We start from the raw sequence: 57,110 nt of genomic DNA, 5'->3' as shown, positions 1-57,110 counted from the left end.
GCCCGAGACGGCCTCTGGTACTTTCCTTTCTCCGTGGTGACGAACAGCAAGGCGACCTGAGCACCTTCGAGCGGTTGTCCGTCAAGCGTCACTTTACCCTGGACTTTCACCAGGCGCGGGCGTCCGGAGCCACCGCAGCCGATGGCCATCAACGCCAAGCCCATGACGACGGCAATTGCCATCCATCGCTGCATCACCATCGCCTCGTCTCGGTGTCGGTCTACGGAAAAAATGGAACAGGAGCCGGTCTGTTTAGAAATCGCCGATCGAATTTCTGTCGTTAATATTGAACAGGTTCTGGTAAATGTAATTCCCGCCGGCTCCTGTCGACCCCGTGACCGGATTCGCCTGGACGTTCTCGCTGATGAATTTCACCGAGCCGTCGCAGAACAGGAAATGAGCCCCGCCGACGTGCGGACTTGCTACCGAAGCACGGCTGACGAGCGTGGATGGTGAATTCTCGTTGTAGCACAAATTGGCGCTGTCCGGAGACCCGTCGAACGGAGTATTCATCGGGCACTGAGCGGCGACAATATCCAGACGGTTCGAGGAAGATAACGTGACGCAGGACCGGCCCATGATCCACTGGGCTCCAACGGCGACGAATGGAGAATCCATCAAAGACTTCTCCGCCATCAGCATCGTGTTCGACGTCCCGTCGAGAATGTCACCCAGCGGCAATGCCGGGGCTCCGGGCGCGCTCGAACTCGGTTGCTGGGCAATCTGATTGTTCATGGCGAACATCATCGTGCCGAGATTGTTCTGGTACTTGTTGACATCGGCGCCGCTCGAGGACGGACAGAAGAAGACCGAAATCTTGGTTGTGAACAATTTCTCCTTCGAACCGGCAGCGGCGGTCGTGTAGTCATGCGGGGTCGAGTTTGCAGCGAACGGGACAAGATTGGTCTGCCCGACGCCAAGCTGATTGTAGAGCGGAGCCTGATCCAGCATCGGTAGTAGCATCGACGGGTAAGCCCAGTTGCGGGTCACCTCTTGCGAGCCAGTTCCCAACCCACCGGCCACGCAATACGGCGGGAACCGCTTGTGGACGTCGATGTAGTTGTGGAAGGCCAGGCCGAGCTGCTTCAGATGGTTTTTGCACTGAGTCCGGCGGGCGGCCTCGCGGGCCTGCTGCACGGCCGGCAGCAGCAGGGCGATCAGGATTGCGATGATCGCAATCACCACCAGCAGCTCTATGAGCGTAAAGCCGGACGAAGCCCGGCGATCGGGGCGTACAATCGGGTTCATGGGGTCAATCCAGCGGGTGAAACTCGATGAAGCAATGACGACAATGACGACAATGACGACGACGATGGCGAAATCAAAAACGTTCCAGCCGCAGACTGCCGCCGAACGTATTACAAACCCCGCATCTCGGACCGCGTTTCGGAACGAATCCGGAGATTCCGGAAAATCCGCGGCGCCGAGCCAGTTCGATTTCAATGAACAATTGGTGAAGAGGTTCAGTCTAGACGTCGCTTCTGCCGGTTGCAATCGAGCTTGCAAATCCGAGACATGGTCTGTCACACCCGCAACGACTTCTGTCTTGATCGTCCGATGTGGCGATTGGTCTGGGATCCGGAAAAATCCGGTGAGGGAGCGTTGCTGGTCTTGCCGCCGCCGAAAACCGGGCCGAGCTCAGCGCGAACGTGGATTGATCGAACGCCGCGACCGGAAGTCCCAGAGTGCCTGTAACCCTTTCCCGCCAACCGTCACAGAGCGGACCCTCCGGGCGAAATCTCGGCGTCGGGACGCCGCCGCCGTCGCGGAGGTCTGTGGCCTCTGAGGCCGCGGACTCCGTCAGCCCCGCCGCTGCCATCCCGACGCCCTCCGCAGGGAGCAAGACGACAAACTCCATCGGCCTGTACAGAAAACGCGCCGAACGAGATTGGGCGGGAGCCTGCCGAAACGGACGTGGAAACCGCAAACCGGCACGCAGGAGCGTGCCCTGCGACAGACAACAGACGACTGACATCGGACCAAACTATGAATTCCACGCAACCAATCCCTGGAGGGTGAACGGCCAACAGTCCTCAGCCTTTCTCGGCCGCGCCGCCCCGGTCGCCCGCAGACGGTCCATCGGGGCCGCTCAGGGACTCCCGCGTCCCTCATTCCTCGCTCACCACTCACCAGGCTCTTTTTCCCATCCTTCGCTTTTCATTTTGCACTGCCCTCCCGCCCTCTTCTCCGGCGACTCGTTTCTCGCTATTCCCTGCTCGATAACTCGCTATCCGACGTCGTGAAGCCGGACTGCGGCAATGCTTGAACGATGGAACCATGTCGGCACGAGACTCGCGTGTTGCAGGTTGCCGGATGCTGCCAGATTCGTCCGGCGTGCGGCTTCGGCTTTTGTGCGACACGGTGATGCGACCACTGCCGGCCCTCAACTCAGAAGTCGCGACGGCCTGGGAGAGTGCAGGCTTTCGTGCTGATGGCTATCGTCTGGGCACATACTGCATTGCCACCGCGCCGCAGCCGAATTCCCGCCGGCCCACGAGCCTCAAGTCGACATACTTGGACAGCCCCGCGAACAACGTCGGCCCGTGGCCCGCCAGCCTGGGATGCACCACGAACTCGTACTCATCGATCAATCCCAGTTCCGCCAATGCCAGCGGGAGCTTGACGCCTCCCACGAACAGTCCCTTCCCCGGCTCCCGCTTGAGCTGCTGAACGGCCTCCCCCAGATCTCCGCGCACGAGCTCCGCGTTCCAGTCGACCCGGTCCAGCGTGCTCGAAACGACGTACTTCTTTGCGGCGTCGATCGTCCGGGCGAAGGGTTCCATCCAGTCGGCCATCCAATCGGGCCTCACGCCCGTCGCCGGCGGCCGCCAGGCCGCCTCCATCATTTCGTAGGTGACTCTGCCGAAGAGCAGGGCATCGGCCTGCGCGAGCTTCTCGGCCCAGTCACGATGCAACTCTTCGTCCGTCGAGCCTGCCCGATGATCGCAGCACCCGTCCAAGGTGATGTTGATGGAATAGCGAAGAGATCGCATGAAGTGCTCCTGCAATGGGCTTGCGGCAATATGCAGCGACCCCGAACGACGCCTCAACCTCCGATCTTTCGAATCTCTCAGAGAGCTGGGGCATATTCGAGCGCGAACAGACGAAGCCGTTTTTCCGAGGCCGTAACGATAGTCGTCGCAGATCGAGCGTACCACTTCGGCGCAATGGGAATGCGATGCCACTGCAGCACAGCCGGTGCGACTGGACGCCGTCTGAGTTTTCTCTGACCGGGGGCCGCGGCTGGAAAGCCTGCCTGCCGCAATTGAACGGCAGGTTGGCGGAAGGGAAAAGACCGAACGACCAATGCTCGGCGACCCGGCCCGCGCAATGCTCGGATTGCAACAGTGGCGCAATGGCCGGTTTTACTGCAGTGCACGGCGATTCGCCGGGCACGCCTCAGCCGAACTGCTCGGCAAGCGCGACAATGATGCCCTCCGGCCCGCGGATGTAGGCCAGTCGGTACATGTCCTCGTACTGCATTTCGCCAATGAGCTCGGCTCCGTGGGCGCGCATGTGCGCGACGACGGCGCCGATGTCATCGACAGCGAACATGACGCGCCGGATGCCCAGCGCGTTCACCGGCGCATTCACGGGTCCGAACCTGATCGCATCGGGCGTGTGGAACTTATCCAGCTCAATGCCCTGCCCATCGGGAGTCCGCAACATCGCCAGGGTGGCCCGGACATCGTTGAGCCCGATCAGTTTCCCGACCAAAGGCCCTTCGACGGTCGTCTCCCCCTCAAGCCTGAGGCCCAGTTCGATGAAGAACGCCTTGGCGGCTTCGAGATCGTCGACAACGATGAGGACGTTGTCCATCCGTTTGACCGTCATCGCGTTCCCTTCTTCCTTGACTGCTGAAGCCCGTGCTTGCCGCACATGGCGTATCACTGGTGATTCTCCCACCCGATTGTGCTGACAATAGGCGGCTGGCCAGAGGCTCGTCAATCACCGTTTGAACCGCCTGTCGCCCGACTGCGGCAAGCCGTTGCAGCGTCGACCGAGGAAGACCCTGGCCAAGGCGGCAAGTTTTTGAACTGGGCGCGATGCCGGGAGGAGATGCCGGAATTGAGGGTTTGACGCAGAAGTGCCCTGCAGCATGGTGGAAGGCCTCCTGCCGGCCATCAAGTCGAGATGGCGGGACGCCGTTAGAGCTTTTTGGGCCGGGCTGCGAACCTGGGGCGCTGAACTTCGGTGTCGCATGAAGGCCGGAAAGCAATTCCGAAGCTGCAATTCCGTCCCGGAATCGTGAGTGCTCTGGTGACTGGCGATGTATGCCGTCGTCCCGAGTTGCGGGTTGAACGCATCGGCCGAAGCGCCCGAAACGCCGCGCGTCAGCGGCAGAGATCCCATCCTGCGTCGCGCGCCGGTCGCGAGCAGTCGCTGACAGGGGTTCGCCGGCAGGCTGTGCCACAGAGGAAAACCAGGATCGCCTTTTCGATCGCTGAGTGCGGAATAATAATGAAGCGATAGACCCGTGCGGAAAAGACGGCATCGCCGGGGCATCGTGCGATGGCAAATCCAGAGCATGTTGGGCTACAAGCTCTCTGCGTTCAGCTCATGGAGCTGTCGAAGTGAGACAACGGAACTCAGCCGGGCGCTCAATGTGCAGATACTGTCGAATTCGGCGACGCACAGAGCGTTCGCAATCTCCTCTGGAGCTGTGAGCGGTTCGTGTCGAGGCGGGGGCAGCGGGTTTCAGTGTGAGAAGGTCGGCAGATGGAAGTGACGGACTATGCCTTTTTTCCGACGCGGGTGGCGACCATCCAATTCCCGGACACCGGCCCGCTGAATGCGGAGCTCTGCGATCTGTTTGAGCGCCGGCCGGAGCTCGACGACAGGTTCAACACGCACCCCGACGCGCTGAATCTGCTGCGTCTGGCGGACCGCGTCCCGGCGATCGAACAGCTCCGGTCGATGTTCCTCACAGGGGTGAAGCACTGGCTGGAGGCCGAGGGGATCGCGGGACCGGAGGGGCTCGATCTGCTGCTGTTCAGCAATCGCGTGGGCCGCGGGGAGGGCACGATTGTGCACAATCACCCCGCTGATCTGATCGGGATTTATTATGCCCGCACGGCGGATTCCGATCGACCGCCGATCCAGCCGGCCGACGGCGAAGACTACTTCGAGCCCGGCGACGGAGTGCTGGTGCTCCACGATCCGCGCTTCAATGCCAACCTGACCGCCGTTTGTCATCGCGATCACGTCAAGGTCATTCCGCGGCCGGGCCTGATGCTGATCTTCCCCGCCTACGTCTGGCATTCCGTAACGCCGCACCGCGGCGAGTTTCACCGGCTTGCGTTTTCGATGAACTTCACGCTGCGGTGGCCGGCCGGCCCGGCGGAGTACCACTCGTTGAAGCAATGAGCCGGACGAGACGCTTTGCATCATCACTGACGCAGCAGATTGGCATGCGCATCCGGCCGACGGGCCGCTTCCGCGACCGACAGCCGCTGCTGCTTCACCAGTTCCACGGCTTCCCGTTTGAACTCTGCCGTATCCGTGCGACGCTTCGCGGACAGTCAATGCTCTCGTCACGGTTCAGGATGCGATCTATTTCGAGCGCCCACAAAACGTGGGGAAGTCCAGAGGCAGCGTCTTGGGACTGGCGGTTCATTGCGGGCCGATTTTTCAGGACGCAGGGAGTCTCTTGACTCTGAACACACGCTCCGGCGACGATGCTTCCGAGCGCCGCGCGTCTTCAGTCTGGCAGAGAGATCGATTCCGCAAGGGCGGCCTCCTGCCGCCGCGGGGAAACCCCGCGGCTCGTTCGTCACCTGACCGTTTCCGGGCCTGAGCCCCACACCGCGACTGCGGTGAACTGCTCAGGCGGCACAAGACCTGGTGGAGACGCGCGGTCGCTCGCTGCTTCTTGGCTTCCAGAATCTCCGCTGAAAAGCGCCCTACATGGCCGCACGGACCCGCCAGGACTTCTTCCGTCAGATGGCCCTGGCCCTGCTTGCCGGCGACTGGACCGCAGAGGCCCTGCTGGATCGAACCCGGAGGGCTCTGGGACGGCGGCTGCGGCTGCACTGGGCGCCGCCGCTTTGTCGAACTCTGACTCGACGCTTCTCCGCTCCGCCCGGCGTCCTGGAACTGCAGCGCATGCTTCGGCAGGATTTGACGCTGATCGAGTGGCTCAGGCGTCGTCGGCAACCGGTGACGGTCGACCTTCCGGCCTGCGGACCGGCGGTGATGACGCCCGGTCTGGCCCGGTTTCGCGAATGGTCGGTCCCCGCGCTCACCACGACCGGCCAGGTAGCCGATTGGCTCGGGCTGACGGTCAGCGAGTGCGACTGGCTGGCGGATCCGAACTCGTGGGAACTGCGACGACAGACGGAGTCTGCTCGCAACTACCGCTATGTGTGGCTGACTCGACCGGGCCGGCGCGCCCGGCTGATCGAATCCCCCAAGCCCCGTCTCAAGGCGCTGCAGCGGCAGATTCTGCACGAGATCCTCGATCGCGTCCCGGTCCATCCGGCGGCGCATGCCTTCCGTCGCGGTCGGTCCGTGGCGACGTGTCTTGCGCCTCACGTCGGTCAGGCCGTGGTGTGGCGGGCCGACCTGCAGCATTTCTTTCCGAGCCTCCGTCGACCACGGGTCGCGGCCGTCTTTCGTACGCTCGGTTATCCGGATCACATCGCATTGTTGCTGTCCGCACTCTGCACAAATGCGGCGCCGCGGGGTGTGATCGACTCTGCTCGCGATTTTCTGGGGGAAGCGACCTATGAGGAGCTCCGGCTCGTCGCCGGGACGCCCCATCTGCCGCAGGGAGCGCCGACGTCGCCTGCCCTGGCCAATCTGATCGCCTTTCGTCTCGACTGCCGGCTCACGGGGCTGGCGCGGGAGGCCGGTGCACGCTACACGCGGTATGCGGACGATCTGGTGTTTTCGGGAGGCCGGGACTTCGCGCGAAGTCTGCCCCGGTTTCGAGTGCTGGCGCTGGCGATCGTCCTGGACGAAGGTTTTCAGATCCGCGCCCGAAAAGTCCGAACGATGCCCGCCGGTCAGCGGCAGCAGGCGGCGGGGCTGATCCTCAACGAGCGCCTGAACGTGCCGCGCGAGGACTACGACGCACTGCGGGCCACGCTGCACAACTGCATGCGTTTCGGTCCAGCCAGCCAGAACCGCGCCGGCCACGCCGAATTCTGCAGCCATCTGCTGGGGAAGATCAGCCACGTGGCAAGTACGAATCCGGCGCGCGGCGAGAAGCTGCGACGGCTGTTCGAGCGGATCGAATGGGATGGGGCATCGGACGCCGGGTCGCCTCGCTGATGTGAAGCACTGCTGACCCGCGGAGGGTTCAGCAGTGGCAGACGAAAACAACCCGAGCGCGGCTCGCCGCCGCGTTTACGAAAACAGCTTCACCAGCGGCTTTCCGTCGTGGGCGACCTTAAACGGTCGGCCTGATTTGGAGAAGACCTCCAGGTTCAACGGCAGGCCCATGGACCAGGCGATGGTGGCGTTGAAGTCGCCGACGGTGACGCCGTCGTCTGCGGGGCGGAAGCCGTCTTCATCCGAAGTTCCCCAGTGACGGCCGCCCTTGATGCCGCCGCCGGCGAGCAGTCCGCTGAAGACGCCCGGGTGGTGGTCGCGCCCGCCGTTCGGATTGATTTTGGGGGTCCGGCCGAACTCGGTCCCCAGCACGACCAGCGTCGTTTTGAGCAGGCCGCGGGCTTCGAGATCCGTCAGCAGGGCCGACAGGGCGCGGTCGAGATTGGCGGCCTTCTCCGGCAGCTTGCCGGCCTCGTAAATGTCGGTGTGCATATCCCAGCCGTCGAGCGAGACTTCGACGAATCGGACGTCGTGCTCGACCAGCCGGCGGGCCAGCATGCAACCCTGGCCGAAGCGGTCCCGCCCATAGGCGTCGCGCTCCTTGTCCTTCTCCTGGTTGAGGTCGAACGCCTTCAGGTCCGAGCTCGACATCAGCTCGGTCGCCTGGCGGTAGAACTCGGAGTAGGCCTCGACCTGTTTCTGCGGATACTTCTTGCGGAAGCCGCTGTCGAACTTGTCAATCAGTTCCAGACGCTTGCCGAACGACGCCTCAGTCAGGTACTCGGGCTGCTTGGTGTTCTGCAGGCCGGCGATGGGATCGCCGATCGGCACCGGCGTCATGCTCGGTTCCAGAAACCCCGCGCCCGGATGGCGTCCTTCGGGCCCGATCAGTACGTTGTCCGGCAGCGATTTGTCGCGGGCCCCTTTGAGCTTGATCGCCCAGGCGCCCATTCCCGGATGCCGGATCGTGGCGATTTCCTTGTAGCTCGTCCGCAGCAGATACCGCCCCTGCTCGTGGTCCGCCGTCTCCGTGTGCAGCGAGCGGACGACCGCCAGCTTGTCAGCCAGCTTCGCCAGCTCGGGCAGACGCTCCCCGAACTGCATCCCCGCGACCTTCGTGGCGATCCCCTTCGTCTCCCCCTGCACATCACGGCCGGGCTTGAGGTCGAACGTGTCCAGATGCGTCATCGCCCCTCCCATATAGAGGTAGATGACGTTCTTCGCCGTGTTGCCGCCGGGCGGGTTCGGCTTGACCGCCTTCTCCTCGGCCGCGCGGGCGAACGCCGGAAGCACGCTGACGCCGAGCATGGCCCGGGCGGTGTGTTCGAGGAACCGGCGGCGATTGAGTGAATCGAGCTGACGCAGGCCGCGAAGCATTATGAAGTCCTGACGGAGTCGGCTGAATGCGCAGGGAATGTGTGGTGAGCGGCTACTGGATGAACAGGAACTCGCGGGTATTGACCAGAGCCCAGATCACGTTGCCGTAGCCGGCGGGGCCGTGCTCGCGGATCTCGGCGAGGGCAATCTGTTTTTCGTCCGGCGTCGGCCGACGGCTGAGAATGCTGAGGAAGATCACGTTCACGCGCTCGTCGGGCTTCTCTTCGGAAACGACGTTCTTGAACAGCAGCGACTTGGGATCGAGCAGCATGTGGGTGATCGGGCCGTTGAACATCTGCAGCACCTGCGGCACTGCTCCGTCGGTGGTGTTTCCCTCGATCGTTTCGCGATCCGACTGGCCGAACTGCCGCAGGAAGTGTCCGGGAGGCATCGGGGCCGGCAGATCGGCGGCGCGGACCAGCAGGGTCCCTTTGTAGGTATAGGACTTGGTGCGGGCGTTCCGGATCTTGGCGCTGGTTGCGTCGCGCAATTCCTCGTCCCGCTTCATGATCTGCTCCGCCGTGGCGGTTTTCAAATCGAGGTCGACGAGCTTCGTGAGGACCTTGGCGGGTTCGGGCTGATAGTCCTTCAAGTCAAACACGGCGAGCGTGACGAACGAGTCCCAGACTTCCTCGGGAGACATCCGGCGGAGTACCGGACCGGGGAAGTGGTACTCTTCGCCAGGAGTGACCTGCTCGCTGGTCGCCTCGCGCTGATACGCCTTCGTATTCAGCAGGATGCGGAGGTATTCCTTGGTGTCGAAATCGAGGCGGATCATCTCGGCGGTCAGGAACTGGAGAAGCTCTGGATTCTCGGCGACCGATTCGTCCTTGATGTCGTCGACCGGTTCGATCTGACCGATGCCAAACAGCTCGCGCCAGAGCCGGTTGGCGATCGTCTTTGCGAACCGCGGATTCTCCTTCGAGGTCAGCCAGCGGGCAAAGGCGACACGGGGCGTCTCCCCTTTATTGATCACCGCCGGGGGATCGAAGATCGTCTTCGGGGCGACGACCGCTTTGGGTTTGCCGTCGTCGTACTGATAGTCGTGTGGCAGCCGGACGCTGGCGCCGTTGTCGTAGACTTCGACGAGATTCCCCTGCAGGAAGCGGTTGTACTTGCCGCCGCCGTCGAATTTGTCGTCGATTTTCTTGAGGTCGTCCCGCAGCCGGGCGACGACGTTGCCGCCGCCGAACATCTTGTCGCCTGCCCCGCGGCGCGTCTGCGTGCCGAAGGTGAAGGCGGCCATTTCGTAGAACTCTTTCTGAGTCCAGCGGTCGAACGGATGATTGTGGCACTGGGCGCAGCCGATCTGCGTCCCGAGGAAAATCCGCACCGTGTTGTTCATCGCATCGAGGGGCATGCCCGAGTCGCGGATGATGTACCCGGCCGCGGGATTCTCCCACACCTTCCCCTCCGCCGTGAGCATCTCCGAAACGAACTTGTCGTAAGGCTTGTTCGTCTCCAGCGACTCGCGGACCCATTCGCAGTACGGCCGGCCGGGAGCGTTGTTCGTCAGACGCTCATTCAGGCGGAGGATGTCGGCCCAGAAGTTGTAGTAGTGGCTCGCGTAGCCGTCGGTATTGAGCAGGTTGTCGATCAGACGGGCTCGCTTGTCCGCGTCCTTGGCGACGAGAAATCGCTGCACTTCCTGATAGGTCGGAATCGCTCCGGTGATGTCCAGGTAGGCCCGGCGGGCGAAGGCTTCGTCGCTGCAGAGCGGATTCGGCTCGACTTTGTGCTTCCGCAGACTCTGGTCGACGAGCTGGTCGATCTTTGCGGCCGAGGCCTGGGCCGCTTTGCGCGTCGCCGGGTCGACCTTGGCGATCACCACTTTGCGGACGGGAATGGCTGGCGCCGGCTCGGGGGGCTTCTTCTTGCCGCGGGCGACCGGACCACGGGACTGGGCCTCGACGGCGGCTGGAACGGCAACGACGGACGCGATCAGCCAGACCGCCAGAAGAGAGCGGCTGAGCGGAAATCCGCCGACCGCAAACGTCGAAAACTGGACTGCCATACGCGGGGAACCCCGATCAGGGCTGATGGTAATACGAACGCTGCAACGCCGTCGGCGCGCGTCTGACCCAAGTGACGAACGCCACCGGCAATCAGAAATTGTACGACACGTTCCCTCGGGTCGAACAGCAACATCTTGATGGATTCCCGGAAATCTCATGCTGGAGACAGGCTCCCGGACACACTCACGCGTTGTCTTTCGGCAACGCCACTGTGCTGCAATGCAGAGATGCACCACCCGCGTACACGAATGGCGTCGCCGACGGCTGCGACATCACAAGCCGCCGGGACATGCGGCGGTGATTTCTGGCGGGCCGCGTTCAGGCTGCGTAGACTGCGGCGGCGTTCAGACGAGAGCTGCTCGTCCCCGACGACTCCAGGCTGACGGAACTCCGTGATGGACGATCTGACCGAAGACCTTGTTGCCAGCGGCGATGATCCGATCTGGAGGCAGATTCAATCCGAAGCCCGGGAGGAGGCCGAACGGGAGCCCTTACTGGTGAGCTTCCTGTACGCCGCTGTGCTGAGACACGCGACCCTGGAGGAGGGGCTCAGCGTGATTCTGGCGAACAAGCTGCAGTCTGCCGAACTGCCGGCAATCCTGCTGCGCGATCTGATTTACGACGCGCTGGCCGACGATGGCTCCATTCGCAATTCGATCCGCGCCGATCTCCTCGCGGCGCGGACGCGCGACCCCGCGGCGCGTGGCTATGCGCAGCCGTTCTTGTACTACAAAGGCTTTCACTCGCTGCAGACGCACCGGGTCGCTCACGCCCTCTGGAGCCGCGAACGGCACGCCCTGGCGGCGCATCTGCAGAATCGGGTTTCGGAAGTGTTCGGCGTCGACATCCACCCGGCGGCCCGGATCGGCCAGGGGGTGATCATCGACCATGCGACGGGCGTTGTGATCGGCGAGACCGCGGTTGTCGAAGACCACGTCTCGCTGCTGCACGAAGTCACGCTCGGGGGCACGGGCAAAGAGCGGGGCGACCGGCACCCGAAGGTCCGCCGCGGCGTCCTCATCGGCGCGGGCGCCAAGATTCTGGGGAACATCGAGGTCGGGATGGGAGCCAAGGTCGCCGCCGGCAGCGTGGTGCTCAGAGATGTCCCGCCCCACACGACGGTGGCGGGCGTCCCGGCGCGCGTCGTCGGGCAATGCACGGTGGCGGAGCCGGCGCTCGATATGGACGCGACGTTTCCGTTTTCCGTCGATGCCGGGGCGGGGATTTGAGCTGGGAAGTGGCGTCTTCGTCTGGTCCGGCGTGCGCGTCGCGGTCGAGACTTTCAGTGACCGCCGCAGAATCTTCCGGATCACCAATTGTCTTTAATGACAGCACACTATATTATTTGACAATCTCCGGCAGAGGGACTGCGATGACGTGGTTCGACGTGTTCTGGGTTTTTCCGGACGATGCCGACAGCGAAGATCAGAGCAATGTTGATCACATCGCTCGGCACGATCTGACACCCGAAGACGTCGAGCATGCCCTCGAAAACCCGCTCGGCCCGGAGCGTCGGAGCCGAACATCGAGCCGGAGAGTTCAGACGGGCTTCGCAATTGACGGATCGATTATCGACGTCGTCTATGAATGGCTGGACGACGGCGTGACGCTCTACCCGATCACCGCCTTCAGGATCGACAAATGATGGCGAAACGCCTGGGAAAGCGAGTCATCGGAAAGCTGCCGGCCGATCGGGCCGTCCGTCTGCAGCAGTCTTGGAAAGAGGCGGAAGCGGAACGGGACGCGACCGCCGCCGAGAGTCGACAGATGCTGCGGGAACTGGTGCAGCTACCCGTGAAGCTGGGAGACGTCCTGAAGCTGTTGCGGGAACTGCGCGTCTCTTCCGGAAAGTCGGCGAAAGAAGTCGCCGACGCCATGCACATGAACAGCGGCAACTACTCCCGGCTGGAGCGCGGCCAGGGGAACCCCACCGTCGAAACGCTGGAACGTCTGGCGAATGCGATCAACGCCGAACTGATTGTCTCCGTTCGGCCGCGAGCGACGTCAGACACAAAGTAGTCTCGTCGTCGGGAACGGTGATCGACGGCCACCGCCAGAAAACTGCTGTTTCCCCGGATTCATGCCCGATTTGTCGGCGTGTATCTTCAAATGCAAGCGGGATTCGAAGAGCCTCGTTGAAACTCAGATCTGGCCGGCGTCCGCAGTTCAGAGGGATGGAGGATGGATTCGGCCGGACAATTTCTTGAGCCGTGGCATGCGGAATCGGCTCCGGAGTTTGCGGCCGAGCTGCAGCGGGAACTGGTTCCCGGCCACGTTCTGTTCGGCGCGCCCGTCATGGCTGTCGCTCGTCGACAGGACTGCGACGATGCCCTGTTTGCGATCCGGGGGGGAACCGAACGAATGGCCGAGGTCCATCTCACCTGGCATCGGGAAACAGATCCCCGCTGGCCGCGTACCGTGCTGTTTCCGAACATGGAGGCCTGGATGGAATCGATGCGGTCCGACCACGATGAATTCAAGAGGGCATAGCGGACTCAGAAATGCTTGGACTTGAGCGCCAGATGATGGCCCGCTATCGAGCCTGATCTGTAGAATGGTCCTGTCCCGGATCCGGGGGCCGGCAATCCGTTGGAACTGCCGGGCGATCCGTTTTGCGGGACGGACGGCTGATGAGATTCGTCGCGGACGGTTCGAAGTACGCCATCGTTTCCTGGCTGCGATATTGCCCGCATTGCCGCCGATGTTTCGCTCTTGCGTTTCAGGGAAAGAAGCCGCTGACTGGCGATGCAAAGGTCCAGACGCTGCGCGTGTTCGAGTGCCGCTTCTGCCGCGGGGTCGTCGAGTCGCCGCGATCGTATCTGGACGTGCTTCGGCGATCCTATTGAAGGTTCGCAGACGTTGCAGCGATCAGCCACTGCCGTCACTCCGACATGACTCGCGATCTTCGATCAGGGAAGCTCGAATTCGGGTCTGTTCGTAAGAACCATTCGGATATCGTCCGCGGCTCCAATTTCGCGAATTCTCCGGTCCGTCGGAAAAAAGCCGGAACTCAAGCGGCCGGCAGGTCATCCCCATGCGCAGGTCTGCCCACGCCAACGCCCGGCGAAACTCGCAAGGTCCCCTCGGCCCCGTTCCTCGCGGCAATCGCCAGGGAGGCTGTGTGGGGATATCACTTGCCGGCCGAATTCCGTTGCGGATCAAGGACTTTAATTCCAAAGCCGGCCCCGGGGCGGGGGGAGCTCGCGCTCTGAATCACTTCAACGTCAGGAGTCGGAACCATGCGACGCATCCTCTTGATCGCCCTGGCCGTCCTCCCGGGCGTCGCCGCACAAGTCGCGGCCCAGGACAAACCCAGGGCCTACCCGATGACGCTCGACGCCAAAGACGTTCACGAGCTCGCCGATCTGGCGATCAAGTTGAATGGGAATAGCCCGCATGATTCATCAATCAGCTCGTCGTTCCGACGTCGGCTCGGCCTGAGAGTAAGCGGCGGTCGAACGGCGATCTGCGCCGGGCGGCGCGCAGAACGCCCCCCTTCCCCGGAAGCGTCGAATAGCGATGTCGGGTCTGTGGCAGCACGACGGGAGAAGGCGTCAGGAGCTGCGCGGCCAGGCCAGCACCGCCTGCGAAATTCGGCGGTACGCGTCCGCAGACGGCCAGCTCGCGCTCAACCGGACTGCCACCCGGCGGGTGCTGACCATGATCTCCGCCGCCTTGATCAGTCGCTGACGCCACGTCGTGGCGAACCGCTCGCCCAGCGGATCCTCGCGACGACGATTGAACCAGCCTCACCGGTGAGCTGCGCCCGGGAGCCCTCGATTTCGATCGGTTTTCGGGGGAGGAAATCGAGGGCAAACGGCAGCAAACCCTGTCAACTCACCCCCGGTCTCCTTGTGGCGTTGAAGTGCTGATCTGACAACACCTTCTACGCCGCGTGAGGCCTTTGCATTGGAGCAGGGTGAATCATTCGGGTTGGCGCCCCCGAATCCCGACAAGAAACCCCTCGGCGATCCCGAACTCCGGACCATGACCGCTCAGGAGCGACAGAAACTCGAAAACATCGCCGCCTGAAATCGTTCACGACGTTGCCGGGGGTTGCCAGTCAGTTGCTGACGGCTCGGTCATCCTGGGCTGACGCCGTGGGGCGATGACTCTGGCCGCCCCAGGCAGGACTTTGGGGCATGTCCTCGCCTCGCTTTGGACAGTCATCTTCGCGTCCTCATTGCCAGAGAAGCGATTGACTGACGAAACCGAGTTCGTGTCGATCGACAGAGAAGAAATGCGGTTCCGGCTTCGTCTCTGGCTCTCGACTCCGGACTCTCGTCCCTCGACTATTCCGGCAGCGGTTTGCCGCGCGTTTCCGGGGCGAACCAGATGGCGACCATGCCGACCACGTAGATCATGCTCATCATCATGCCGGCTTTGGGAAGACTGCCGCCGAAGGCGTCCATCAGGACACCGGTCTGCAGCGCGCCGACGGCCGCCAGAATTCGACCGAAGTTGAAGGCGAACCCCTGTCCCGTCGCGCGCACGCGGGTGCTGAACAGCTCCGGCAGATAAAGCGGCAGCCAGCCATAAAACGATGCCGTGCATGCGCCCGCCATGAATGACGACACCAGAAAGAGCGTGTCGTACTGACTGTTGAAGTAGTACAGGAACTCGGCCGAGGCCAGCGCCAGTACGCAGAGCATGAAGTAGGCGGCCCGGCGGCCGAACCAGTCTCCCATCAGCGCCGCGACGATCGTTCCCAGGCAGGCCCCGGCCGCCAGCGCGATCTGCGTCCACTCGCGGGACTGGAACTCGTTGTTCGTGATCTCGCCGGCCCACTTGGGAGCCCACTGCGTCGATCCCCAGGTGCCCAGCAGCGCGACGCCGCTCAGGAGTGCTCCGAGGACCATCAGCCGCAGCGTTTTCTTGGTTTCGGCGGCGCCGCCTCCGCTGACGCGGAAGGCGCGGCTCAGATACTGTTTGACCGGGAACGTGTAGCCGAAGTACGCCACGGTCACGCCCAGGACGGTGGCCAGCAGTTTCAGCGGCAGCGGCAGCACAAAGGCCCCCACTCCGGGCAAGGAAAACGACGGCGCCCAGGCGACGATCAGCGTAGCAGCTCCGATACCCCCGATCAGCACTCCGAGCAGGTCGCTGGTCGCCCAGTGGGACGTGCTGCCGGTCGCATTCTCATCTTCCCACTTCTGCGACTCCGGCACGAACAGCCGGATCAGAAACGTCAGCAGGGCCGGGGTGGTTCCCATCATCATCATCAGCCGCCAGCCCTTATAAGCCGTCAGAGTTGCGATGGTCTCCGTCGAGAGGCCAATCCCTCCCAGCCAGCCGGGGATCTGATCTTTCAACAGAGCATCGAGTCCCAGGCCGACCACGCCGACCACCAGGTAGCCGACGTTGGCTGCGGCGCCGATCAGGCCGGCCATGAAGGCCCGCGACTTGTTCGGCCAGACTTCCATGACGAGTGCGACGCCGAGCGCCCACTCGCCACCCATTCCGAGCGAAGCGATGAAACGCAAGACGGCCAGCTCTTCGACGGTCCGCGACAGGCCGCAGACGCCCGTGAACAGCGCGTAGACCAGGACGCTCAGGCTCATCGCCCGGACGCGACCGATCCGGTCGCCCAGCCACCCGAACACCACCCCTCCCGTCGCGGCTCCGACCAGGAAGGTGGCGATGATGATGCCGAACCAGCGCCCTGCGACCTTCTTGACCTCGGTCTTCTGCGCGAGCAGTTCGTCGGTTTCGACGGCGGCGGGGTCGATGTCTGCGGCGTTCAGCAGCAGGTTTTCGACGGCGGCGTTGCCGACCATGGAGAACAGGCCCATCTCGGCGCCGTCAAACATCCAGCCCAGCAGAGCGGCGGTCAGCGCCATCCAGAGGCCGAAGGTCGAAGGCTGGCGCGCGAGTTTCGGGGCAGGCTCGGTCATCGGGAAGGGATCCGCTAGGAGGGAGATCGGCGGGGAGTTCACAGTGTCCGGGCTCGATTGTGCGGAGGGATGCCGCTGGACGCAATCGCCATATCCCGTTGTTTCGGGGGTTGGGCCAAATTCGCCGCGCGGGCATTTCACCCGCTCGCGGGGCTTGCGACCGGCCCCGGATTCGGGTGTATTGGTGCCCAACCTGCACCATCGTCAGTTTTCCGGGGGCCTTCGGCATGCACGGTCTGGAAGAGTTTTCGTCAGACAAGTCCTCCGACTCCAGCACCGGCCCCTGGTGGCGGCTGATGACCCGCTACCACTGGTTCGTGCTGCTGGTCGCCGCACTGGGCTGGCTGTTCGACTGCCTGGACCAGCAGTTGTTTATCCTCGCCCGCCCTGCCGCCATGCGGGAACTGATTCCCGAAACAACCGAACTCACCGGACCCAAACTCGATATCGCCCGCAGTTCCGCCGGGGATATCGCCACGTCGATCTTCATTGCCGGCTGGGCCTTCGGCGGATTGATCTTCGGCATGCTGGGCGACCGCATCGGCCGCGCCAAGACGATGATGATCACGATTCTGCTGTACTCGCTCTTCACCGGACTCAGCTCGTTTTCCACCGGCCCCTGGGACTTTGCCTTCTACCGGTTCCTGACCGGGTTGGGAGTCGGGGGCGAATTTGCCGTCGGGGTTTCGCTCGTCGCCGAGGTGATGCCCAGCCACGCGCGACCCTATACCCTCGGATTGCTGCAGGCGCTGTCGGCGATCGGCAATCTCAGCGCCGCCTTCATCAACCTGGGGCTGGGCCTCGCCGAAGAACAGGGAATGACCACCAGCCCCTGGCGGATCATGTTCCTGATCGGCGCCCTGCCGGCCCTGCTGGCCCTGGTGGTTCGCCGGAATCTGAAGGAACCGGAACAGTGGCAGAAGGCCAAGCACGACGACGCCGTGAAGAAGCAGATGGGGTCCTACGCGGAACTCTTCCGCGATCCGCTGCTGCGGAAACACGCGCTGCTCGGACTGCTCCTCGGCTGTTCCGGGATCATCGGCCTCTGGTCGGTCGGCTTCTTCACGATGGACCTGATCGGTTACGTCCAGCGGAAGCCGGTGACGGCGCAGGTCTACGCGGAGAGAATTGCCGAAGCCCAAAAGAGCGGCGACGACGCGGCGGTCGCGATGATCACCGAGTTGCGCGACTCCCTGGGAGATCCGAAGAAGCTCGAAGCTCTGAGCAAGGAGTCGAAGGAGGTCAAGGCCTCCATCGACGGCAAGATCAACGGGCAAGTCTCTGCCTGGCGCAGTTATGCGTCGATGGCGATCAACGTCGGGGCCTTCTTCGGCATGTTCGGCTTCGGGGCTCTGTCGCAGCGGATCGGCCGCAAGCCGACGTTCGTCCTCGCGCTGATCTCCGCCTACGTCACGACGGTCTGCGTCTTCTGGTTCCTTGAGGACTTCTGGCAGGTCTGGGTGATGGTCCCGCTGATGGGCTTCTGCCAGCTCTCGCTGTTCGCCGGCTATGCGATTTACTTCCCGGAGCTGTTCCCGACGCGGCTGCGCTCGACCGGGACCAGCTTCTGCTACAACGTCGGGCGGTTCGTCGCCGCCCTCGGGCCGCTCGTCAAGACTTATCTGGAATCGGGTTTCCGCTCGATGACCGATTCCCCGGATCAGGCATTGCGCTACGCCGGGGTGACGATGTCGACTATCTTCCTGCTCGGCCTGTTCGTGCTCCCGTTCCTGCCCGAGACAAAGGGCAAGGCGTTGCCGGAGTAATCGGCCCATCGGCAAAGAGAAGATTTCGCGCAACGATGCAGCGGCAAGAAACGTCGAATGACGAAGGCGGAATATCGAAAGCCAGCGGTCAGTCAGTGAAGACGACCTCGTGTGCCGCGTTTCACCACTGACCACTGACGACGGACCACTGACGACTCGCTAAACTTCCGCCACCAGACGGGCCAGTTCGGCGTAGTCGGCCTTCAGCGACTTGTACAGCCGGCCGTAGAGCGGGTAGGACTTCGTATAGACCCGCTTGGCCTCCGCCTGAGGGTCGGTGCTGCTGACCACCTTGATCGCCGCGGTGCAGGCCTCGACCACGCTCTTGTAATGGCCGGTTCCCGCCGCGGCCAGGAGCGCCACGCCGTAGGCGGGACCCTCCTCGGCGTTGATCGTCACCACTCGCCGGCCGTAGACGTCCGCCTGCATCTGCCGCCAGAAGTCGCTCCGGGCGCCGCCGCCCGACAGGCGGATTTCGCGGATGGGGATTTTGAGTTCGTTGATGATTTCGAGGCTGTCGCGCATCGCGTAGGTAGCCCCTTCCATTACCGAGCGGATCAGGTGCGCCCGGCCGTGGCGCAGACTCAACCCGATCCATGCCCCGCGGGCGTTGGGGTCGGCGTGCGGCGTCCGCTCCCCGGTCAGATACGGCAGGAAGAACAGTCCTTCGCAGCCCGCAGGGGCCTCGGCGGCTTCTTCGGTCATCAGGTTGTACGGATCGGTTTTCAACCGCTTGGCGGCGGCGATTTCCGCCTGGGCCAACTGATTGCGGAGCCACTGCAGGCTGCCCCCTGCGGAGAGGACGACCCCCATCACATGCCATTTGTCGCGGACCGCGTGGCAGAACGTGTGGACCCGCCCCTGGGGATCGATCTGCACTTCGTCGCTGTGGGCGAACACGACGCCGCTGGTTCCCATCGTCGCCGAGATCACGCCCCGCTTGACGATGCCGTTGCCGATCGCCCCGGCTGCCTGGTCCCCGCCGCCGCCGACGACCGGAACGCCCTTTTTCAGGCCGAGCAGTTTGGCCGCGGCTTCCGAGAGCTGGCCGCTGACTTCTTCGGATTCATAGACTTTGGGGAGGAGGCTGCCGCTGATATCGAGCTTCTCCAGCAGCGGCTTCGACCAGACCCGGTTGCGGACGTCCAGCAGCAGCGTCCCGGAGGCGTCGCTGACCTCGGTCGCAAACTCGCCCGTCAGGCAGAACCGGACGTAGTCTTTGGGAAGCAGAATCTGCGTCGTTTTGTCGTAGTGCTTCGGCTCGTGCTTGCGCAGCCAGAGGATTTTGGGGGCGGTAAAGCCGGTCAGCGCGGGGTTGGCGACGAGCTGGATCAGCTTTTCGCGTCCGCCGGCCTTCTTTTCGATGTCGGCGCACTCGGCGGCAGTCCGCTGGTCGTTCCAGAGAATCGCCGGGCGGATGACGTGCTTCTGCTTGTCGAGGAAGACGCTGCCGTGCATCTGGCCGCTGAGGCCGATCCCCGCCACCTCCTCGGGCTTGATCTTGCCGGCTTTGAGAACCTTCTTGACGCTGGTGATGGTGGCGTCCCACCAGTCGGCGGGATCCTGCTCGGACCAGCCCGGCTGCGGGCTCGACAGACCGTACGTCGACGTGGCCGACGCCAGGATAGTACCGTCCTCACGCATGGCCAGCGTCTTGGTGCCGCTGGTGCCGACGTCGATCCCCAGAAATACTGCCATAGACGGATTGTCCTTCGACCGGATGCCGAGACTTGAGCAGAGGATTCAGCGAGACAGGACCGGCGCCGCGCAACGACCGCCGAAACAGCAGTATACCCGCGGAAAACACGCGAAGCGAGTGAGTGGAACCGTCTTCGATTGCGCGCCTCGCGTCGGTCCGGCAGTTGCTCCGGCCTCCGATTGGGCTACACTGCAGCGTGGGTGTCGGGGGGCCGGTCCGGCCGACGCCCGATTGTGGTTCGTGCGGAGTTGTCATGGGTACGTATGCGTGGCTGGCGATCGCGCTGCTGATCGTCGGATTGCTGCTGCTCCTGGCGGAGGTTTTCATTCCCTCCGGCGGCATCCTCGGAACGATCACAGTGGCACTGCTGATTGGCGCGATCATCTACGCCTGGAGCGCCTGGGGCCGCAGCCAGCCCCGCGTCTTCTGGCTGTTTGCGGCGACGCTGATGGTCCTGGTTCCGTCAACCCTGATCGGCGCCTTCCGAGTGCTGCCGCAGACGCGGTTCGGAAAGCGGGTGCTGCTCGAAGCTCCTGCACCGGAGCGACTAGAACCGTTCGCCGACGAAACCGCCCGGCTGGAGCGGTTTGTCGGCCGGATCGGCAACGCGTTGTCGGCCCTGAATCCCGGGGGGATGGTGACCATCGATGGAAATCGACTGCATGCATTCACGGAAGGACTCGTCGTCGAGCAGCACGAGCCGGTCCGGATTGTGGCGGTTCGCGGGACGCGGGTCCTGGTGCGAAGCATCAGTCCTGAAGAACTGGCCGCGATGTCCCGGCCGTCCGAAGAGGCGGGACGTGAAGCTCCGAGCATGGACTTCGATTTCCCGGACGAACCCGTCTGAACACCCCATTCGGTTGAATGCGGACCGCACGCCGGGTTAGCCTCGGTTGGAGTTCCTGCCTTCCCGCCGGGCCGGTTGCACCGGCCCGGCGACCTCCCCACGGATATGACATCGATATGGCCATCGCCGCCGGCTGTTCCGCGCAGCCCGATTTCTCGCAGGCGCTTGCCGAAGCCTGTCAGCCGATTCGCGCAGCGTTCGCGGCCGCGCCGCCCGATCTGACGTTTGTCTTCATTTCGCACCATCACGCCGCCCGCTTTGGAGAGATCGGCCCGGCGATTCGCGAGCTGACCGGGACGCGCCTGCTGCTGGGCTGCACCGGCGAGGCGATCATCGGCGGCGATCGGGAACTGGAGAACCAGCCGGCCCTGTCTGTCTGGAGCGCCGCGCTCCCCGGGTCCGTGCTGACCACGTTCGCCGTCGAGTTTGAAGAAACGCCGGACGGCATGGTCTGCTCGGGCGTGCCGGAAGGGCTGGCCGAGCACCACGACGAAACCCGCGCGATCCTGATGGTCGCCGAACCCTACTCGTCGATCCCCACCTCGCTGCTCGACGTGTTCGGCGACGAGCTGCCCGGCGTGCCGGTGATTGGGGGCATGGCCAGCGGCGGCGGGCCGGGCGCCAATCGCCTGTTCCTCAATGAGCAGACTGTGGAAACCGGGGCGATCGGCGTCGTTCTGCGCGGCGGACCCCAGGTGCAGACGATCGTCTCGCAGGGCTGTCGACCGATCGGTCAGCCCTACGTCGTGACTCGCGCTGATCGGAACATTATCTTCGAGCTGGGAGGCAAAACCGCCCTCGAACGATTGCAGGAGATGTTTCCCGGCCTCAGCGCCCGCGACCAGCAGCTCTTCGAGCAGGGCGTTTTTCTCGGCGTCGCCATGAGCGAGTACCGCGACACGTTCCAGCGCGGCGATTTTCTGATTTCGAACGTCCTGGGAGCCGATCGCGACACCGGAGCGGTCGCGGTCAGTAACCTGGTCCGACTGGGCCAGACCGTGCAGTTTCATCTGCGCGACGCCGCGACCGCCGATGAAGACCTGACGCAGTTGCTCGAGCAGTTTCAGCAGCGCGCCCCCGCCCGCGCCGAAGGCGGATTGCTGTTCACCTGCAACGGCCGCGGGACCCGGATGTTCCCGGAGCCCAACCACGACGCCGGCGCCGTGCAGGACCGGCTCGGCCCGCTCCCGCTGGCAGGAATGTTCGCCCAGGGGGAACTGGGACCGGTGAGCGGGAAGAACTACATCCACGGCTTCACCGCCAGCCTGGCGCTGTTCATGGTCGAAGAACCGGTATGAGCGGACGGGGCGGTGAGCCATGCAATTGATTCGCTCCCTCGACGACGCCGGTCCGTGGCGCGGCGGTTTCGTCTCGATCGGGAACTTCGACGGCGTCCATCGGGGCCATCAGGAAATGGCCCGCACGCTGGTGGCGCGGGCGGCCGCCAGCGGTTCTGCCACCCTCGTCGTGACGTTCGATCCCCATCCGGTGCAGTTGCTCCGGCCGGAACTCGCGCCCCCTCCGTTGACCACGCTGCCGCATCGGGCCGAGCTGCTCAGTCGCCACGGCGTGACGGGACTGCTCGCGCTGCCGACCGATCGGGCCTTGCTGGAACTGACGGCGGACGAGTTCTTCGAACGGGTGATCGTCGGGCGATTGGGCGCACGCGGACTGGTCGAGGGACCGAACTTTTTTTTCGGCCGACACCGAGCCGGGAATATCACTACGCTCCGGGCGATGTGCCAGTCCCGCCAGATGTCGCTGGATGTGATTTCTCCCGTCACAGTCGGCGACCAGTGGGTTTCGTCGAGCGTGATCCGCTCGCTGCTGCAGGCGGGCGACACCTCCGACGCCGTCAACCTGCTCGGCCATCCCTACCGGCTGTCCGGCCGGGTTGGGTCGGGAGCGCAGCGCGGCCGGACGATCGGCTTTCCCACCGCGAATCTGGTGGAAGCGACGACGCTCGTCCCCGGACCGGGCGTTCACGCGGGGCTGTGCGAATACCGCGGAGTCCGCTATCCGGCGGCGATTCATATCGGTCCCAATCCGACGTTCGGCGAAGACCGGCTCAAAGTGGAGATTCACCTGCTGGACTTCGACGGCGATCTCTACGGCCAGGAACTGACCGTCGATTTCCTGTCGCGCGTCCGCGAAGTCCGCAAGTTCGCCAGCGTCGGGGAGCTGACATCGCAGCTTCATCAGGACGTGGCCGAAGTCCGCGCGCTCGCGAACGAGTTCCTCGGCGTATGATCCGGCGACGATCGCAGATCAAGACGGTGGCGGATTGCGGAACGGCAGGCGCAGGATTCCGGGCAATCTGCAGCAGGTGGCTTCGTCGCGCGGCCACGGCAGACCGATGGTCGCCGCATCATGCCCGGCGGCCGGCTGATCGCGATAGGTGCGGAACAGCCGATCCCAGCAGGACAGGTTGAAGCCGAAGTTGCTGTTGGTCTCGGCGGGAACTTCCGAATGATGAACCCGGTGCATGTCCGGCGTGACGATCAGCCAGCGCAGACCGCGGTCGCACCACGCCGGCAGCCAGACATTGCTGTGGCTGAAGATGGACGTGGCATTGAGCACCACCTCAAAGGCGATCACGCCCCACACCGGCGGACCGATCAGCAGCACGAGCCCCAGTTTGAACAGCGAGGACAACAGGATTTCGAGCGTGTGGAAGCGCAGGCCAGTCGAGGCGTCGCAGTCGAGGTCCGCATGATGCACGCGATGCACCCGCCAGAGCCACGGCGCCGCATGGAAGAGCACGTGCTGACCGAAGATCGCCAGATCCAGCGCGACGACCGAAAGCATCAGCTCGATCGCGAACGGCAAGTCGATCAGGTTCAGTATTCCCCATCCGCGTTCCGCCGCCTGTTCTGCCAGGCCGGCTGCGGACAAGGGGATCAGCAGCCGGGCTGCGACGGTATTGATGACCGTCAGAACCAGATTCGTCGACCAGCGCCAGCCCTTTCCGACCGTCAGGGTTCGCCGAGGGGCGATCAGCTCCCAACTGGCCATGACCAGCAGAACGCCAAGAAATCCGGCGAGTCGGACGAAAGACTCCATGCGGCGAGGATTCCAGAGAGGCGTAGTCGGGTTCGAAGTTGATTGCCGTTCTCAACCTACTGCCTGAGCACCCGCCAGTCGAGCAGCATGGCGGCCAGGGTGAGGATCAGGGCGGTAAGAAGCCACCACGTCAGCGGCTGATCGACGGGGAAGAAACCGACATCTTCGGCATCGGCCGGGGAGCGATGTCCCGACCCAAGCTGCCGCAGGTCGGACTCGATCGCGTCGAAGAAATTGACCGCAAACGAATCGTACAACCGATCGCCATCGCGAAGCTCATAGAGGCCGACATCGCTCAGTGCAGGCAGGTCGACGACGGCGCTCCGGACCAGCGGACGTTGAGTCTCTCCTTGTCGCAAGATGAGCGCGCGGCTGCGGGCGGGCTCCGATTCGCTGCCTCCCTCGAACAGTCGAAAGCGGACGTCTTCACCCAGACGATAATTCCAGCGGCGCAGTCCCGGCAGGCTCTCCCGCCGGGCCTCCACGAGGTTTGTCAACAGGATCGGCCAGTCGAGACTCTCCGCCAGATTGGTTCGCGCCAGATCGAGATTGAGCAGCCACGCCGGCGCGGCCGCTCCGTCGAGTTCTCCGAACAGCAGGTGATCGCCGCAGGTAATCAGCGGGGTTGCCGGCAGCGTCATCGGCCGGACGCCAGCCCAGAGGACTCCCTGCAGCGTGACGCCTTGCAGCAACGGATGATTCCGTTCCAGCACGAACGGGCCGGTCAGGTCCAGCGGCTCGGCGGGCGCATCGGTAATGTCGGGCAACGGGCCGACGCCCACCCACCATGTGGTTCCAGCGACCGACGGGCCAGCCTCCGCCGGCGCGAACATCAGCCGGGCAGAATTCTGCTCCACGAGCTCGACGTCCGGAATCGCCTGCAGTCCAGCCTGGAGTTTCTGGACGGCGACAGGCTCGGCGACGGTCACGGCAACCGGCACGATGCGAGGTCGAGGGCGAACCAGTTCGACGCGGCTGTCGAGCGGCAGGGCGTCGTCCGAAGCACTCAACTCGACGCGAACGATCGCGGCGGCGGTCTGCAGCGGGACCTGCAATGAGACGGATCCTTCCGCGGGGACGGCGACTTCGCGTTGAAATAACGCCATCTCACCCGCCACGCCCCGCACGGTGGTCGTCGCGCTGGCGGAGTGATGGTTCTGCAGCCGCAGAAAGAGGCTCGATCCATGTCCGTCTCGAAGCCACTCGGCGGCCGAGATGCCGAGATTCGGCCGGGCTTCTCCAATCGCCACAATCTCCAGCTTCGCGGGGACGGGAGCGTCCGGATCTGGCAGCCGGTCGGTCAGGAACAGCAGCCGGGCGTTGTCGCCGGCGAGTTGCGCCCCCAGGTCCCAGGCGGGTCCGAAATCGTGTCGCGGAGCAGCGGGATTCCACCGCTCCAGAGCGGTCGCGACCTCGCTCCAGCGGATGGCGGGACCGGCCAGCATCGTGGGCCGCCGGCCGGTGAGCAGAACCGTCCAGACGCTGCGGTACGGCAACTCCTGCCGACGTTTCTCCAGCCCGGCGAGCGCCCGTTCGCGAAACGTCTGTCCGTCGGACCCGACAGCCGACATCGACGCCGAGTCGTCCAGGATCACGATCTGATGGACGGCCCGGCCGAGATCGCCAAACCGCAGGTCAACCAGACCGAGCGTCGCCGCGAGCGCGGCAAGGAGCTCCAGGAAGAGTGACGCCGAGAGGGGGAGTCGATCCCGTCGCCGGCCCGACGTGGGGACGTGGTCTTCGTCGGCCCAGAGATGCAGTCCCGCGACGACCAGCGCGGGAAATCGCCGCTGGTAGAGGTGCAGCACGATGATCGCGGGAAGGGCGAGCAGGCCCAGCAGGCCCCACGGATTGGCAAGGTACATGCGCGGGACGGGGCTCCCTTGTTAGGCCGGCTGCGCCGGCCGCTTTCTTCCACTTCTCCGGCGTCGACTCTACTTGCCGCTCTCCGCCTTCGGCGTCGGCAGAATATACGGCGTGCCGCGAACCTTAGTCTTCCGCGAATAGACCTTGTCGGAACACGTCACATACAGCGTGTCGAAGTTCTTACCGCCGAACGCGACGTTGGAGAGAAATTTGTTCTGCGGCTTGGCAATCGCGCCGCCGAGACGCCCGGTCGGATCGAACATCTGCAGCCCGGCGTGCGTGCAGACATACAGTCGGCCGTTGTCGTCGAACGTCAGGCCGTCCGAGCCCGGCTTGGACTGTCCCGAGGGGATCTGCAGCGGGCCATAGTACTTGTCGCCGAACTTCAGGCTGCCATCGCCCTCGACACGAAACGTCCGCAGGTTGGGCTCGTCCCAGTCGGCGACGACGAGCGTGCCGCCGTCCGGCCAGAGTATGAGGCCATTGGGCGTAAAGCCGCTCGCGACGACCCGCTTTTCTCCCTGGGGCGAGACGTACCAGACCTGCTTGCCGCCCATGTCCGTGACGTAAACGCCTCCCTGCCGATCGACCACCAGGTCGTTCACGGGGATCTCTTGGGCGAGCACGTGCTCCTTGCCGTCCGTGTCATACCAGACGACCTGTTTCGTCTCGCTCTGACAGGCATACAGCCGCCCTTCCGGGCCGAACATCAGCCCGCTGGCCTTCCCGGAACCTTCGACGAAGATCGTGACTTTGGCGGTCTCGGCGTCGATCCGGAAGATCTTGCTCTCCGGGACATCGACGAAGAACACATTTCCGTGTGCGTCTGGCGCCGGCCCCTCAGTGAATTTGTGCCCCTCGCTGACGAGCTGCCACCCGGCTCCGTCCAGCAGCACCTGCGAAAGGGGCATGTCCTGAGCGCGGGCAGCGGTGGACATGCAGAGCGTTGCCAGAAGCGAGTAGCGAATAGCGAGTAGCGAATAGCCAGAGAAAGAAGGGCTGATCGCTCTTCGCGGATCGCGGATCGCCAGAGCCGGAGGACTATCAGTACTCGTCATAAATCGATCCCTCTGCGTCGCGTCGTCGCGTTCTTCGTTGCGTGAACTCTTCTATCTTCCGTCTTCTCTGCGGCCTCTGCGCCTCCGCGAGAAATCTTCGTTACCGGCCGCGGCGGAGCTGACGGGCTTCGCGACGCGTCAAAGGTTCGGCAGGGCAGACGCAACTGGCGACTGCCGCCGGTGCTGGCGTTGCGGAGTGATCGACGATCCAGACGTTGCGGAAGTGGACCGCGTTGCCGTGGTCCTGCAGCAGGATCGGCATCGCTTCCGGACCCTCGGCCTTGCCGGCGCCGGTCTTGTTCGGGATCTCATAGTTCGACTGGACCGGCACGCCGTTGTGCCAGACGGTGATCCGGGCCGGGGCGACCTTCGCTCCGGACTCATCAAATCTGGCAGCCGTGAACTGAATGTCGTAAGTCTGCCACGAGAGCGGCGGAAACGTCATGTTGAGATCCGGAGCTTTCGTGCGGTACAGCGACGCGGAGTCGTTGAACTGCGGTTCCAGGCCGAAGGAATCGAGGACCTGCACTTCATACCGTCGCTGCAGGTAGAACCCGCTGTTGCCGCGCGCCTGGCCGCGGGCGTGCGGCATGTAAGGGGTGCGGAACTCGGCGTGCAGCGTGAAATCTCGCCACAGCCGGTTGGTCTCGGTGCCGATCCCGAGCAGTCCGTCCTCAGTGATCCGGGGATTCTTCAGTTCGCCGGTGTCGGTGCCGTTGAAGAGAATAATCGCCCCGGCCGGCGGAACCGCGCCCGTCGTCGAACTGTAACGCTGCCAGGGCTGCAACTGCCCCAGACTGTGACCGGCCGCGTCAGTGGCGGTCGCGGCATAGCCGGGAGCGATGGCGATCGCCAGGTTCTCGGCCTGCAGCGTCAGCCGTTCGCCGTCCCGCTTTCCGGCAAGCTTCGTCCGGGGACCGCTCTGGTAGCCGTTGCCCGGAAGTCCCCCCGGAGAGAGCAGAGCGGCGAATTCGCCGTTCCCCTGCGCGACGACCTGGAGTCCCACAAACTGCGACCGCCCCTGCCACCAGATCGGCCCGGCATATTCGCCCTGGAAGCGGAAATCATCGTCGACCTGGGACAGGTCGGTCACGCCGGCCTTGAGCGGATCGACGGGATCCGCCGCCAGGCCGAGTGCGGGGAGGGCGAGACCAAGCAAACAGCAGACGCCGCGCAGCATGGAAGTCTCTCTACGAATGAAGTCAATCAGCGCCCGCGGAACGGAATCGCCGCCCGTATGAACGTCGCCAGTGTGATCGCCCGGCAAGTCTGCCGCAAGATGCCGACGGAAACTGAAAGACGCGCGGCCGGCCGGTCCGAAGAAAGTTGGGAGACAACCGGGACAACCCGCGCCCCGGCCTGCGGCAGACGATAGAATTGATTGGACCGTCTGTTCATGCGTCGGCAGGCGGGGTCGGTCTCGCAGGAATCTCCGGGATGTTCCGCCAACCGCTACTTTCCCTGTATGTCTTCGCAGTCTGCCTGACGGGAATCTCGCTGGGGCAGGAGGCGCCGCCCGACCGTCGGCAGCCGCGTCCCGCCGTTGTTCCCGCCCGCCCGCCTCTCGTCGAACGGGAGTTGCGAACGGAGGCCAGTACCGATGCGGCGGCACTGGAACGGACCACCCTGACAATGCAGAGCCTGCACGAAGAGGTGCGGCGGCTGTCGGGTCCGCCCGAGGGAAAGGTTCAACCGCTGGAGCTGGAGGGGCAGTTTCGCGTGACCTGCGACGGGGCGCACCTCGGACACTTCTACACGAACGACGGACCAACCCGGTTTGTCGCGGTCCACCTGCTGGCGTTGAACCTGACGGACCACGCGATCGACATTCCGCGCGAACGGATCGCGGTATTGATTGACGACGCGGCCGGTATTCCCGCGGGAAGCGAGGAATCGACTCCGAACGCCGCGCTCGCCAATGCCGGGTTTCAGTACGGCGACCAGCATCTGCCGGTGCAGGGCATGCAAGGCCCGAAAGTCTGGACGATCCCCGCGCGCGGCTGCCACGGACTCTGGCTGGCCTTCGGCGACATCGGCCCGGGGAGCGACGTACCGCCGATTCGCGCGACAATCCGCGCGAACGACCAGGACTTTACGCTGGACGTCAATCAGTTGCAGCACGCGGTGCTTTCGCGACGGATCGAGCGGGTCGGACCGCGAAACTGCCTGGCGCTCTACACCATCGGCGGTCTGCTCAATACCGTGAATGCGGGCGGACTGGTGGAAGACTTGATCGCGCTCGGGCAGGAGCCTGTGGGACGGGTCGTCGTCGGCTGGAGCACCAACGCACCAACGCCCGATGGCCAGCTCCTGAGCTGGCTGCAGAACTCGGCGCTGCGGCTGGGAACCGGGCAGGTCGTCAGCGAGACGCTGCCGGCGATTCCCGCAGTCATCCGCGAGCTCCATCTGACCAAGCTGGCCGGAGGAAGATTTCCCTCGAACGACTATTCCGGCCGGCCGCAGGCCGCCAATCGGGTCCACGAGACGCAGCAGCAGGCGGTCTCCGCCGCATTACGGTCCCTGATGACGGTCCTCCCCGAAGATGAACTGGTGGCGGAGATCCGTCACGGCCATCCGCTGTCGCGGGCGGCGGCGCTGGAACATGGCGGCAGCCGGCTGCACGAAGACCACGTTCCATTGCTGATCGCGCTGGCCCAGGGGGACGATCCCGATCTGCAGGCATCCGCCGTGCGGGCGCTGGGGAACTTCGGCGACCCGGCGGCGACAGAGCAACTGACGCGCTGGATTCGCGACGGGGGAGAACCGCGGGCGTCGGCCGCAATCGACGCCCTGGCGGCATCGCGGTTCCGGGCCTCGCACGATGCGCTGCGGCAACTGCTGGCGTCGGAGAATCCTGCCGTGCGGCAGCAGGTCCTCAAGGCTCTGGCGGCCCAGCCGAGGCCGCTGTGGGTCAACGAACTGTACCAGGCGGCGACGGCGCCGGGAACGCAGCCCTCGAAAGAACTGCTGCTGGCGCTGGTGCAGCTCGGGCATCCGGACGTCGTCGACCTGCTGCAGCAGGCGCTCGGCAGCGAAGACAAGGGGCTGCGGGACTTTGCCTTCGGAATTCTGAGCCAGCGGAACGACATCCGCAGCGAACGACTGGCGCTGGAATTCCTGATGGAGCAATTGAAGACGACGCCCCCCGATGGACCTATGGTGCAATTGCTGGGACGGACGCGCGACCCCCGCGCCATCCCCCTGCTGGTGGGGCACCTGGAAGGCAAAGGCGATCGGCAGCACGCGATCACGCTCCTCGGGCAGTACGCCGACCCCGCCGCAACAGCAAAGATGATCGAGCTGTATCCGAAGATGCGCACCCACGAGCGGGTCCTGGTGCTGCAGGCGCTGCGGCAGATGGAGCACGAGCAGTTTACGGATCTGGCGCGCGAAGCGCTGGGGGCCAAGGACAATCAGCTCGTAACCGCCGCGATTCAGGGACTCGTCGAAATCGGCTCCGACGCCGCCTGCGACGCCGTGATCGCCGCACTCGACAAGCAGGAGCAGCCCTACTTGATCAACGCGTTGTGCGAAGCGCTTGGCAAATTGAGTCAACCTGCCGCACGGAACGCTCTGCTCAAGGAACGGCGGTCGAAAGAGGAGTCGCGGCGCGACGCGGCCCGACGCGGTCTGCTGGCCTGGCGGCAGCGTTCGCCCGCCTTCGTCTACGTCTACCAGGCCCAGACGCAGGTCCGCGACAAGCACTATGACGACGCCAGAGAAATGTTCGATCTCGCCGTCCAGGCCGATCCCGAGTTGCCCGAAGCCTGGGCAGGACGCGGAAATCTGCTGTTCCGCCAGGAAAAGCTGGCCGACGCCGAGCAGGACTACGAAAAGGCGCTCGCGCTCGACGATCAGAGCAGCGAGGCCGTGACCGGAGTGGGAATTATCCGGGTCATGACCGGCCGGGTGGAGTCGGGAATCGAGCTGATTGAGCAGCGGAGGAAGGACTTCAACCGGGAATCTCTGTTCCACTACAACGCGGCCTGCATGTACGGCCGGGCCATGGAGGCAATGGACAAAACGCCCGACGGCGCGGGACGAAAGAAGCAGTACCGCGATCAGGCCATTCGGGACCTGGCAACCTCGGTCCGGCACGGCTTCGAGGAATTCGACTGGATGGCCGAAGATCCCGACTTGAAGTCCCTCCACGGCGATCCCGAATTCGCAAAGATCTGCCGCGGCGAAGTCGAAGCCGAGATCGACGACGAAGCCACCCCCGCCCAGGATCGTTGAGAACCCCGCACACGACAGTCCTTTCCGGCGGCATTTCTCGGGGACTTTCCGGTCAGAATCTCTGCGTGAAATCTTCGTCACCCTGCCATTGGCTCCAGCCGCATGTACGAACCGTCGCAGATTCTGTTCGAGCAGCTCGGCATCGCACTGGGGATCGGATTGATCGTCGGGTTGCAGCGGCAGTTCGCAGAGTCGCCGCTCGCAGGGTTGCGGACGTTTCCGCTGGTGTCGGTCCTGGGGGTGATCGTCGGGCTGGCGGATCGCCAGCTTGAAGCCGGCGGCTGGGTGGTGGTCGCCGGATTTCTCTCTCTCGCAGTAGTGGCGGCGCTGACCAAGAGCATGCTCATTCGCCAGGGCGGACCGCAGGCTGACTACGGACTGACCACGGAAATCGCCCTGCTGCTGATCTACGGCCTGGGGGTCTACCTGACCGTCGGAGACCGGGCGGTGGCGATTGTGGCGGGAGGCGTCGCCGCGGTGCTGCTGCAGTTCAAGCCGGAACTGCACGGCTTCGTCGCCAGACTCGGGGCGACCGACCTGCGGGCCATCATGACCTTCGTGCTGGTGACCTGCGTCGTCCTGCCGGTCCTGCCCGACGCCGCCTACGACCCCTTCGGTGTACTCAATCCCCGCGAAATCTGGCTGATGGTCGTCCTGATCGTCGGCGTCAGTCTGGTCGGCTACATCGCCTACAAGCTCTTTGGAGCCGATGCAGGCGTCCTGCTGGGAGGCGTCCTTGGCGGCGCCGTCTCCAGTACGGCGACGACGATGAGCTGCGCCCGCCGGACGGCGGAAGACATCGGATTCGCGCGGGCCGCCGCCGCAATGGTGGCGATCGCCTCGGCCGTGGGCTACCTGCGAACGCTGGTCGAAATTGCAGTCGTTGCGCCGGCTGAGTTCCCCCGCCTTGCGCCCCCGCTGATTCTGGTGACCATTTCGATGTCCGCCGCCGCCGGATGGGCGTGGTGGCGGACCTATCGTCACCCGCTGAAGATGGCGGAGCACCAGAATCCGACTGAGTTGCGGTCGGCTCTGGCGTTTGCGGTTCTCTACGCCGCAGTCATCTGGGGTCTTGCCGCGTCGCGATTTCTGCTCGGCGGAGGCGGGATGTATGTCGTCGCAGCGTTGGCAGGGTTGGTCAATACAGACGCAATCACGATCTCGACTTCGCGGCTGGTTCAGAACGGCGGTCCGCAGACCATCGACCCTGACGACGGCTGGCGCATCATTCTCGTGGCCCTGCTGGCCAACCTGGCCTTCAAGGCCGGGATCGCCGGCCTGGCCGGCCGCTGGGCGCTGTTCCGCCGGGTCGCAATGATCTTCCTGCCCCCGGCATTAACGACCGTCGCGCTGCTGGCGACGTGGGGGTGGGTGGCGGGGTGAAAAAGTGCCCCGGAATTCCGCTGACCTCCCTCGCCGGGCGTGGTACACTTGAGCAGGTCCACCCGGGCCGTTTTTGAAGCGACCGTCTATTTGAAGTCTGGCGATGATCGAGCAATTCCACGTTCAGAACTACAAGGCCCTTCACGAAGTCCGACTAAACCTGACGCCGCTGCATCTGCTGATCGGCCCCAATGATTCCGGCAAAACGAGTCTGCTCGAAGCGCTGGCGGCGCTCTGTCGGAGCGTCGACGTCGATCTGGTGGAAGCGTTTCCGGGCGCTTGGGACGGGGCCGATCTGGTGACGGGTCGCGATCCGCAGCGGGAAATCCGTCTGGCCGCTGACTTCGATTCCGACCTCCATTACTCGATCGACATTTCGTTCTTGCGGACTGGCAAGGTTGTTAAGCTCACGGATGAGCAAATTGTAACGAGCGTGGGGGAGTGGAGACTCTCGAAGCAAAGTCGTCAGCGTTGGAACAAAACAATCACAAAGGTGGCCGCTGTCGAACGTTCTCCTGATGCAACACGTCAAGGTGAAGGTGCATTGACGGCTCAAGCTTTCGACGACGTTCGATCGGCTCTGTCCGGCGTCCAATTCTTCCGCTGGAACCCACGGTTGCTGGCGCTGCCGGCAGCGCTGGATCCGCAGGCGGGTTTTGCGATGGAGGCCTCCGGATTTGGCCTGGCGCGCGCCTTGGCGGAGATCGTGCTGTACGACCGCGGGCTTTTCCAAACGATTGAAGATCGTTTCCGGGACTTCTTTCCACACATTCAAACCATACGCATCGCATCCACGTCCGCGTTTGACACTCAACACAAACGGGACGAACTGGTGCCGATGCTGAGCAAGCAGAACGGCCACGAGATCCGGATTCTGTTTCGCGGCCACACCGAAGACGTCCCCGCCTCGCAACTTTCCGAAGGCGTCCTGCTGGTTCTGGCGTATCTGACCATCCTCTACGCCCCCAATCCCCCCCGTCTGCTGCTGATCGAAGAGCCCGAGAACGGCATGCATCCCGCACGACTGGAACAGATCATCGGCCTGCTCCGTGAACTGATCGCCAAGCAGGACCACACGCAGGTCGTCCTGACGTCGCATTCGCCGTATGTCGTCGACCAGTTCCAACCGGAGGAAGTCACGCTTTGCTACCGAACCGACGCGGGAAATATCGCCGTCGAACGGCTCTCAGAGAGTGAGACAGTGCGGCGTGAAGGCCGCATATTCTCCTTGGGTGAGATCTGGTCGGGTCGGGATGACCATATTCTGAATGGCAATCAGACCATTCCGGAAACCGTCGGAACGCAACCGTGAGAGTTCGCGTTTACCACGACGGTCTGCACGAAGCATCCGGCGCCCTGGAAACTCTGCTTTCCCGGCTGTGCCCGCAGATCGCCACTTGCGACTTCAAGTCTTCAATCAGGCTGAGATCCCGTCAGCACGGCAAGGGGGCCGGGTACTTGAAAAAGGCCGCTGCCGCCGTGGCGGAAGCCCGCGAAGAAGGTTTCGACGCGGTCGTCTTTCTAATCGATGAAGACGGTGATCCCGAGCGGTCTCAGCAAATGAATGCTGCTCAGGAAGGACACCTCGGAGACGTCCTTTTCCCCAGAGCGTTCGGAGTCGCCATCCGGTCCTTTGATGCCTGGATGGTGGCCGATGAAGCGGCAATGGCGAAGACGCTTGCTCGGACGATTGACTGCCAGAAGTCACCGGAAGAATTGAAGTCTCCAAAGGAAGTCGCGAGGTCCATTGTCGCTGAGTCGATGTCTCTCCGCGAGTTCTATGCCGAGGTGTCGCGATGGGTTCGCATTGATCACCTCGAAGACCGCTGCCCGGCGGGCTTCGCACCATTTGCACAGCGAGTCCGCAGCCTGCTGGCAAGCTGACCGGCTCACACTGCCGCCGTAATCACCAGCTCGACTCGATACCCCGCCGCCGCCAGCGGCGCATGCACGCACGCCCGCGAAGGAGCGTGGCCTTCCGGAACCCACGCGTCCCAGATCTCATTGAACGCCGCCAGATCCCCCGCCTCGGGCAGGTAAATCAGCACCTGCAGCAGGCGCGTCCGATCGCCGCCCAACTGCTGCAGCCGGGCGTCGATCTGGGAAAGTACCTGATGAAACTGTGTCGCGGCGTCGGCCTCGGGATTGTCCGGGACTTCAACAAAGTAGGCGACTCCCTGATTCACGACGGCGTCAGACCAGCGGCGGGTTACGCCGTGGCGGATGATCTGGCTCATGGGGAACTCCATTCGGAGGAAAACGACGGTTCATTGAGGGTCCTGTAGCGTAGGCCAGGACGACGCGGTTTGACAGCTCAACGAGTCCTGCGCTGGAAATCGCCGCATGCGTTGCGGCCGACAACCGGTTTACAATCGCCGCACAGTCCGAGCGGTCGATCGCCCCTCCTGAAGTACTCAACGGATGACTCGACGGACGAACCGCCGCGATTTTCTGCAGTCCGCCACGCTGGCCGCCGCTGCCGGGGCAGCCCTCCCCGACCGGACCTGAACGCCCGCACGAAGACTCAGAACGCAAAGTCCCCGACCGAGCGACCGAAGATCGACTGGTCGACCGTTGACAACGCGGAGGACCTGGGCTTCGACAGCGGCGTGAGATTCGAAGGGGACGCAGGTCGGTTCTTCGTGAACCGCGGCAAGCTGACCGGCGCAGACATCGAAGCGCTGAAAAACGAACCGCTGGCGGACGACGTGTCACCTGTCGAACATCGCCAAGCGCCTCGGACGCAACTTGAAATGGGGTCCCAAATCCGAGCAGATTGTCGACGACGCCGACACCTGCTGGGCCGCGAGCAGCGGACGGGGTTTGAGGTAGTCTGACGTTCGCGGACAAACAGCAAACAGCCCGGATGATCGTGCGATCGTCCGGGCTGTTCGCATCGAGATTCCCGGCTTCGGCAACTACTTCTTCCCGCCGCCCACACCGTTGCCTTTGCCGCCCCCTTTCGGCTGACTCGTTGCGACTGAGTCGCTACCGAAGATCGAGTCCCCGTTGGTGAGGTCCGCTTCCAGTCGCACCTCCGTCGATGCGCTGTCAATCGCGCCGACCGCTTTCAGCTCCGCCGTATCGAATTCCAGCAGCAGGTCGTCGTGCCCATCGCCGTCGACATCCAGCACGCTGATCGTGTAGGGAGCCACCGGCACTCCATCCCCGGAAGCAATCAGCGCCGGATCGCCCAGCACGATGCTGCCCAGCACCACGTCATCGACCGAGAAATCCGCATCACCAAACACGGCCACCGGCACTGGCTTCGACTTCTTCGAGTTCAGATTGACGAAATTGTCCGTCGTCCCGGGAACTACGTCGATGGCGACTTCAAAGGTGACTGGCGGAGGGGGCGGGGAGGGAACGATGACCGAGACCACCAGTCCAATTTCGGGAGTGACGCTATTTACGGTCCACGTCAGGCCGCCATTTGGAGAGCGGAGACTGGGGATGCCGAACGAATTGACGTTGGGCGCGTTCAGAATCGCTCGATATCGAACAGCTCCCGGAATGGCGACGGTAAAGGTCACGATGTAGTTCTGTCCGGCGACGAGAGGAATTCCCAGCGATGATAAGTCGAACGTGTTAAGCGGATTCCCGTTGACGTTAAACCCGTTGATCTGGGAATCGGGAACGGACACGCGTCCCAGCAACGCCCCGGGGCGGCGATTGACGGCCGTGAAGACTGAGACAATCAACGGGTCGCCGCCGATGAAATTGTCGACGCTCGCCGTAATCGTGGTCAATGTCCCGCTCTTGGAGACGACGAACTCCTGGGCGGCCGCTTCGTTAGTGTAGTTCAGTGGCGCATAAATGTCGCCGACATACGTCGCCCAGCCGTTGATGCCGACCCAGCCGCCATCCATGTTGACCGCGGCGATTTCGTCCGCGCGTGTTGCCGACGACGCCAGCGCTGCCAGACCGAGCAGACAGCAGAAAAACCCAGATCTCATGTTGGCCCTCCTCAGAAATTGTGACGTGCCACGAGAATCGTGACAGTGCAGATAAGGAGGGAAATCATGACCGTCCAGCCAATGAATCGCAACAAGAATGTTTGCGAAGCATCATCGACACAGGATTTCCGGAGCGGCGGCCTGTGGCTGCTCGTACGCACTCTCCGGAGACATTTTCACGCCCGCTCATGCCGGCCGCGATGGCTTGTCCAGACGGTCCTGTTCAGCGAGCCTCCACGGGCGGCTTGTCCGTCCGCCACGTCAGCAGCAGGAGCAGCGCCGCCGGGACCGGGACGAGTCCCGCCAGCATCAGCCCCAGATCGAACGACCCGGTCTTGTCGATCCACTGTCCGAAGAGGATGTGCATCGGCGATGTCGTGAGCCATGCGATGGTCCCCAGCAGCCCGGTGACCTTGCCCTGGTGCCGGATCGACACTTCCTGGCTGAAGGCGTAGTAGCAGGGAAACAGCCCCAGCGAGCCCATGGCGACCAGCAGAAACACGCCCAGCAGCGCCGGCCCCTGCGGCAGCCACGGCAGCAGACCGCACAGGCTGGTCAGCAGCGCACAGACGCAGAACACGCCAACCCGCGCCCCCTGGGACGACCAGCCGCGACGGCCAAGGGCGATGGTCGCGGCCCCCGCCGCCAGGCAGCCGACGTCGGTCGCGACGTTGTACCAGAACATGTAGGCCAGCATCGCCTTCTCGGAGTAGCCCCGGCCTTCCTGCAGGAACATCGGCAGCCACGCCCGGAGCAGATGCCAGGCCGTATTGATTGAGATTACCACGAGTATCAGGATCAGAAAGCGGTAGTCGCACAACGCATTCAGGAAGCTCTTCCAGCCCGAGGAGGATTGCGCCTGGTGATCCACAACAGGGGTCTCCAGATCCAGTCCTCGGACCATCCAGAGCCAGAGCGCAATCCAGAAAATGCCGATCCCGCCGATGATCTGAAACGCCGGCCGCCAGCTCCCCACGTCGTCCGTCAGCAAAGCCAGCATGATCAGCGGCGTAATGATCGCACCGATCGCCGTACCGCTCTGCAGGACGCTGTTGCCGAGCGTCCGCCGGTTGCTGGGCAGCAGCCGTTGAGTCGTCTTGAGCGCGCAGGGCCAATGGCCGGCTTCGAAGAAGCCCAGCATCAGCCGGCAGACCAGCAGGCTGGCGAAACTGTTGGCCCAGCCGGTCAGAATCCCCATGATCGACCAGGCGAGCAACACGGCCGGATACAGCCAGCGGATGCTCGTGCGGTCCGCGATGACTCCGAAAACCGTCGCTCCGATCGCGAAGGCCCAGCCGAAGGCCAGTTCGATCTGGCCGTACTGTTCGCCGGACAGCCCGAACTCGGTCTTGATGCGCACCGAAACATTCGACAGCGTCTGGCGATCCATGTAATTGATGGAACTCGCCAGCAGCAGCACGAAACAGACGGACCAGATGCGGAATTCGGAATGGCGGGAGGCGGGAGCATCGACAGTCACGGGCGGTCACTTTCCGTGGGGCAGGGTTACTGAGACTGGGAGTCACGGACGGCAGGATCGCGATTCGGTTTGTCAGTCGTGGCAAGGTCGGAGTATCATCAATCAGTTCCGATGCCGGCACAAGCGGCATTCAGCGAAGTCTGACGATTTCGCGCCACACCCTGCAGATGTGCACCCCGGTCGCTCCCGCCCGTATCCCTGCCCCGCCTGCAACGGATAGCCCTATGCCTGATGCGTCGTCTGATTTCGATGCCGATGAACTGCCCGGCTTCGACTACGATCCCCGCACGCGCGTCGTGTTCGGATCGCATGCGTCGGCCCGGCTCGGCGAACTGGCCCTGGAGTACGGCGCTCGAAACGTGCTGCTGGTGACCGATCACGGCCTGCTCGAAGCCGGGCACGCCGAACGCTGCCGGGCGTCGCTGAGCACCTCCGGCCTTAATGTGACCGTCTTCAGCGACGTCCATCCCAATCCGACCACCGACGACGTCGGCCGGGGCCTGGAGATCGCCCGTCAGGCCGGGATCGATTTTCTCGTCGCCGTCGGCGGCGGCAGCAGCATGGACTGCGCGAAAGGCATCAACTTCCTGCTGACCAACGGCGGCAGGATGCAGGATTATCACGGGTCCGGCAAAGCGAAGCTGCCGATGCTCCCGCTGATCGCCGTGCCGACCACCGCGGGAACCGGCAGCGAAGCGCAGTCCTATGCGATCATCGCCGACGCGGAGACGCATATGAAGATGGCCTGCGGCGACAGAAAGGCCGCCTGCCGCGTCGCCGTCCTCGATCCCGAACTGACCGTCAGCATGCCCGCCGGAGTCACGGCGGCCGGAGGCATCGACGCCATCAGCCACGCCGTCGAGTCGTACGTCACCACCCGCCGCAATCCAATCTCCCAGCTCTTCAGCCGGCGGGCCTGGCGACTGCTGTCGGCGGGATTTCCCGGCGTCCTCAAATCGCCCGGCAACGTGAAGGCCCGCGGCGCCATGCTGCTGGGATCGCATCTCGCCGGCGCCGCCATTGAAAACTCGATGCTCGGCGCCACGCACGCGCTTTCTAACCCGGTGACGGCCCATTTCGGCGTAACTCACGGAATTGCAATTGGCGTCTTGCTTCCGCATGTCATCCGATACAATAGTTCCGTCGTGGGCGGCCTCTACGGTCGGCTGGCGGCGGATATCGGGTTGTGCGACGCCAGGGACCCGAGCGCCGGCAACCGGCTCGCTGGGGCGATCGCCGGACTGGTTCGCACAGCCGGCATGCCCTCTTCACTGGAAGCCTGCGACGTCGATCCCGCGTTGATTCCGCAAATGGCAGGCGAGGCCGCAAAGCAGTGGACCGGCGCCTTCAATCCCCGGCCCGTCGACGCCACGTCTCTGGAGGAGCTTTACCGATGCGCTTTTTCACGCTGCGACTGATGCGGGGCGGCACATGCGCCCGGCTGTTGTGCGGTGTCCTGCTCCTGGCGGGGGCGGCGTACGGAGCCAGCGCGAAGACGCCGGACGGCGCAAGCTGGTCGCGGTTTCGTCAGAACCTCTCTCAGACCGGAATTGCCGGCACGACGCTGCCGGCAAAGCTGGAGCTCCTCTGGGAAATCGAACTCGGCGACCAGATCGTCGCGACCGCGGCGATCGTCGGCGATGACGTCTACATCCCCTGCCTGTCCGGCGAACTCGCCTGCGTCGACCGGCTGACCGGTCAGAAGCGCTGGTCCTATAAGACGCTCGACCCGGTCCCGGACAATTCGTTCGCGCCCGGCTTCAAGTCAGCGCCGACGATCACTGCCGACGCCGTCTACATCGGCGACGAAGAAGGCAAGTTCCACGCGATCGACCGCGTCACCGGCAAGCAGCGCTGGGTCTTTGAAACGCAGGGAGAGATCTACAGTTCGGCCGCCGTGACCGGCGGGCGGGTGATCTTCGGCTCCTACGACAACGCCCTCTACTGCCTCGGGGAGGCGGACGGCAAGCTGAAGTGGAAGTTCGAAACCGGCGGCTACGTCCACTGCTCCCCCGCCGTGGCTGAAGGCTTCACGTTCATCGCCGGCTGCGACGAACATCTGCGGATCATCAACATCGAAACCGGCAAAGAAGCGGGCGACCTGCCGCTGCAGACGTACCTCATCGCCTCTCCCGCCGTCGTGGGAGACCGGCTCTACGTCGGTACGTATGCCAGCGAGGTGGTGGCTGTCGACTGGAAGAAAAAGGACGTCGTCTGGCGCTACAAGAGCCCGCAGTCCGACATGCCGTTCCATTCCTCGGCGGCGGTGACCGACGACCGGGTCGTGGTCGGCGGCCGCGACAGGCTGCTGCACTGCATCGACCGAGCAACGGGCGAAAAAGTCTGGACGTTCGCCACGCGGGGCAAAGTCGACAGCTCCCCGGCGATCGTCGGCAACCGGGTCTTCGTCGGCTCGAACGACGGCAACCTCTACGAACTGGACCTGCGGACCGGCGAATCCCCCTGGAAGTTCAATGCCGGCAAACCGATCACCGCCTCCCCCGCCATCGGCGAAGGGGTCCTGGTGATCGGCTCAGAATCGCGGGACGGAAAAGTGTATTGTTTCGGGGCGAAGTGAGCAGCCGTGGCGAAGAAAGCAGCCCGAAAATCGACGCCGTCCAAACTCGCCGGGAAGAACGGCGCGCATCGACCGCCCACGGACCACGCCTACTTCCTGTCGCTCGAAGTTTCAAACATCCGCTGCTTTGGCGCGGAGACTCAGAAGCTCAATCTGAGCAAGCCAGACGGAACGTGGGCTCCGTGGACAATCATCCTCGGGAACAACGGGACTGGGAAGTCGACGCTGTTGCAGATGATTGGGGGATTGAAAGAAGCTACGGAGCGACTTTACGCGATCAATGATCCAGCGAACTGCGTCATCGAGATCAATGATGATGAGAGAGCACCGCTGCCGGCAGTGGTGTTTCTAAACGGAAAGTCGCGTTGCTTGGATATGATCTTCGAAGGATCGCGTCTCAACTATGATCAGCATTCCACAATTGAATCAGGAAGCGTCGAGCTTGCATTTCAGTCGTCGTCAAGTAGAGGTAAATATGGGGTCGTCGTTTCTACGGTCGATGACTTTCCTGTCTATTCCGATGACCGCCTGGAGGTGATGAACCGACTTGGTTTCCAGAGCCCAACGGGGTTGATTCCAGAGCCGCGAGTCTTCGGATACGGAGCTTGGAGAAGACTGGGGCGAGCCGAGTTAGCGAATGGCATTCGCCACGCATTGAACTTCACTGACCATCTCTTCGACGACTCCGCCGATCTCGTGAATGCCGAGGAGTGGCTGCTGCGAGCGGACTACGCCGCCGCCAAAACGTCGCCAATTTCGAAACAGCTCAAGCAACGTCTCGATGCGGTCCGCGCGACACTCCTGCAGTTGTTTCCAGACGGAGAAGTGGCCGACATCCGGATTTCCGATCCCGACGAGCGACACAAGAACCCCCGTGTCCTCTTCGCCACCCCCTATGGCGAAGTCGAGCTCCGCCAGCTCGGTTACGGCTACCAGTCTCTCATTACCTGGGTCGTCGACTTCGCCGCCCGCATGTTCGAGGCCTATCCCGACAGCCCGGAGCCGCTCGCCGAGCCCGCCGTCTGCCTCGTCGACGAGATCGATCTGCACCTCCATCCGACCTGGCAGCGCAAGGTGATGCGCTACCTGAGCGAGCGGTTCCCGAAAACGCAGTTCATCGCCACAGCCCACAGTCCGCTGATCGTCCAGGCCGCCGCCGAGATGCAGGCCAACGTCGCCGTGCTGCAACGCGAAGGAGATCACGTTGTCATCCGCAATGATCTGGGTGCAGTCAAAGGCTGGCGGGCCGACCAGATCCTCGCCAGCGAGCTGTTTGACGTGCCGCTGCGCTCCGAAGCCAGCGAGGAGATCGTGAAAGAAAGAACGCGACTGCTCAGTCAGGCGAAGCTCTCGAAAGCCGACAAGTCGAAGCTGCAGGAGCTCGAAGCGAAGATGGCCGCCTTCCCGGTCGGCTCGACTTCCGCCGAGCGGGCCGTGAACGACCGGTTGCAGTCGGCGGTCGACCTGCTGGAAAAGGTGGCTCGAAAGCCCCGGTCATGATCCGGATTCGGAAGTCCGCCGCCGTTCCCTCGCCGCTCGATGGCCCCGAATCCCCCGGCGGACGAGCCGCGCAGCAGTTGGCGGACGACTACGATGCCGGTCAGCGGGATTTCAGGTTTCGCTCGGCAATCTACGGCGCGAAGGCCGTGAAAAACGCATTGATTGCCGATCAGCACGAGAAGTGCGCGTTCTGCGAATCCAAGTTCACCGCGACCGGCTACGGGGACGTCGAGCACTTTCGCCCGAAAGGAGGCTTCACGCAGCATGTGGGCGATCCGCTGGAAACGCCCGGTTACTACTGGCTGGCCTACGATTGGCAGAACTTGACCTTCAGTTGCCAGCTCTGCAACCAGCAGTTCAAGAAGAACCACTTCCCGCTCGCGAATCCGACAAAGCGGGCGCGCAGTCACCGTGACGATCTCAATCAAGAGAAGCCGCTGCTGGTCAATCCGGTCGTGGAATCCCCGACGCGGTCGATCGGCTTCCGTCAGGAAGTCGCTTTCGGGAAGACGCGTCGTGGAAGGGAAACAATCGAGGCCCTGGGGTTGAATCGCGGACCGCTGCTCGAACTCCGCAGAGAGCGTCTGAGAATCGCGAGCAACCTGCGGTCCGCGATCTCACTGGCTCTGCATCGCGACGACTTGTCGGAGGACGAACGCCGGGAACTCGAACGCCTGACAGCGGAACTTCAGCGGGATCTCTCGCCCGACGCCGAGTTCTCTCTTATGATGAAGACCGCCTTTGGATGAGATTCCCCACTCTTCACTGAAGTCAGCCCCATGCGCGGCCCCGGTCTCCGCCTCCCTCTCGAAGTCCGCCGTACCTGGCGCTGCCCCCGCTGCGGGGCCGAACGCAAGGTCCCCGGCGACGTCGTGCAGGTCCGCTGCCTCTGCGTCCCCGACGGCGTCACGATGAAGCTGGTTCATGAACCAGTCAGCGTCGTCCTCCGTTCGCTCAATCCCAAGTCGCGGTACGCCCCCGAACCGAAGCGCTCCGGCGATCTGCCCCCTCGCAAGCCGCTGGAAGACGAACCGGTCCCGCCGCCAGCCGCCGAAGCTCCGGCGGCGGCTCTGCCCGAAGCAGAAACACAGACAGGAATGTCTGTGCCACCGGACGCGGACAGCATCCCCGGCGAGTGAGCTCTCCCAAACGCGGTATCAAAGTGATCCACTGGCTGGGTGGCCGGGGCAGGAGCGTCTTCGCGATGCCCCGGTCTTCATCTCTCCCGGACCGGAGCTTCCCTGCGGTCCAGCGAAGGCCTCCCATCACCGCTTACGCCGATACAGATTCGAGCCGATTCGTGTTTTCCAACTCCAGAATCTGCTGCACGTCCTCGATGAGCTGCCGCGGGCTGAACGGCTTGTGAACCTGCTCGGCGACATGAAGCTGCGCCAATCGCGCCCGATTCGTGATGTCGCAGATCTCACTCGCCGACAGAAGCACGACAGGAATGCGGTCGAGCACGGCCGACTGCCGCATCCGGGCCACCAGTTCCTGACCCGACAGCCGGAGCAGGCTCTCATCGGTGATTACCAGATCGGGAATCCAGTCCTGCATCACGCGCCAGGCGGCTTCGCCGTCGGCGGCGGTATGCACTTCGTACCCCGCGTGCGACAGCTTCAACGACATGAGGCGGGTGACGTGCGGTTGCTCGTCGCAGATCAGAATGCGGTGCGTCATAGTGCCGTGGTCCTCAAGTGGCCCGTCTTGATGGAGCGGGGGCGCCGTGAAACGGCTGCCAGTCCCCGTGTGAAACCCTACCCCGGCCGCCGACGATCGGTCGGCCCGCCCGCCGCTCAAGCCCCGCGGAGGGCGGGCACTATCGCCGTCGCCGATGAAGCCGGCCTTCAACATTGCCTGTCGCGAAGTATCGAGCCATAGGATCTCGCGACCGCGATGGATTCTCCGATTCTGTCGACGGCGCAAACCTCGCCGACCGGGTAAGCGGCAAGGACCGCAGGGACGGCTCTCTCTCGGAAGAATTCCGATCCGGCCCGCTTCCGAAGGTCGAGTCGTCCGGGCTTCCCGTTCGGCCGATATCACTGTCGGCAGGAAAAAATGGCTGGTCGGCGGGCCGGATCAGCCAGGGAGGACGCGATGGCCGACGACGACGCTCCCCCCGGCGTACCGGAGTGGGTGGTGACTTACGGCGACATGATGTCGCTGCTGCTGACCTTCTTCATCATGCTCGTCTCCATGAGCGAGGTGAAGGCGAACAAGAAGTACCGCCAGGTGCTTGAGTCGCTCCAGCAGCATCTGGGCTACCGGGCCGGCGCGCGGGTCCCCCCCGGCCCCTATTTCCCGCTCAACAGCATGGTCGAGCAGCTCACCACGCTCGGCTCTTTCAAGGACGATCCCACCGGCAAAGGGGGCGTGAAGGCGCCGCAGACAGTGGATGGTCCGGACACCCGGACCCTTACGAACCGTCCAGGCGTCCCGATCCCCGTCGAGCCGGTTTTGCTCTTCGACACCGGAAGCCTGGTGCTGGATGAGGCCGGCCAGCGAGCCATGGAAAAGATCGTGGCCGCCGTTGCAGGGAAACCGAACAAGATCGAAATCCGCAGTCACTGCGCTCCGGGCAAACCCGACTTGCGTCGGTTCCAGGACAATTGGCAGTTGACGTACGCCCGCGGTCACGCAGTCTACGAACTGCTGCGCAAGGCCGGAGTGAATCCGGAGCGAGTGCGCATCGTCGCGTGCGGCGAATACCAGCCCCCCAACAGCTCGACGGACATGCGCAGCCTGCAGGCCGACCGCGTCGAGGTCATCATGCTCGACACCTACGCGAGCGACTACATCGGCCCGCGCGACGGCGCCGGTTAGCGGCTACTCGGCCGGCAGAAACTCATTCGTGTAAGCGTCCGCCGGCGCAACGGCGCCGGCCTTCAGCGAACCCGCGGTCTCCATCTGCTGGACGAGCTCCGTCCAGCGCTGCGGGTCCATGCGCCCGAACTCCGCCGCACTTCCCTGCGGATCTCGACACAGCGGCTTCAATCCGTTCACGCCGAATTCGAGGATGCCGAGCCCCATCTCCAGGTTCTGCTCGTGAATGTGAGCATTGGTAGCTCCCGGGTCCTGCAGATACTGCTGCCAGCCCCGCAGCGACGCCCGCACCACCTTGCGAACCAGTTCCGGCTGAGTCTCGAGCATCTTCCGCGAAGTCATCAGAGCGCTGGTGTAGGTATTGAACCCCAGCTCCGAGACCATCAGCGTCCGCGACTTCACGCCCTTCTCGCTCGCCGCAAACGGCTCGCTGAAACTGTAAGCCTGCTGCGCATAGTTTTCGTCGAGCACGAACTGCACCACGTTTCCCGGATAGGGAACGATCTGCGCCTTCGACAGGTCCAGCTTGCTCTGCAGGTACTGCGCAAACGGCTGCCCCGTATTGATCGCCAGCTTCAGCCCTTCCCGCTTCGCCAGATCGTCGAACGTCTGAATGCCGGACGACTCGTGAACCAGGATGCACCGCGGACTGTCGTGAATCGGAACCATCACCGCCACCACATCCGCCTGTTGCGCACGCGCCAGCAGCAGCTTGTCGGCGTTATCGACGCAGAACTGCACCTGCCCCGTCGCCACCTGCTGCAGCGCCGGCGCCTGCGGTCCCCCCGGGCGAATCGTGACCTTCAGCCCTTCCTTCTCATACTCGCCATTGAGCAGCGCCGCATAGAATCCGCCGTGCTCCGCCTCCGGATACCAGTTCAGCGCAATCTCCACCGCGACCGGCTCCGCCGCCGACGGACTCGCCTTACCCGGCCCGGCGACCGGCGTCCCGGCATCGCGACTGCAACCGGCCAGCAGCAGCCAGCCGGCGATCAGAACCATTGAATGCAGACGAACTCGAAGCGTCATCGGGCCAGCTTTCCCTGCGAGACGGTTGTCAGTTGTGCTACCGGCGATGTTCAACCGGACCATCATACCAGCGAGCGAGGATCGCGGCCCCCGTCAGCGTGACGACGCCAAAGATTGCGATCCCCAGCAGCGTCGACATCAGCACGGCGGCGAAGAGTGCATCGGACTGAAAGCCGTCGGTTGCAGCCCGGATCAGATACCCCAGCCCGAACTGCTTCGTACCATAGCCGGCGAAGAACTCCCCCACGATCGCCCCGACGACAGCCAGCCCGCTTGAGGTCTTGGCCCCGACGCAGATCGCCGGAACCGCATTCGGAAACCGCAGCTTCCAGAGGACCTGCCAGCGGCTGGCGTTATTCAGCCGAAACAGATCCACCAGGTCCGGATCGATCGTCAGCAGCCCCGCAGTCGCGTTCGTGATGATCGGAAACAGGCTCAGAATGAAGGCCACGACCACCACGCTCTGAAACCCATAACCCAGCCAGAGCACGATCAGCGGCGCCACGGCGACCACCGGAACCGTCTGCAGAAAAATCGCATACGGATACCCGCTGGTTCGCAGAATCCGCGATTGCGAAAACGCAAACGCCACCAGCGTCCCCACCAGCAGGCTGAGCCCGAACCCGCATAGTGCCGCGGCCCCCGTAAACAGCAACGCCTGCGTCAGCCGGCCGGCAGAGTCGCGAATCGTCGCCGCCACCCCCAGTGGTCCAGGCAGCAGGAACGGCTTGATCTCGAACCAGGTGACGATCCCCTGCCAGGCGAGCAGCACCAGTGCAAACAACACCAGCGGAGGCAGTGCGGTCTGCACCAGCCAGTTTGTCAAACGCGTCATCGGGCCGCCTCCCGCAAGCGGGCGCTGACATCCGCTGTCAGCCGGGCGAACTCCGGTTCACCCCGCAGATCCGGCGTCCGGGGATATGCGAACGGAACCTGGACCTCGTGAGCAATGGTCCCGGGACGGGTCGTCATGATCACTACCCGCTGACTCAGGAAAACCGCTTCCGCCACGTTATGTGTGACGAATACGCCGGTCCAGCCTGCACTGCGCCACAATCGCACCAGATCCTCGTTGAGCTGCTGCCGCAGGATGTCGTCCAGTGCGGCGAACGGTTCATCGAGCAGCAGCAGGTCCGGCTGCGTCACCAGCGCCCGCGCCAGACTGACCCGCATCCGCATCCCCCCCGACAATTTGCGAGGACGCTTCTCGGCGTCTTCAGCCTTCAGTCCGATCAGCGCCAGGCTGGCCTCAATCCGCGGGGCGACCTCGCCGGCCGGCAGCCCCTGCAGTTCCAGCGGCAACCGAATGTTCTCGGCGACAGTCCGCCACGGCAGCAGCGTCGGATCTTGAAACACGAACGCCGCCCGGACCAGCGACCGCCGGGCCTCCGCCGGACTCGCACCCGCCACGGTCAGCGTCCCCGCACCGGGCGCGATCAGCCCGGCGAGCATCCGCAGAAACGTCGACTTGCCGCACCCCGACGGGCCAAGAATCGACACGAACTCACCACGGCGAATTTCGCAGGTGACGTTTCGCAGCGCGGGCTGGCCGGCGAACGCGATGCCGACATCCGCCGCCCGAATCCACGGGGCATGCTCCGGACTGGCGGCGGGACTCGGTTCCGGGGCAGGCATCGGGACTGAACTCTCAAGCAACGGACGACCGACTGGCGACCAACCCGGAAATGATTACGGCAATACGAGTTTTGGCCAGCCCCCGCACCGCGGTCCGGCAACGAAGTGTAGCCGGTGCGACGATCGGGACTCAATCGCCCGGTCGCGATTCTCCGTTGGCGGGCTTCCAGGCGACGGATTCGGCTCCTCACCCGCGAACGCCCTTTGCGAACCGCCGGGGCGAACTGGTATCCTGTCGACCAGTGGCGTACTTCCCCAAGCTGCGGCAGCGGCTGTCACCGTCCGAGGGCCTGTCGGTCGTGGAATATGTTGTCGGCATCGATCTGGGAACGACCAACTCCCTCTGCGCCGTGTTTCGCAACGGTCAGCCCGAGCTGATCCGCAACGCGCACGGCGACGTTCTCACGCCGTCCGTCGTCGGCATTCTCCAGGACGGTCAGGTCGTCGTCGGCGCTCCCGCGAAAGAACTGCGCGTCACCAGCCCCGATCGCTGCGCCTCGGCGTTCAAGCGGTTGATGGGCACCAATCGCAACGTCTCGCTGGCCGGCAAAACCTTCTCCGCGCCGGAACTCTCCAGCCTCGTCCTCCGCTCGCTCCGCGAAGACGCCGAAGCCGCTCTGGGCGGCCCGGTCACCGAAGCGGTCATCACCGTCCCGGCCTACTTCAACGACTTCCAGCGCAAAGCCACCAAACACGCCGGCGAACTCGCCGGGCTCAAAGTCCGCCGGATCATCAACGAGCCGACCGCGGCCGCCCTCACCTACGGCTTCCACGACCGCGACGCCGACAAGAAGCTCATCATCATCGACCTCGGCGGCGGCACGTTCGACGTGACGCTGATGCAGATCTTCGAAGGGACGCTGGAAATCATTTCCACCGCCGGCGAAAGCTTCCTGGGAGGCGAAGACTTCACCGACCGCCTGGTCGCCACCGTCCTCAAGCAACTCGGGATGGCGCTGGAAACCGCCGAACACAAAACTCCACTGCTGGTTGCGCGGCTGCGCGAAGAATGCGAACGCGCCAAGCGGGCGTTTCTCACCGAGGAACTGGCCGTCGTCCGCGTTCCAGAAGAGAACGGTGAGCTTCGCGAGGACGCCAAACGCATCAAAGTCAGCCGGGAGGCGTTCGCAAAGGTCTCCGGCGAACTGGTTGAGCGCTTGCGCAAACCGATCGGCAAGGCGCTCCGGGATGCGGGGACCGGCCCCGACGAAGTCGACGATGTGATTCTGGTCGGCGGCGCCACGCGGATGCCGATCGTCCGCGAAACGGTCCGCGAACTCTTCGGACGCGAGCCCCTCTGCACCTTCAACCCCGACGAAGTCGTCGGACTCGGCGCAGCCGTCCAGGCGGCCCTCATCGCCGACGATGCGGCGGTCGACGACATGGTCATGACCGACGTCTGCCCGTTCACTCTGGGAATCGAGACGGCGAAGCAGTTCGCGCATCAGACGATGGACGGCTATTACACGCCCATCATCCATCGCAACACCACAATTCCCGTCTCCCGCGAAGAGTTCTTCGGAACGATGACCGCCAGTCAGACGGAAATCCTGCTGCAGATCTATCAGGGAGAAAGCCGCCGCGTGAAGGACAACCTGAAGCTCGGCGAGCTCAAAGTCACCGGCATCCCCGCCGGCCCCCCCGGTCAACAGATCGGCGTCCGGTTCACGTACGATCTGAACGGCATTCTGGAGGTTGAAGCCTACATTCCGGAGACCGGCCGGCGATTCGTGACGGTCCTCACCAACCACGCCCGCCACATGAGCGAAGCGGAAGTGGCCGCCGCCGTCGAACGCCTGCGAGCCGTCAAGTTCTATCCCCGCGACGACGTGAAAAATCAGCGGCTGCTGCTGTTCGTCGAGCGAATCATCGGCGAAGTGCCGCCCATGGAACGGCAAACCCTCGAAGAAACGCTCACCGCCTTCGAAGCCGCCATGGCTGCGGGCGACCGCGAGCAGTTCGCCGCCGTCCGTCAGGGCCTGCTGGTGGTACTGTCCAGCCTGGGAATCGAGTACGACGACTATCGTGAACAACCCGACGCCGAGAACTGACGCCGAACGGAGCGCCTACCTCCGAACCGTCCTGCAGATGAACCCGCTGCAGCGTGCGGAGGAGATCCTGGCGTTGCGCAATCGCTACCGCCGGATCAAGACTCCGACGGCGCGCACCGTGACGGAGGTCGATGCACGCGAGCTGCGGCAGCAGGCGGTGGACGGACTGCAGCAGGTGCGGGAGCAGTTCTGGAAGGAACGTCTCACCGTTCTGCAGCAGACCCTCGACGCGCTGCCGCTCAAGCAGTTTCCCGATCTGCGCAAGGCAGCCCAGCGACTCAAAGTCCTGGCCTCCCATCGCCAGGACTTTCCCGGGCTGGCGGAGGTCCCCAGGTTCGACCCCGACTTGTTCAGCCGACTCAAACAGATCCTTGTCGTCTCTCCGCGCGATGCCGGCCCGCTGAAGGAAGCGGTTCAGGATTCATTCGCCGAGGCCGGGGCGCGGAAGCGAGCCCTCAAGATGCTGGCGCTGCTGGAACGCGAACTGCCTGAGATCTACCAGCTCGAGGAAGACTGGTTCGACCTGCTGCGCCGCGAACGCGCGTCGCGCTGGGTGCGAAGACCGCTGGAACAGGGACAAACCTCGGGAACGTCTCCGCTGCGCTACGTCTGGTTCCTGATTCCGGTGCTGGTCTCGGTGGTGCTGGCAGTGCTGAATCCCAAGTCGGGCCAGGACCGGAATCGCCCCGCGGCCCTTTCCCGACCGGCCGACTCGCAGCAACTCTTCACACCGCAGCCCATCCCCGGCCAGAACCGGTCCGAGACCATGCAGAAGATCATGGAACAGGTCCGCCGACAACAGGAACAGCAACGGGGCCGACAGTTCGGACTTCCGGATGGCCGAGGGGCGGTCCCCCCTTTCCGGCTCCCTCCTGCGAATCCATGACGTCGTCCGTCCGAACCCCCTCTTGCAGTCCGACCAGAGATCTCTTCGCCGATGAACGAACCCGCCGATTCGCCGCGCTGGGAGTTGCTTCCCCATGATCCGGAAGGCTTCTTCGGACTCGAATCCGGCTACGACCGCACCGTCCTCAAACGGGCCTATAACCGGTATCTCAAACAGTTCAAGCCTGAGAAATTCCCCGAGGAGTTCCAGCGCATCCGGGCGGCCTACGAAGCCCTCGACCAGGAGCTGCGCTACGGAGCCCGCGAACCCCGAGGTCCGGCCGTCCAGCCCTATCGCTGGAACCCCGCCGCGGAGACGACGCCACCCTCAGCCGGTCCGGATGTTCGTCCGACCCGGCCGGAAGCCCGGCCCGCTCCCCCTCCCGCGTCGCCCCCTTTGCATGTTCGTCTCGAACACGAGTCGCCGCAGACGCTCTTGGACGAACTCAAACGCAAACCCTCGAAGTCGCCCTACGACTACTTCTGCCTGGCGCTGATCGGCGATGCGCTCCCCGACGCAGATGACCTCCGGCTGCTGAAATGGGTGCTCGCCGGTCTCAAGGAGCATCCCCGCGATCCGGCTCTGTTTCATCTGCTCTACGAATCGCTCCGGACGGCGCTGCCCCCCGACGCAATCAGCAAAGTTCTCATCGCCGTTTCGCAGGTCGTCCAGGGGGACCGCTTCTACTTCCTGACGGAACCCGTCTGGGACGTGCTGCTGAAGTCGGCGACCTTCAAGACCTTCCGTGAAACATTGAAAGAGTGCGAATCCCGGCAGCCCGTTCACGAGGTCCTGGGACGCAATACGTTCTATCTGCACCTGCTGCGGAAGGCTCTCTGGCGGGCCGATGACGACTGGCTCGCCGCCGGCTTTGCACTCCTCGACGATGCGGCGGGCGAATTGCCCCATCGCCTGGAGTGGGACCTGGAAGTCCTGATGGTGCTCCGCACCTACCGCGAGCAGCGCGATCAGTTTCTGGACGGCTCTTCCCTCCGGGCGGCTGTCGACCGGGTCATCAGAGTCTACTGCGAAGAGGACGACGCCGCGGTCGAGCGGGCGTTTCTGACATTCCAGCTCCGCGCCGCCTCCGACGCCGACGAAGTGCTGGCGGCGTTCCCGTTCGATGATGACGACGACCAGTCCTGCGCCGTCGTCTGGCAGACCTGGTGCTGGATCGAGGCGGAAGTCAGCGGCCGGCTGGGGCTGAGCCGACCCGACGAAGAACTGCAGCCGAAACGAAAACGCTCCATGCGCAAGTGGCTGGAGGCGATGGAGGTCCGCGGCAACGGCTCGCTCGGCGGACAGGTCTGGGACGTCCTCAGCCTCGGCGTCGGTTTCTCGCAAGTCGCAGCCAGCGCCGTCGTCTTCGTTCTGGCCTTCAGCGTGATCTATCTGGTCTGGCCCACGTCGTCGTCGTTTGTCGTCCTGTTCGAGACTGCGGTAAGCGGACTGGCCGCCTGGCAAGGCGGACGGCTGATCTTCAACCGCATCGTCGCCCCCTGGTGGCACGGATACTGCCGGCGAAAGGGCCGGAAGATTTACGCCAAAATCTGGCGACCGGAATTCGCCAACTACCTCCAGCAGACCCGGCTGCGATTCGGCGACGCGCGAGACCTGATGACCGACCGCTACGACGAACGCCTGCAGCTCTGCTCCTGGCTGCTGCGTTACAGTCAGGGCGATTTCGGCCTCGCCTTCTACGCCACCGCCCTGCAATACGCCGCATAGAGGTTGCGGCACGCTGGGGGGAGGAGTGGATGGTGGTTAGTGGGTCGTGAGGAGAAGGCGTGGCCGCCCGCACATCGGCAGGCGGGAGCCCAATCTCGTTCGGCACGCTTTTTGCGCAGGCCGATTGAGATTGTAGTCTTTCTCCCTGCGGAGGGAGTGGCGATGGCGGAGAAGGGGCTGACGGAGGAGGAGCGGCGGGAGCTGATTGGTCCTTTGGCCGGGACCGTCCTGCTGCGGCGCATCTTTCCGCTGCTGCAACGATTGGCTCCCTGCGGGACAGAACGCGACACCGCTCGCAACCGGCAGCTGTTCTACAGCCAGTATGCCGCGCTCCTCCTGATCGGCTTCTTCAACCCCGTTCTCAAGTCCGCCCGGGCGCTCGTCGCAGCCTCGGGACTGAAAAAGGTCCAACAGCTCGCCGGCGGGCAAAAGGTCTCGGCCGGGGCCTTCTCCGAGGCCTCGTCCGTCTTCGATCCCTCGCTCCTGGAAGGACTCGTTCACGAACTCCGCCGCCAGTTCGCCCGGCATCAGTTCCGCGTGAGCCGCAGCGGTCGGCTGGGACGCCTTCCCAACCCGATCGTCGAACGTCTCGTCGCCGTCGACGGGACCGTGCTGTCGGCCTTGCCGCAGATCGCCGCCCGGCTGGGACGCGGTTCTCAAGGCCAGTGGCGGCTGCACACCCAGCTTCGCATTCACGACCAGAGGGTCGTGGCCTCGACCCTCACCGAGGAGCCGGCCAAAGGGCCGCACTCCGAGCGCGCCGTCACGCTCCAGCAGATCCAGGCCCGCGAACCGCAACCCGCCGGTGCGCCGGGAGACCTTTATATTCTGGACCGGGGCTATCGCTCGGCCGTGGTGTTCAACGAACTGGTCGAAGCCCGCTGCGACTACGTCTGCCGGCTCAATCGCGGGGACGGTCGCGTGGTCGAGGGACCGGTCAACGACGCGAACGGTCATGCGGTTCAACTCCCCGCGCTCACCGAAGCCGATCGCGCCGCGGGGGTCGTGGCGGATGAACTGATCGCGCTGGGCGGCGGCAGCGGAGCCAGTCCCGCAAGAACCAATCACGTCGTGCGGCGGATCACCGTCGAGCCAGTGCCCGGTCGACCAAGTTCGGCAAGGCAGGGGCGGCTTCGCAGCGACCAGACCGGGCGGGAAGGCCTGATCCTGGCCACGACGCTGCTGGATCTCCCGGCCGAACAGGTGGTGCTAATCTATGAATGCCGGTGGCAGATCGAGCTGTTCTTCCGGTTTCTGAAGCAGGTGCTGGGCTGCCAGCAACTGCTCTCGGCGAAGACGCGGGGCGTGGAGATCCAGCTCTACTGTTCGCTGCTCGCCGGGCTGCTCCTGGCCCTGGCGACGGGAGGCAACCTGTCGCGTCGAGCGTATGAAATGGTCTGTCTCTACATGACCGGCTGGGCCGACGACGAAGAACTCCTCGCCGCCTTCCCCCAGCCGCCATAGATTATGCAAGCACCGTGCCGAACGAGATTGGGCGGGAGCCTGCCGCATTGTGCTCTCGTCAACACATTCCGGCAGACCTGCCGAATTCTGCTCGCCACCTCTCGTCCCGTCCCCTGCGCTCGCTCCGGGCGCGAAATGGCCTACAATGGCTGCCGGTGAACCCGCGTTGTCGCTGGATTGTCTGCAGGGCAGGCAGCCCGTTGGATCTGCGGGCGTTGATGCGTTTGAAGGCTCTCTGGACGAAAGGTCTGGCCGACTGGTCGGACGGATGTTGCTCATGACTCGCGCCGCCATCCTGGGAGCCACCGGTTACACGGCTCTCGAACTGCTCAAGATTCTGCTCGTCCATCCGCACGCTCAGGTGACGGCGGTCACCAGCCGGACGGAGACTGCTCACATCAGCGAGGTTCATCCGTTGCTGGCGGGCCGGCTCGATCTGCGGCTGGAGAACCTGTCTCCCGAGCAGCTCGCCGGGCGGGCCGACGTCGTGTTCTGCTGCCTGCCGCACGTCGCCAGCATGGACACGGTCCCCAAGCTGCTGGCGGCGGGATTGAAGGTGGTTGATCTGAGCGCGGACTACCGGCTCAACGATCCCGCCGTCTACGAAAAGTGGTACGGCCACGTCCATACCGATCCGACGAGACTGGGAAGCACGGTCTACGGGTTGCCGGAGCTGTTTGCCGACAGGATCGCCGGCCAGTCGCTGGTGGCCAATCCGGGGTGTTATACGAGCACGTCGATTCTCGCGCTCGCGCCGCTGATCTGCGGCGGATTCGTCGAGCCGACGGGGATCATCATCGACGCCAAGAGCGGCGTTTCCGGGGCCGGGCGGACGGCGAAGCAGAACCTGCTGTATGCCGAGTGCAACGAGAACTTCGCCGCGTATGCGGTCGGCTCGCACCGGCACCAGCCGGAGATCGAGCAGGTGCTGACGACCGCCAGCGGTCAGGCGGTGGATGTGATCTTCACGCCGCACCTGACGCCGATGGACCGGGGGATCGAAGCCACGATCTACGCAAGGCCCAAGAAACCGGCGACACAGGCTGAGTTGCTGGCGGCCTGCCGGGAGTTCTACCAGGACAAGCCGTTCGTCCGGGTTGTGGACCGGATACCGGGGACGAAGGACACCGCTTACACGAACTTCTGCGACATCACGGTGCGGATCGTGAAGGATCGGGTGGTGGTGCTGGCCTGCCTGGACAACCTGATCAAGGGGGCCAGCGGCGTGGCTGTGCAGAACTTCAACCTGCTGTGCGGGTTTCCGGAGACGGCGGGGTTTTTTCGTTGAGAGTTGAGAGTTGAGAGTTGAGAGTCAGAAAGAGGCCGGAGAGCCGTTCCGTTCTGACCATCAACGATCGACCATCAACCATCAACGCTTCAGCAACTGCCTCGCCCGGCTTTGCCAGCGGCCGTGTTTGCGGGCGATGGCGGCCGGGCACGTGGCCAGGTCGCGGAGCAGCGCCTGGGCCTGTTCGCGGGCGGCGTGTCGGTCGCCGGCGGCCTCGTAGAGGGTTGCCAGCCGGTAGACGGCCTCGGGATGTCGCCAGCGGCTGACGTGCCGGGCGAAGTGCTCGCGGGCGGCGGCGGTCTCGCCGAGGTCTTCCAGCGCTCGTCCGTACGCCAGGGAAACGTCGCCGAATTTGTACTGCGGGTCGATTTCGAGCACGCGCTGCGTCAGATCCCGGACCTCCGCCGGTTTCTTCTCGGCGACAGCAACCTGGGCCGCACCCCACAGTGCTGGAAGCAGCTTCGGATCTTTCTGCAGAGCGTCGGCATATGCGGCGCGCGCCTGAGACGTCAGCCCCAGTTCCCGCAGCGCGTCGCCGTAGACGACGAACTGGTGGGCGTTGCCGATCTGCTGCGTGGCGATTTCGAGTCGTCGCAGTTCCCGGCCGCGAAAGGAGCGTCGCAGCCAGCGCGGTCCGACGAACTCCCTGGCGGGGAAGTAGCGCATGACGGCGTAGATGATTGCGCCGGGAAACCAGGCGATGAGCAGGAGCCAGACCCAGAAGAACTTGTCGGGCTCGTAGACGATGCAATGGACCAGCATCCACAGCCAGAAGAGGAAGTACGCGAAGGCCAGCAGGGGCAGCCCGTACGCCAGCGCGGCGGTGAAGACGGACAGCGGCAGTGGAGCATCGCAGAGCAGCCAGCAGGTCATCCCGGGACCTCAAACTCCGGAGGACTTGGTCGCCGTCAGTTTACCATCGTCCGAAGAAAAGTACCGTTTCGTACTTCAGTTCGACGACGCCGTGTTGCGCGTGGCGATCGAAGGTCTGATCGAGCCGGTCGAGCATCGGGCGGGAGCGGGGATCTTCGGCCGGCGGGACGTAAGAGGAGGAGAGGAGCCGGCTGCGCAGACCGTCGCGGTCGAGGCGCTGCGTGTTGGGAAAGACTCGTCTTTCGACGGGTCGCGGCGCATAGAACGCCTGCACGACGGGGGTGTCGTACTGCTGGTGGTTGACCTGCTGGTAGTCGGTGCCGAACTCCTGGAGCAGGGCTTCGTAGTCCTGGAGAAACGGCGTGGCGTCTGTCAGGCGTGAGTTCCAGAGCAGGGCGACGACGCCGTCGGGGCGCAGGATGCGGGTGAATTCCTGTTTCGCGGCGGGCTGATTGAACCAGTGGAAGGCCTGCGCGGCGAGGATCAGGTCAACCGAAGTGTCAGGGAGTCCGGTGGCTTCCGCGGTGCCGTCCAGGGAGGTGTAGCCGGGGCCGCCGCTCAGTCGTTCCTCGGCGGCCTGCCGCATGGCGGCGTTCGGCTCGATGGCAATGACGGGATAGCCGCGTTCGAGGAACAGTTCGGAGGAGATGCCGGTCCCGGCCCCCAGATCGGCGACGAGGGCGCCTGCCGTCAGTCCGGCTTCCTGTTCCAGCGTGTCGACGAACTCGGCCGGGTATCCCGGCCGTGCCCGGACGTAGTCGTCCACTCGATTTGAGAACCGCTGAGTGACATTTTCCGGCATTGAAACTCTCCGCAAGTACAAGCAAGGACTTCCACAGAACTGGTGTCTGTTGACAGTCTGACACGTTCGGCGGCGCAATTCGTGGGCTTTGCCGCCGATCTACCCGGTTTCGGGAGATTTCGGTACAGTCTCAGATTGCGGGGGTCGTCCCGCAATCGTTGCCTGCGTCGTCCCGGAATGCCCCCGATGAGCCGCCTGCCGCTGTCCGACGCCGACGTCGCCCGTTTCGCGGCCGACGGTTATGTGGTCGTGGAGAACCTGCTCGACGCCGAGGAGATCTCGCTGCTGCGGGACATCGCCCGCGCCGACCATGCGCTGCAGCAGGAGGCGGGGAGCCGGGCGGATGGCGAAGGGGGGGCGGTCAAGCTGGTGGTGCGGAACGACCTGCCGGAAGACACGATCTACGGTGCGCTGGTTCGCAGCCGGCGGATCGTCTCGACGATGCAGCGGCTGCTGGGGGACGAAGTCTACCATTATCACCATAAGATGATTCTCAAGGAAGCCCGCGTCGGCGGGGCGTGGGCGTGGCACCAGGATT

51 protein-coding genes and 2 pseudogenes (2 of these 53 running past the window's edge) are annotated in these 57,110 nt (G+C 64.0%); 31 read left to right on the top strand and 22 right to left on the bottom strand.

Features of this window, described 5'->3' with window-relative positions; genetic code table 11:
- The 4 genes from SH412_RS28025 to SH412_RS28010 all read right to left on the bottom strand — a co-directional run.
- Positions 1-194 carry the start of a carboxypeptidase-like regulatory domain-containing protein gene (locus SH412_RS28025; RefSeq protein ID WP_336521346.1) on the bottom strand. The gene continues 322 nt to the left of window position 1, outside the view, so only the first 194 of its 516 coding nucleotides appear in the window; its start codon is at positions 192-194; its stop codon lies beyond the left edge, outside the window.
- A gap of 58 nt (positions 195-252) precedes the next feature.
- Complete coding sequence (locus SH412_RS28020) at positions 253-1,527, bottom strand: DUF1559 domain-containing protein (RefSeq protein ID WP_336521345.1); 1,275 nt, start codon at positions 1,525-1,527, stop codon at positions 253-255.
- A gap of 908 nt (positions 1,528-2,435) precedes the next feature.
- Positions 2,436-2,993, bottom strand: coding sequence for a dihydrofolate reductase family protein (locus tag SH412_RS28015; protein WP_336521344.1), 558 nt, complete (start codon positions 2,991-2,993; stop codon positions 2,436-2,438).
- Positions 2,994-3,399: 406 nt separating this feature from the next.
- Positions 3,400-3,834 carry a VOC family protein gene (locus SH412_RS28010; protein ID WP_336521343.1) on the bottom strand — a complete coding sequence of 145 codons (435 nt, stop codon included), beginning with the start codon at positions 3,832-3,834 and terminating at the stop codon, positions 3,400-3,402.
- An 885-nt stretch (positions 3,835-4,719) separates the two neighbouring features.
- On the opposite strand from SH412_RS28010, the gene SH412_RS28005 reads away from it, so the two are divergent.
- Complete coding sequence (locus SH412_RS28005; RefSeq protein WP_336521342.1) at positions 4,720-5,367, top strand: putative 2OG-Fe(II) oxygenase; 648 nt, start codon at positions 4,720-4,722, stop codon at positions 5,365-5,367.
- A gap of 23 nt (positions 5,368-5,390) precedes the next feature.
- Here the strand turns inward: SH412_RS28005 and SH412_RS28770 are convergent, their stop codons facing one another.
- Positions 5,391-5,522 (bottom strand): transposase, encoded by a 132-nt coding sequence (locus tag SH412_RS28770; RefSeq protein WP_419555835.1) that lies wholly within the window; start codon positions 5,520-5,522, stop codon positions 5,391-5,393.
- A 385-nt stretch (positions 5,523-5,907) separates the two neighbouring features.
- On the opposite strand from SH412_RS28770, the gene SH412_RS28000 reads away from it, so the two are divergent.
- A complete protein-coding gene (locus SH412_RS28000) occupies positions 5,908-7,275 on the top strand; it encodes a reverse transcriptase family protein (RefSeq protein ID WP_336521341.1) in 1,368 nt (455 codons plus the stop codon).
- 75 nt (positions 7,276-7,350) lie between these two features.
- On the opposite strand, the gene SH412_RS27995 is transcribed toward SH412_RS28000, so the two are convergent.
- Both SH412_RS27995 and SH412_RS27990 read right to left on the bottom strand, forming a co-directional pair.
- Positions 7,351-8,652, bottom strand: a complete 1,302-nt coding sequence (locus tag SH412_RS27995) for a DUF1501 domain-containing protein (protein WP_336521340.1) — start codon at positions 8,650-8,652, stop codon at positions 7,351-7,353.
- A 52-nt stretch (positions 8,653-8,704) separates the two neighbouring features.
- Positions 8,705-10,666 carry a DUF1549 and DUF1553 domain-containing protein gene (locus SH412_RS27990; protein WP_336521339.1) on the bottom strand — a complete coding sequence of 654 codons (1,962 nt, stop codon included), beginning with the start codon at positions 10,664-10,666 and terminating at the stop codon, positions 8,705-8,707.
- Positions 10,667-11,062: 396 nt separating this feature from the next.
- Here SH412_RS27990 and cysE point away from each other — a divergent pair, with 396 nt between their 5' ends.
- From cysE to SH412_RS27960, 6 genes are all read left to right on the top strand, one after another.
- A complete protein-coding gene (gene cysE / locus SH412_RS27985; protein WP_336521338.1) occupies positions 11,063-11,896 on the top strand; it encodes a serine O-acetyltransferase in 834 nt (277 codons plus the stop codon).
- A gap of 143 nt (positions 11,897-12,039) precedes the next feature.
- A complete protein-coding gene (locus tag SH412_RS27980; RefSeq protein WP_336521337.1) occupies positions 12,040-12,312 on the top strand; it encodes a hypothetical protein in 273 nt (90 codons plus the stop codon).
- Complete coding sequence (locus SH412_RS27975; protein WP_336521336.1) at positions 12,309-12,686, top strand: helix-turn-helix domain-containing protein; 378 nt, start codon at positions 12,309-12,311, stop codon at positions 12,684-12,686. The genes SH412_RS27980 and SH412_RS27975 overlap by 4 nt, the downstream gene beginning before the upstream one ends.
- Before the next feature lie 162 nt (positions 12,687-12,848).
- Positions 12,849-13,157, top strand: a complete 309-nt coding sequence (locus tag SH412_RS27970; protein WP_336521335.1) for a hypothetical protein — start codon at positions 12,849-12,851, stop codon at positions 13,155-13,157.
- Between the two features lie 140 nt (positions 13,158-13,297).
- Positions 13,298-13,513 (top strand): hypothetical protein, encoded by a 216-nt coding sequence (locus SH412_RS27965; protein ID WP_336521334.1) that lies wholly within the window; start codon positions 13,298-13,300, stop codon positions 13,511-13,513.
- Between the two features lie 673 nt (positions 13,514-14,186).
- Positions 14,187-14,357 carry a hypothetical protein gene (locus SH412_RS27960; protein ID WP_336521333.1) on the top strand — a complete coding sequence of 57 codons (171 nt, stop codon included), beginning with the start codon at positions 14,187-14,189 and terminating at the stop codon, positions 14,355-14,357.
- Between the two features lie 602 nt (positions 14,358-14,959).
- Here the strand turns inward: SH412_RS27960 and SH412_RS27955 are convergent.
- On the bottom strand, positions 14,960-16,561 hold the full coding sequence (locus SH412_RS27955) for an MFS transporter (RefSeq protein WP_336521332.1): 1,602 nt from the start codon (positions 16,559-16,561) through the stop codon (positions 14,960-14,962).
- A 176-nt stretch (positions 16,562-16,737) separates the two neighbouring features.
- On the opposite strand from SH412_RS27955, the gene SH412_RS27950 reads away from it, so the two are divergent.
- On the top strand, positions 16,738-18,327 hold the full coding sequence (locus tag SH412_RS27950; RefSeq protein WP_336521331.1) for an MFS transporter: 1,590 nt from the start codon (positions 16,738-16,740) through the stop codon (positions 18,325-18,327).
- 159 nt (positions 18,328-18,486) lie between these two features.
- On the opposite strand, the gene xylB is transcribed toward SH412_RS27950, so the two are convergent.
- Complete coding sequence (gene xylB / locus SH412_RS27945; RefSeq protein ID WP_336521330.1) at positions 18,487-20,025, bottom strand: xylulokinase; 1,539 nt, start codon at positions 20,023-20,025, stop codon at positions 18,487-18,489.
- A 254-nt stretch (positions 20,026-20,279) separates the two neighbouring features.
- Between xylB and SH412_RS27940 the strand changes: the two genes are divergently transcribed.
- The 3 genes from SH412_RS27940 to SH412_RS27930 all read left to right on the top strand — a co-directional run bounded on the left by SH412_RS27940 (position 20,280) and on the right by SH412_RS27930 (position 23,123).
- Complete coding sequence (locus SH412_RS27940) at positions 20,280-20,873, top strand: NfeD family protein (RefSeq protein ID WP_336521329.1); 594 nt, start codon at positions 20,280-20,282, stop codon at positions 20,871-20,873.
- Positions 20,874-20,989: 116 nt separating this feature from the next.
- Entirely contained in the window at positions 20,990-22,171 is a 1,182-nt protein-coding gene (locus SH412_RS27935) for an FIST signal transduction protein (protein ID WP_336521328.1), read from the top strand.
- A 19-nt stretch (positions 22,172-22,190) separates the two neighbouring features.
- The gene (locus SH412_RS27930; protein WP_336521327.1) at positions 22,191-23,123 is read left to right on the top strand and encodes a bifunctional riboflavin kinase/FAD synthetase; all 933 of its coding nucleotides are present in this window, start codon (positions 22,191-22,193) and stop codon (positions 23,121-23,123) included.
- An 18-nt stretch (positions 23,124-23,141) separates the two neighbouring features.
- On the opposite strand, the gene SH412_RS27925 is transcribed toward SH412_RS27930, so the two are convergent.
- From SH412_RS27925 to SH412_RS27910, 4 genes are all read right to left on the bottom strand, one after another.
- The gene (locus SH412_RS27925) at positions 23,142-23,936 is read right to left on the bottom strand and encodes a sterol desaturase family protein (protein WP_336521326.1); all 795 of its coding nucleotides are present in this window, start codon (positions 23,934-23,936) and stop codon (positions 23,142-23,144) included.
- A gap of 56 nt (positions 23,937-23,992) precedes the next feature.
- Positions 23,993-25,801: a BatA domain-containing protein gene (locus tag SH412_RS27920; RefSeq protein WP_336521325.1), complete on the bottom strand. Its 1,809-nt coding sequence runs from the start codon at positions 25,799-25,801 to the stop codon at positions 23,993-23,995.
- A 69-nt stretch (positions 25,802-25,870) separates the two neighbouring features.
- A complete protein-coding gene (locus tag SH412_RS27915) occupies positions 25,871-26,740 on the bottom strand; it encodes an SMP-30/gluconolactonase/LRE family protein (RefSeq protein ID WP_336521324.1) in 870 nt (289 codons plus the stop codon).
- Between the two features lie 220 nt (positions 26,741-26,960).
- A complete protein-coding gene (locus SH412_RS27910) occupies positions 26,961-28,040 on the bottom strand; it encodes a 3-keto-disaccharide hydrolase (RefSeq protein ID WP_336521323.1) in 1,080 nt (359 codons plus the stop codon).
- 257 nt (positions 28,041-28,297) lie between these two features.
- Between SH412_RS27910 and SH412_RS27905 the strand changes: the two genes are divergently transcribed.
- The 4 genes from SH412_RS27905 (at position 28,298) to SH412_RS27890 (ending at position 34,363) form a co-directional block, all read left to right on the top strand.
- Positions 28,298-31,096, top strand: coding sequence for a HEAT repeat domain-containing protein (locus SH412_RS27905; protein ID WP_336521322.1), 2,799 nt, complete (start codon positions 28,298-28,300; stop codon positions 31,094-31,096).
- Between the two features lie 102 nt (positions 31,097-31,198).
- Positions 31,199-32,479 (top strand): MgtC/SapB family protein, encoded by a 1,281-nt coding sequence (locus SH412_RS27900; protein ID WP_336521321.1) that lies wholly within the window; start codon positions 31,199-31,201, stop codon positions 32,477-32,479.
- 103 nt (positions 32,480-32,582) lie between these two features.
- Positions 32,583-33,791 carry an AAA family ATPase gene (locus tag SH412_RS27895; protein WP_336521320.1) on the top strand — a complete coding sequence of 403 codons (1,209 nt, stop codon included), beginning with the start codon at positions 32,583-32,585 and terminating at the stop codon, positions 33,789-33,791.
- Positions 33,788-34,363, top strand: a complete 576-nt coding sequence (locus tag SH412_RS27890; RefSeq protein WP_336521319.1) for a hypothetical protein — start codon at positions 33,788-33,790, stop codon at positions 34,361-34,363. The genes SH412_RS27895 and SH412_RS27890 overlap by 4 nt, the downstream gene beginning before the upstream one ends.
- Positions 34,364-34,368: 5 nt before the next feature.
- Here SH412_RS27890 and SH412_RS27885 read toward each other — a convergent pair whose 3' ends face one another.
- Positions 34,369-34,716, bottom strand: coding sequence for a RidA family protein (locus SH412_RS27885; RefSeq protein ID WP_336521318.1), 348 nt, complete (start codon positions 34,714-34,716; stop codon positions 34,369-34,371).
- A 184-nt stretch (positions 34,717-34,900) separates the two neighbouring features.
- On the opposite strand from SH412_RS27885, the gene SH412_RS28765 reads away from it, so the two are divergent.
- Positions 34,901-34,987 carry a twin-arginine translocation signal domain-containing protein gene (locus SH412_RS28765; protein WP_419555834.1) on the top strand — a complete coding sequence of 29 codons (87 nt, stop codon included), beginning with the start codon at positions 34,901-34,903 and terminating at the stop codon, positions 34,985-34,987.
- A gap of 74 nt (positions 34,988-35,061) precedes the next feature.
- Positions 35,062-35,316 (top strand): annotated as a pseudogene (locus tag SH412_RS28760) (gfo/Idh/MocA family oxidoreductase); the annotation flags it as partial.
- An 81-nt stretch (positions 35,317-35,397) separates the two neighbouring features.
- Here SH412_RS28760 and SH412_RS27880 read toward each other — a convergent pair.
- Both SH412_RS27880 and SH412_RS27875 read right to left on the bottom strand, forming a co-directional pair.
- Complete coding sequence (locus tag SH412_RS27880; protein ID WP_336521317.1) at positions 35,398-36,435, bottom strand: hypothetical protein; 1,038 nt, start codon at positions 36,433-36,435, stop codon at positions 35,398-35,400.
- Between the two features lie 223 nt (positions 36,436-36,658).
- The gene (locus SH412_RS27875; protein ID WP_336521316.1) at positions 36,659-37,915 is read right to left on the bottom strand and encodes an MFS transporter; all 1,257 of its coding nucleotides are present in this window, start codon (positions 37,913-37,915) and stop codon (positions 36,659-36,661) included.
- Positions 37,916-38,139: 224 nt separating this feature from the next.
- Here SH412_RS27875 and SH412_RS27870 point away from each other — a divergent pair, with 224 nt between their 5' ends.
- The 6 genes and pseudogenes from SH412_RS27870 to SH412_RS27850 all read left to right on the top strand — a co-directional run bounded on the left by SH412_RS27870 (position 38,140) and on the right by SH412_RS27850 (position 43,132).
- Positions 38,140-39,333, top strand: coding sequence for an iron-containing alcohol dehydrogenase (locus SH412_RS27870; protein ID WP_336521315.1), 1,194 nt, complete (start codon positions 38,140-38,142; stop codon positions 39,331-39,333).
- Positions 39,309-40,493: a beta-alanine-activating enzyme beta-propeller domain-containing protein gene (locus tag SH412_RS27865; protein WP_336521314.1), complete on the top strand. Its 1,185-nt coding sequence runs from the start codon at positions 39,309-39,311 to the stop codon at positions 40,491-40,493. Before SH412_RS27870 ends, SH412_RS27865 begins: the two co-directional genes overlap by 25 nt.
- A 6-nt stretch (positions 40,494-40,499) precedes the next feature.
- Positions 40,500-40,721 (top strand): annotated as a pseudogene (locus SH412_RS28755) (AAA family ATPase); the annotation flags it as partial.
- A 426-nt stretch (positions 40,722-41,147) separates the two neighbouring features.
- Complete coding sequence (locus SH412_RS27860) at positions 41,148-41,993, top strand: AAA family ATPase (RefSeq protein WP_336521313.1); 846 nt, start codon at positions 41,148-41,150, stop codon at positions 41,991-41,993.
- Positions 41,990-42,742, top strand: coding sequence for an HNH endonuclease family protein (locus SH412_RS27855; RefSeq protein ID WP_336521312.1), 753 nt, complete (start codon positions 41,990-41,992; stop codon positions 42,740-42,742). Before SH412_RS27860 ends, SH412_RS27855 begins: the two co-directional genes overlap by 4 nt.
- 30 nt (positions 42,743-42,772) lie before the next feature.
- Complete coding sequence (locus SH412_RS27850; RefSeq protein ID WP_336521311.1) at positions 42,773-43,132, top strand: hypothetical protein; 360 nt, start codon at positions 42,773-42,775, stop codon at positions 43,130-43,132.
- Positions 43,133-43,265: 133 nt separating this feature from the next.
- Here SH412_RS27850 and SH412_RS27845 read toward each other — a convergent pair whose 3' ends face one another.
- On the bottom strand, positions 43,266-43,673 hold the full coding sequence (locus tag SH412_RS27845; protein WP_336521310.1) for a response regulator: 408 nt from the start codon (positions 43,671-43,673) through the stop codon (positions 43,266-43,268).
- Between the two features lie 417 nt (positions 43,674-44,090).
- Between SH412_RS27845 and SH412_RS27840 the strand changes: the two genes are divergently transcribed.
- The gene (locus SH412_RS27840; protein WP_336521309.1) at positions 44,091-44,816 is read left to right on the top strand and encodes an OmpA/MotB family protein; all 726 of its coding nucleotides are present in this window, start codon (positions 44,091-44,093) and stop codon (positions 44,814-44,816) included.
- 3 nt (positions 44,817-44,819) lie between these two features.
- Here SH412_RS27840 and SH412_RS27835 read toward each other — a convergent pair whose 3' ends face one another.
- Genes SH412_RS27835 through SH412_RS27825 form a run of 3 tightly spaced genes read right to left on the bottom strand, consistent with a single transcriptional unit; the run spans position 44,820 to position 47,480 of the window.
- Positions 44,820-45,845: an ABC transporter substrate-binding protein gene (locus tag SH412_RS27835; protein WP_336521308.1), complete on the bottom strand. Its 1,026-nt coding sequence runs from the start codon at positions 45,843-45,845 to the stop codon at positions 44,820-44,822.
- A gap of 37 nt (positions 45,846-45,882) precedes the next feature.
- Positions 45,883-46,680 carry an ABC transporter permease gene (locus tag SH412_RS27830; RefSeq protein WP_336521307.1) on the bottom strand — a complete coding sequence of 266 codons (798 nt, stop codon included), beginning with the start codon at positions 46,678-46,680 and terminating at the stop codon, positions 45,883-45,885.
- Positions 46,677-47,480: an ABC transporter ATP-binding protein gene (locus tag SH412_RS27825; protein WP_336521306.1), complete on the bottom strand. Its 804-nt coding sequence runs from the start codon at positions 47,478-47,480 to the stop codon at positions 46,677-46,679. The genes SH412_RS27830 and SH412_RS27825 overlap by 4 nt, the downstream gene beginning before the upstream one ends.
- Before the next feature lie 299 nt (positions 47,481-47,779).
- Between SH412_RS27825 and SH412_RS27820 the strand changes: the two genes are divergently transcribed.
- The 5 genes from SH412_RS27820 (at position 47,780) to argC (ending at position 54,897) form a co-directional block, all read left to right on the top strand.
- Positions 47,780-49,531, top strand: coding sequence for an Hsp70 family protein (locus SH412_RS27820; RefSeq protein WP_419555833.1), 1,752 nt, complete (start codon positions 47,780-47,782; stop codon positions 49,529-49,531).
- Complete coding sequence (locus SH412_RS27815) at positions 49,506-50,417, top strand: hypothetical protein (RefSeq protein WP_336521304.1); 912 nt, start codon at positions 49,506-49,508, stop codon at positions 50,415-50,417. The genes SH412_RS27820 and SH412_RS27815 overlap by 26 nt, the downstream gene beginning before the upstream one ends.
- A gap of 51 nt (positions 50,418-50,468) precedes the next feature.
- The gene (locus SH412_RS27810) at positions 50,469-52,145 is read left to right on the top strand and encodes a J domain-containing protein (protein WP_336521303.1); all 1,677 of its coding nucleotides are present in this window, start codon (positions 50,469-50,471) and stop codon (positions 52,143-52,145) included.
- A gap of 162 nt (positions 52,146-52,307) precedes the next feature.
- The gene (locus SH412_RS27805; RefSeq protein ID WP_419555790.1) at positions 52,308-53,609 is read left to right on the top strand and encodes an IS4 family transposase; all 1,302 of its coding nucleotides are present in this window, start codon (positions 52,308-52,310) and stop codon (positions 53,607-53,609) included.
- A gap of 277 nt (positions 53,610-53,886) precedes the next feature.
- Complete coding sequence (argC, locus tag SH412_RS27800; protein WP_336521302.1) at positions 53,887-54,897, top strand: N-acetyl-gamma-glutamyl-phosphate reductase; 1,011 nt, start codon at positions 53,887-53,889, stop codon at positions 54,895-54,897.
- Between the two features lie 81 nt (positions 54,898-54,978).
- Here the strand turns inward: argC and SH412_RS27795 are convergent, their stop codons facing one another.
- Both SH412_RS27795 and SH412_RS27790 read right to left on the bottom strand, forming a co-directional pair.
- Positions 54,979-55,770: a tetratricopeptide repeat protein gene (locus SH412_RS27795; protein WP_336521301.1), complete on the bottom strand. Its 792-nt coding sequence runs from the start codon at positions 55,768-55,770 to the stop codon at positions 54,979-54,981.
- A 40-nt stretch (positions 55,771-55,810) separates the two neighbouring features.
- A complete protein-coding gene (locus SH412_RS27790; protein ID WP_336521300.1) occupies positions 55,811-56,572 on the bottom strand; it encodes a class I SAM-dependent methyltransferase in 762 nt (253 codons plus the stop codon).
- Between the two features lie 186 nt (positions 56,573-56,758).
- Between SH412_RS27790 and SH412_RS27785 the strand changes: the two genes are divergently transcribed.
- Positions 56,759-57,110, top strand: partial view of a phytanoyl-CoA dioxygenase family protein gene (locus SH412_RS27785; RefSeq protein WP_336521299.1) — the 5' end (the start) only. It continues 449 nt past the right edge of the window; the window shows 352 of its 801 coding nt (coding positions 1-352); its start codon is at positions 56,759-56,761; the stop codon falls past the right edge of the window.

This window comes from Planctellipticum variicoloris, from assembly GCF_030622045.1.
Taxonomy (GTDB): Bacteria; Planctomycetota; Planctomycetia; order Planctomycetales; family Planctomycetaceae; genus Planctellipticum; species Planctellipticum variicoloris.
Note: the sequence above shows the minus strand (reverse complement) of the source record. Positions and strands in the feature narration are given on the sequence as shown.

Coding starts and splice junctions, on each gene's coding strand:
- SH412_RS28015 (WP_336521344.1), bottom strand. CDS start 2,993: ATGCGATCTCTTCGCTATTCCATCAACATCACCTTGGACGGGTGCTGC.
- SH412_RS28010 (WP_336521343.1), bottom strand. CDS start 3,834: ATGACGGTCAAACGGATGGACAACGTCCTCATCGTTGTCGACGATCTC.
- SH412_RS28005 (WP_336521342.1), top strand. CDS start 4,720: ATGGAAGTGACGGACTATGCCTTTTTTCCGACGCGGGTGGCGACCATC.
- SH412_RS28000 (WP_336521341.1), top strand. CDS start 5,908: ATGGCCGCACGGACCCGCCAGGACTTCTTCCGTCAGATGGCCCTGGCC.
- SH412_RS27995 (WP_336521340.1), bottom strand. CDS start 8,652: ATGCTTCGCGGCCTGCGTCAGCTCGATTCACTCAATCGCCGCCGGTTC.
- SH412_RS27990 (WP_336521339.1), bottom strand. CDS start 10,666: ATGGCAGTCCAGTTTTCGACGTTTGCGGTCGGCGGATTTCCGCTCAGC.
- cysE (WP_336521338.1), top strand. CDS start 11,063: ATGGACGATCTGACCGAAGACCTTGTTGCCAGCGGCGATGATCCGATC.
- SH412_RS27980 (WP_336521337.1), top strand. CDS start 12,040: ATGACGTGGTTCGACGTGTTCTGGGTTTTTCCGGACGATGCCGACAGC.
- SH412_RS27975 (WP_336521336.1), top strand. CDS start 12,309: ATGATGGCGAAACGCCTGGGAAAGCGAGTCATCGGAAAGCTGCCGGCC.
- SH412_RS27970 (WP_336521335.1), top strand. CDS start 12,849: ATGGATTCGGCCGGACAATTTCTTGAGCCGTGGCATGCGGAATCGGCT.
- SH412_RS27965 (WP_336521334.1), top strand. CDS start 13,298: ATGAGATTCGTCGCGGACGGTTCGAAGTACGCCATCGTTTCCTGGCTG.
- SH412_RS27960 (WP_336521333.1), top strand. CDS start 14,187: ATGTCGGGTCTGTGGCAGCACGACGGGAGAAGGCGTCAGGAGCTGCGC.
- SH412_RS27955 (WP_336521332.1), bottom strand. CDS start 16,561: ATGACCGAGCCTGCCCCGAAACTCGCGCGCCAGCCTTCGACCTTCGGC.
- xylB (WP_336521330.1), bottom strand. CDS start 20,025: ATGGCAGTATTTCTGGGGATCGACGTCGGCACCAGCGGCACCAAGACG.
- SH412_RS27940 (WP_336521329.1), top strand. CDS start 20,280: ATGGGTACGTATGCGTGGCTGGCGATCGCGCTGCTGATCGTCGGATTG.
- SH412_RS27935 (WP_336521328.1), top strand. CDS start 20,990: ATGGCCATCGCCGCCGGCTGTTCCGCGCAGCCCGATTTCTCGCAGGCG.
- SH412_RS27930 (WP_336521327.1), top strand. CDS start 22,191: ATGCAATTGATTCGCTCCCTCGACGACGCCGGTCCGTGGCGCGGCGGT.
- SH412_RS27925 (WP_336521326.1), bottom strand. CDS start 23,936: ATGGAGTCTTTCGTCCGACTCGCCGGATTTCTTGGCGTTCTGCTGGTC.
- SH412_RS27920 (WP_336521325.1), bottom strand. CDS start 25,801: ATGTACCTTGCCAATCCGTGGGGCCTGCTGGGCCTGCTCGCCCTTCCC.
- SH412_RS27915 (WP_336521324.1), bottom strand. CDS start 26,740: ATGTCCACCGCTGCCCGCGCTCAGGACATGCCCCTTTCGCAGGTGCTG.
- SH412_RS27910 (WP_336521323.1), bottom strand. CDS start 28,040: ATGCTGCGCGGCGTCTGCTGTTTGCTTGGTCTCGCCCTCCCCGCACTC.
- SH412_RS27905 (WP_336521322.1), top strand. CDS start 28,298: ATGTTCCGCCAACCGCTACTTTCCCTGTATGTCTTCGCAGTCTGCCTG.
- SH412_RS27900 (WP_336521321.1), top strand. CDS start 31,199: ATGTACGAACCGTCGCAGATTCTGTTCGAGCAGCTCGGCATCGCACTG.
- SH412_RS27895 (WP_336521320.1), top strand. CDS start 32,583: ATGATCGAGCAATTCCACGTTCAGAACTACAAGGCCCTTCACGAAGTC.
- SH412_RS27885 (WP_336521318.1), bottom strand. CDS start 34,716: ATGAGCCAGATCATCCGCCACGGCGTAACCCGCCGCTGGTCTGACGCC.
- SH412_RS28765 (WP_419555834.1), top strand. CDS start 34,901: ATGACTCGACGGACGAACCGCCGCGATTTTCTGCAGTCCGCCACGCTG.
- SH412_RS27880 (WP_336521317.1), bottom strand. CDS start 36,435: ATGAGATCTGGGTTTTTCTGCTGTCTGCTCGGTCTGGCAGCGCTGGCG.
- SH412_RS27870 (WP_336521315.1), top strand. CDS start 38,140: ATGCCTGATGCGTCGTCTGATTTCGATGCCGATGAACTGCCCGGCTTC.
- SH412_RS27865 (WP_336521314.1), top strand. CDS start 39,309: ATGCGCTTTTTCACGCTGCGACTGATGCGGGGCGGCACATGCGCCCGG.
- SH412_RS27855 (WP_336521312.1), top strand. CDS start 41,990: ATGATCCGGATTCGGAAGTCCGCCGCCGTTCCCTCGCCGCTCGATGGC.
- SH412_RS27850 (WP_336521311.1), top strand. CDS start 42,773: ATGCGCGGCCCCGGTCTCCGCCTCCCTCTCGAAGTCCGCCGTACCTGG.
- SH412_RS27845 (WP_336521310.1), bottom strand. CDS start 43,673: ATGACGCACCGCATTCTGATCTGCGACGAGCAACCGCACGTCACCCGC.
- SH412_RS27840 (WP_336521309.1), top strand. CDS start 44,091: ATGGCCGACGACGACGCTCCCCCCGGCGTACCGGAGTGGGTGGTGACT.
- SH412_RS27835 (WP_336521308.1), bottom strand. CDS start 45,845: ATGACGCTTCGAGTTCGTCTGCATTCAATGGTTCTGATCGCCGGCTGG.
- SH412_RS27830 (WP_336521307.1), bottom strand. CDS start 46,680: ATGACGCGTTTGACAAACTGGCTGGTGCAGACCGCACTGCCTCCGCTG.
- SH412_RS27825 (WP_336521306.1), bottom strand. CDS start 47,480: ATGCCTGCCCCGGAACCGAGTCCCGCCGCCAGTCCGGAGCATGCCCCG.
- SH412_RS27810 (WP_336521303.1), top strand. CDS start 50,469: ATGAACGAACCCGCCGATTCGCCGCGCTGGGAGTTGCTTCCCCATGAT.
- SH412_RS27805 (WP_419555790.1), top strand. CDS start 52,308: ATGGCGGAGAAGGGGCTGACGGAGGAGGAGCGGCGGGAGCTGATTGGT.
- argC (WP_336521302.1), top strand. CDS start 53,887: ATGACTCGCGCCGCCATCCTGGGAGCCACCGGTTACACGGCTCTCGAA.
- SH412_RS27795 (WP_336521301.1), bottom strand. CDS start 55,770: ATGACCTGCTGGCTGCTCTGCGATGCTCCACTGCCGCTGTCCGTCTTC.
- SH412_RS27790 (WP_336521300.1), bottom strand. CDS start 56,572: ATGCCGGAAAATGTCACTCAGCGGTTCTCAAATCGAGTGGACGACTAC.